54 protein-coding genes, 1 rRNA gene and 1 riboswitch (1 of these 56 cut by a window edge) are annotated in these 56188 nt (G+C 61.0%); of the genes, 17 read left to right on the top strand and 38 right to left on the bottom strand.

The genetic code is table 11. The features are described from left to right. Positions 1-792: the 5' end (the start) of a DNA polymerase I gene (gene polA / locus FVE66_RS19095; protein WP_151449074.1), read on the bottom strand. It extends 1992 nt beyond the left edge of the window; the window shows 792 of its 2784 coding nt (coding positions 1-792); the start codon lies at positions 790-792; its stop codon lies off the left edge, out of view. On the opposite strand from polA, the gene FVE66_RS19090 reads away from it, so the two are divergent. The 4 genes from FVE66_RS19090 (at position 791) to FVE66_RS19075 (ending at position 3895) form a co-directional block, all read left to right on the top strand. Then, positions 791-1528: an LOG family protein gene (locus tag FVE66_RS19090; RefSeq protein WP_151449073.1), complete on the top strand. Its 738-nt coding sequence runs from the start codon at positions 791-793 to the stop codon at positions 1526-1528. The genes polA and FVE66_RS19090 overlap by 2 nt on opposite strands. Before the next feature lie 121 nt (positions 1529-1649). Further along, positions 1650-2090, top strand: a complete 441-nt coding sequence (locus FVE66_RS19085) for a DUF2782 domain-containing protein (protein WP_151449072.1) — start codon at positions 1650-1652, stop codon at positions 2088-2090. Positions 2091-2131: 41 nt separating this feature from the next. Then, complete coding sequence (locus FVE66_RS19080; protein WP_151449071.1) at positions 2132-3088, top strand: homoserine kinase; 957 nt, start codon at positions 2132-2134, stop codon at positions 3086-3088. Between the two features lie 24 nt (positions 3089-3112). Next, complete coding sequence (locus tag FVE66_RS19075) at positions 3113-3895, top strand: BPSS1780 family membrane protein (RefSeq protein WP_151449070.1); 783 nt, start codon at positions 3113-3115, stop codon at positions 3893-3895. Between the two features lie 33 nt (positions 3896-3928). On the opposite strand, the gene FVE66_RS19070 is transcribed toward FVE66_RS19075, so the two are convergent. Next, positions 3929-6232, bottom strand: a complete 2304-nt coding sequence (locus FVE66_RS19070; protein ID WP_151449069.1) for a UvrD-helicase domain-containing protein — start codon at positions 6230-6232, stop codon at positions 3929-3931. A 389-nt stretch (positions 6233-6621) separates the two neighbouring features. On the opposite strand from FVE66_RS19070, the gene FVE66_RS19065 reads away from it, so the two are divergent. The 3 genes from FVE66_RS19065 (at position 6622) to FVE66_RS19055 (ending at position 10003) form a co-directional block, all read left to right on the top strand. Then, complete coding sequence (locus tag FVE66_RS19065) at positions 6622-7710, top strand: hypothetical protein (RefSeq protein ID WP_206668793.1); 1089 nt, start codon at positions 6622-6624, stop codon at positions 7708-7710. Between the two features lie 584 nt (positions 7711-8294). Next, positions 8295-8582 carry a hypothetical protein gene (locus tag FVE66_RS19060; protein WP_151449067.1) on the top strand — a complete coding sequence of 96 codons (288 nt, stop codon included), beginning with the start codon at positions 8295-8297 and terminating at the stop codon, positions 8580-8582. Positions 8583-8674: 92 nt separating this feature from the next. Beyond that, positions 8675-10003 (top strand): hypothetical protein, encoded by a 1329-nt coding sequence (locus FVE66_RS19055; protein WP_151449066.1) that lies wholly within the window; start codon positions 8675-8677, stop codon positions 10001-10003. Between the two features lie 51 nt (positions 10004-10054). On the opposite strand, the gene thiE is transcribed toward FVE66_RS19055, so the two are convergent. Genes thiE through thiC form a run of 5 tightly spaced genes read right to left on the bottom strand, consistent with a single transcriptional unit; the run spans position 10055 to position 14439 of the window. After that, on the bottom strand, positions 10055-10663 hold the full coding sequence (thiE, locus tag FVE66_RS19050) for a thiamine phosphate synthase (RefSeq protein ID WP_151449065.1): 609 nt from the start codon (positions 10661-10663) through the stop codon (positions 10055-10057). Continuing rightward, positions 10660-11451, bottom strand: coding sequence for a bifunctional hydroxymethylpyrimidine kinase/phosphomethylpyrimidine kinase (gene thiD / locus FVE66_RS19045; RefSeq protein ID WP_151449064.1), 792 nt, complete (start codon positions 11449-11451; stop codon positions 10660-10662). Before thiD ends, thiE begins: the two co-directional genes overlap by 4 nt. Further along, on the bottom strand, positions 11448-12266 hold the full coding sequence (locus tag FVE66_RS19040) for a thiazole synthase (protein WP_151449063.1): 819 nt from the start codon (positions 12264-12266) through the stop codon (positions 11448-11450). Before FVE66_RS19040 ends, thiD begins: the two co-directional genes overlap by 4 nt. Before the next feature lie 52 nt (positions 12267-12318). After that, the gene (thiS, locus tag FVE66_RS19035) at positions 12319-12522 is read right to left on the bottom strand and encodes a sulfur carrier protein ThiS (protein WP_151449062.1); all 204 of its coding nucleotides are present in this window, start codon (positions 12520-12522) and stop codon (positions 12319-12321) included. A gap of 3 nt (positions 12523-12525) precedes the next feature. Next, the gene (thiC, locus tag FVE66_RS19030) at positions 12526-14439 is read right to left on the bottom strand and encodes a phosphomethylpyrimidine synthase ThiC (RefSeq protein ID WP_151449061.1); all 1914 of its coding nucleotides are present in this window, start codon (positions 14437-14439) and stop codon (positions 12526-12528) included. Between the two features lie 63 nt (positions 14440-14502). Further along, positions 14503-14613: riboswitch (TPP riboswitch) on the bottom strand. Between the two features lie 208 nt (positions 14614-14821). Here thiC and FVE66_RS19025 point away from each other — a divergent pair. Further along, positions 14822-17650, top strand: coding sequence for a valine--tRNA ligase (locus tag FVE66_RS19025; protein WP_151449060.1), 2829 nt, complete (start codon positions 14822-14824; stop codon positions 17648-17650). 60 nt (positions 17651-17710) lie between these two features. Here the strand turns inward: FVE66_RS19025 and FVE66_RS19020 are convergent, their stop codons facing one another. From FVE66_RS19020 to ruvA, 3 genes are all read right to left on the bottom strand, one after another. Continuing rightward, a complete protein-coding gene (locus FVE66_RS19020; protein ID WP_151449059.1) occupies positions 17711-18553 on the bottom strand; it encodes a 2-keto-4-pentenoate hydratase in 843 nt (280 codons plus the stop codon). A 123-nt stretch (positions 18554-18676) separates the two neighbouring features. Continuing rightward, positions 18677-19747: a Holliday junction branch migration DNA helicase RuvB gene (ruvB, locus tag FVE66_RS19015; protein WP_151449058.1), complete on the bottom strand. Its 1071-nt coding sequence runs from the start codon at positions 19745-19747 to the stop codon at positions 18677-18679. 19 nt (positions 19748-19766) lie between these two features. Then, positions 19767-20342 carry a Holliday junction branch migration protein RuvA gene (gene ruvA / locus FVE66_RS19010; RefSeq protein ID WP_151449057.1) on the bottom strand — a complete coding sequence of 192 codons (576 nt, stop codon included), beginning with the start codon at positions 20340-20342 and terminating at the stop codon, positions 19767-19769. Positions 20343-20444: 102 nt separating this feature from the next. Between ruvA and FVE66_RS19005 the strand changes: the two genes are divergently transcribed. Continuing rightward, positions 20445-20918, top strand: a complete 474-nt coding sequence (locus tag FVE66_RS19005; protein WP_151449056.1) for a hypothetical protein — start codon at positions 20445-20447, stop codon at positions 20916-20918. An 84-nt stretch (positions 20919-21002) separates the two neighbouring features. Here the strand turns inward: FVE66_RS19005 and ruvC are convergent, their stop codons facing one another. The 8 genes from ruvC to tyrS form a co-directional block, all read right to left on the bottom strand. Next, positions 21003-21545: a crossover junction endodeoxyribonuclease RuvC gene (gene ruvC / locus FVE66_RS19000; RefSeq protein ID WP_151449055.1), complete on the bottom strand. Its 543-nt coding sequence runs from the start codon at positions 21543-21545 to the stop codon at positions 21003-21005. A gap of 10 nt (positions 21546-21555) precedes the next feature. Then, positions 21556-23115, bottom strand: a complete 1560-nt coding sequence (purH, locus tag FVE66_RS18995; RefSeq protein WP_151449054.1) for a bifunctional phosphoribosylaminoimidazolecarboxamide formyltransferase/IMP cyclohydrolase — start codon at positions 23113-23115, stop codon at positions 21556-21558. A 100-nt stretch (positions 23116-23215) separates the two neighbouring features. Then, the gene (locus FVE66_RS18990; protein ID WP_151449053.1) at positions 23216-23449 is read right to left on the bottom strand and encodes a Fis family transcriptional regulator; all 234 of its coding nucleotides are present in this window, start codon (positions 23447-23449) and stop codon (positions 23216-23218) included. Positions 23450-23484: 35 nt separating this feature from the next. Beyond that, entirely contained in the window at positions 23485-24510 is a 1026-nt protein-coding gene (gene dusB, locus FVE66_RS18985; RefSeq protein WP_151449052.1) for a tRNA dihydrouridine synthase DusB, read from the bottom strand. Positions 24511-24566: 56 nt separating this feature from the next. Next, positions 24567-25649: a sensor domain-containing diguanylate cyclase gene (locus tag FVE66_RS18980; RefSeq protein WP_151449051.1), complete on the bottom strand. Its 1083-nt coding sequence runs from the start codon at positions 25647-25649 to the stop codon at positions 24567-24569. A gap of 158 nt (positions 25650-25807) precedes the next feature. Continuing rightward, positions 25808-26452, bottom strand: coding sequence for a histidine phosphatase family protein (locus FVE66_RS18975; protein WP_151449050.1), 645 nt, complete (start codon positions 26450-26452; stop codon positions 25808-25810). A gap of 15 nt (positions 26453-26467) precedes the next feature. Then, complete coding sequence (gene dtd / locus FVE66_RS18970; protein WP_151449049.1) at positions 26468-26923, bottom strand: D-aminoacyl-tRNA deacylase; 456 nt, start codon at positions 26921-26923, stop codon at positions 26468-26470. Then, the gene (gene tyrS / locus FVE66_RS18965; protein WP_151449048.1) at positions 26920-28161 is read right to left on the bottom strand and encodes a tyrosine--tRNA ligase; all 1242 of its coding nucleotides are present in this window, start codon (positions 28159-28161) and stop codon (positions 26920-26922) included. The genes dtd and tyrS overlap by 4 nt, the downstream gene beginning before the upstream one ends. A 160-nt stretch (positions 28162-28321) precedes the next feature. Here tyrS and FVE66_RS18960 point away from each other — a divergent pair, with 160 nt between their 5' ends. Beyond that, the gene (locus tag FVE66_RS18960) at positions 28322-29689 is read left to right on the top strand and encodes a M23 family metallopeptidase (RefSeq protein ID WP_151449047.1); all 1368 of its coding nucleotides are present in this window, start codon (positions 28322-28324) and stop codon (positions 29687-29689) included. Between the two features lie 117 nt (positions 29690-29806). After that, positions 29807-30976 (top strand): anhydro-N-acetylmuramic acid kinase, encoded by a 1170-nt coding sequence (locus tag FVE66_RS18955; protein WP_151449046.1) that lies wholly within the window; start codon positions 29807-29809, stop codon positions 30974-30976. 105 nt (positions 30977-31081) lie between these two features. On the opposite strand, the gene erpA is transcribed toward FVE66_RS18955, so the two are convergent. From erpA to rplM, 6 genes are all read right to left on the bottom strand, one after another. After that, on the bottom strand, positions 31082-31432 hold the full coding sequence (gene erpA / locus FVE66_RS18950) for an iron-sulfur cluster insertion protein ErpA (RefSeq protein WP_151449045.1): 351 nt from the start codon (positions 31430-31432) through the stop codon (positions 31082-31084). Between the two features lie 52 nt (positions 31433-31484). Continuing rightward, positions 31485-31886 carry a bactofilin family protein gene (locus FVE66_RS18945; protein ID WP_151449044.1) on the bottom strand — a complete coding sequence of 134 codons (402 nt, stop codon included), beginning with the start codon at positions 31884-31886 and terminating at the stop codon, positions 31485-31487. 10 nt (positions 31887-31896) lie between these two features. Further along, on the bottom strand, positions 31897-32628 hold the full coding sequence (locus tag FVE66_RS18940; protein ID WP_151449043.1) for a DUF6776 family protein: 732 nt from the start codon (positions 32626-32628) through the stop codon (positions 31897-31899). A gap of 46 nt (positions 32629-32674) precedes the next feature. Continuing rightward, positions 32675-33718, bottom strand: coding sequence for an N-acetyl-gamma-glutamyl-phosphate reductase (gene argC, locus FVE66_RS18935; protein ID WP_151449042.1), 1044 nt, complete (start codon positions 33716-33718; stop codon positions 32675-32677). A gap of 130 nt (positions 33719-33848) precedes the next feature. Further along, the gene (gene rpsI / locus FVE66_RS18930) at positions 33849-34241 is read right to left on the bottom strand and encodes a 30S ribosomal protein S9 (protein ID WP_151449041.1); all 393 of its coding nucleotides are present in this window, start codon (positions 34239-34241) and stop codon (positions 33849-33851) included. A 9-nt stretch (positions 34242-34250) separates the two neighbouring features. Further along, complete coding sequence (gene rplM, locus FVE66_RS18925; protein ID WP_151449040.1) at positions 34251-34682, bottom strand: 50S ribosomal protein L13; 432 nt, start codon at positions 34680-34682, stop codon at positions 34251-34253. A 248-nt stretch (positions 34683-34930) separates the two neighbouring features. Here rplM and FVE66_RS18920 point away from each other — a divergent pair, with 248 nt between their 5' ends. Then, positions 34931-35377: an OsmC family protein gene (locus FVE66_RS18920; protein WP_151449039.1), complete on the top strand. Its 447-nt coding sequence runs from the start codon at positions 34931-34933 to the stop codon at positions 35375-35377. 17 nt (positions 35378-35394) lie between these two features. Here the strand turns inward: FVE66_RS18920 and coq7 are convergent, their stop codons facing one another. Then, entirely contained in the window at positions 35395-36021 is a 627-nt protein-coding gene (gene coq7, locus FVE66_RS18915; RefSeq protein ID WP_151449158.1) for a 2-polyprenyl-3-methyl-6-methoxy-1,4-benzoquinone monooxygenase, read from the bottom strand. A 235-nt stretch (positions 36022-36256) separates the two neighbouring features. Here coq7 and FVE66_RS18910 point away from each other — a divergent pair, with 235 nt between their 5' ends. After that, positions 36257-37252 carry a porin gene (locus tag FVE66_RS18910; RefSeq protein ID WP_151449038.1) on the top strand — a complete coding sequence of 332 codons (996 nt, stop codon included), beginning with the start codon at positions 36257-36259 and terminating at the stop codon, positions 37250-37252. A gap of 107 nt (positions 37253-37359) precedes the next feature. Here the strand turns inward: FVE66_RS18910 and FVE66_RS18905 are convergent, their stop codons facing one another. From FVE66_RS18905 to FVE66_RS18865, 9 genes are all read right to left on the bottom strand, one after another. Further along, positions 37360-38232, bottom strand: a complete 873-nt coding sequence (locus tag FVE66_RS18905) for a DUF3025 domain-containing protein (protein WP_241673289.1) — start codon at positions 38230-38232, stop codon at positions 37360-37362. Then, the gene (gene pyrC / locus FVE66_RS18900; RefSeq protein ID WP_151449156.1) at positions 38213-39247 is read right to left on the bottom strand and encodes a dihydroorotase; all 1035 of its coding nucleotides are present in this window, start codon (positions 39245-39247) and stop codon (positions 38213-38215) included. The genes FVE66_RS18905 and pyrC overlap by 20 nt, the downstream gene beginning before the upstream one ends. 82 nt (positions 39248-39329) lie before the next feature. Then, positions 39330-40601, bottom strand: coding sequence for a glycerate kinase type-2 family protein (locus FVE66_RS18895; RefSeq protein WP_151449037.1), 1272 nt, complete (start codon positions 40599-40601; stop codon positions 39330-39332). Between the two features lie 77 nt (positions 40602-40678). Then, positions 40679-41404, bottom strand: coding sequence for an amino acid ABC transporter ATP-binding protein (locus FVE66_RS18890; RefSeq protein WP_151449036.1), 726 nt, complete (start codon positions 41402-41404; stop codon positions 40679-40681). A 67-nt stretch (positions 41405-41471) separates the two neighbouring features. Next, the gene (locus FVE66_RS18885; RefSeq protein ID WP_277753175.1) at positions 41472-42161 is read right to left on the bottom strand and encodes an amino acid ABC transporter permease; all 690 of its coding nucleotides are present in this window, start codon (positions 42159-42161) and stop codon (positions 41472-41474) included. Continuing rightward, the gene (locus tag FVE66_RS18880; RefSeq protein ID WP_151449035.1) at positions 42162-42911 is read right to left on the bottom strand and encodes an amino acid ABC transporter permease; all 750 of its coding nucleotides are present in this window, start codon (positions 42909-42911) and stop codon (positions 42162-42164) included. A gap of 43 nt (positions 42912-42954) precedes the next feature. After that, positions 42955-43887 carry an amino acid ABC transporter substrate-binding protein gene (locus FVE66_RS18875; protein WP_151449034.1) on the bottom strand — a complete coding sequence of 311 codons (933 nt, stop codon included), beginning with the start codon at positions 43885-43887 and terminating at the stop codon, positions 42955-42957. 76 nt (positions 43888-43963) lie between these two features. Then, a complete protein-coding gene (locus FVE66_RS18870) occupies positions 43964-45247 on the bottom strand; it encodes a Glu/Leu/Phe/Val family dehydrogenase (protein WP_151449033.1) in 1284 nt (427 codons plus the stop codon). Positions 45248-45304: 57 nt separating this feature from the next. Beyond that, a complete protein-coding gene (locus tag FVE66_RS18865) occupies positions 45305-47143 on the bottom strand; it encodes an ABCB family ABC transporter ATP-binding protein/permease (protein WP_151449032.1) in 1839 nt (612 codons plus the stop codon). A gap of 64 nt (positions 47144-47207) precedes the next feature. Here FVE66_RS18865 and FVE66_RS18860 point away from each other — a divergent pair, with 64 nt between their 5' ends. Together FVE66_RS18860 and FVE66_RS18855 are read left to right on the top strand one after the other, a co-directional pair. Further along, positions 47208-47615 carry an acyl-CoA thioesterase gene (locus FVE66_RS18860; protein WP_151449031.1) on the top strand — a complete coding sequence of 136 codons (408 nt, stop codon included), beginning with the start codon at positions 47208-47210 and terminating at the stop codon, positions 47613-47615. Positions 47616-47673: 58 nt separating this feature from the next. After that, complete coding sequence (locus FVE66_RS18855; protein ID WP_151449030.1) at positions 47674-49257, top strand: alkaline phosphatase D family protein; 1584 nt, start codon at positions 47674-47676, stop codon at positions 49255-49257. A 42-nt stretch (positions 49258-49299) separates the two neighbouring features. Here FVE66_RS18855 and FVE66_RS18850 read toward each other — a convergent pair whose 3' ends face one another. Together FVE66_RS18850 and FVE66_RS18845 are read right to left on the bottom strand one after the other, a co-directional pair. Beyond that, complete coding sequence (locus FVE66_RS18850) at positions 49300-50976, bottom strand: long-chain fatty acid--CoA ligase (protein ID WP_151449029.1); 1677 nt, start codon at positions 50974-50976, stop codon at positions 49300-49302. A gap of 236 nt (positions 50977-51212) precedes the next feature. Next, positions 51213-52319: an aminopeptidase gene (locus FVE66_RS18845; protein WP_241673288.1), complete on the bottom strand. Its 1107-nt coding sequence runs from the start codon at positions 52317-52319 to the stop codon at positions 51213-51215. A 257-nt stretch (positions 52320-52576) separates the two neighbouring features. Here FVE66_RS18845 and FVE66_RS18840 point away from each other — a divergent pair, with 257 nt between their 5' ends. Beyond that, a complete protein-coding gene (locus FVE66_RS18840; RefSeq protein ID WP_151449028.1) occupies positions 52577-53764 on the top strand; it encodes a M20 aminoacylase family protein in 1188 nt (395 codons plus the stop codon). A 186-nt stretch (positions 53765-53950) separates the two neighbouring features. On the opposite strand, the gene FVE66_RS18835 is transcribed toward FVE66_RS18840, so the two are convergent. Next, positions 53951-54943 (bottom strand): Bug family tripartite tricarboxylate transporter substrate binding protein, encoded by a 993-nt coding sequence (locus FVE66_RS18835; protein ID WP_151449027.1) that lies wholly within the window; start codon positions 54941-54943, stop codon positions 53951-53953. Positions 54944-55131: 188 nt separating this feature from the next. Between FVE66_RS18835 and FVE66_RS18830 the strand changes: the two genes are divergently transcribed. Then, positions 55132-56013 carry an SMP-30/gluconolactonase/LRE family protein gene (locus FVE66_RS18830; RefSeq protein ID WP_151449026.1) on the top strand — a complete coding sequence of 294 codons (882 nt, stop codon included), beginning with the start codon at positions 55132-55134 and terminating at the stop codon, positions 56011-56013. Between the two features lie 88 nt (positions 56014-56101). Here the strand turns inward: FVE66_RS18830 and rrf are convergent. Next, positions 56102-56188, bottom strand: a 5S ribosomal RNA gene (gene rrf, locus FVE66_RS20690); the annotation flags it as partial.

The raw sequence follows: 56188 nt of genomic DNA, 5'->3' as shown, positions 1-56188 counted from the left end.
GTCTTCCGGCTTGTGTGCGAGCGACTCCGGGATCGACGCCATGTGGCTGGTCAGGTCGCAGTCGGTCTTTACCGTGACCAGCACCCGCGCCTGCGGCAGCCAATCGAGCGCGCGGCGCAGGTTTTCGCCCACGGCGCCGCCGATCTTTTCGGCGCTTTCGATGATCGCATCAAGCGAGCCATACTGGCTGATCCACTTGGCTGCTGTTTTCGGACCCACCTTTTCCACGCCGGGCACATTGTCGACGGTGTCGCCGACCAGGCTCAGGTAGTCGACGATACGCTCGGGCGGAACGCCGAACTTCGCGATCACTCCCGCGCGGTCGAGGCGCTCGTTGCTCATGGTATTGACCAGCGTGACATGCTCGTTGACCAGTTGCGCCAGGTCCTTGTCGCCGGTGGAGACCACGGTCTGCAGGCCCTGCCTGGTGGCTTCCACGGTCAGCGTGCCGATCACGTCATCGGCCTCTATCCCCGCCACCTCCAGGATGGGCCAGCCCATGGCACGCACCGCTTCGTGGATCGGGCCGATCTGGCGCGCCAGGTCTTCCGGCATCGAGGCCCGATTCGCCTTGTATTCCGGGTAGAGATCGTCGCGGAAGGTCTTACCTTTTGCGTCGAACACGCACCCAATGTATGCTGCCGGATAGTCGCTGCGCAGCCTGCGCAGCATGTTGATCATCCCGTATATGGCGCCGGTAGGTGCTCCCTCCGCATTGCGCAGGTCCGGCAGCGCGTGGAACGCGCGGTAAAGATAGCTGGAGCCATCGACAAGCAGCAGGGTTTTATTCATGGAAATCAGCAGAAAGAAGGTGCCGTCGTTGCGGCATCTGAGCAACCCCGAGAAAGCTACCTCGAAGAAGGCCAACGAGTCGTGGCAAATGTTCACGATTATGGCAGAGTTTATCGACTCGGCCGAACGTCTCTCGGAGCTGCGGCCGGCGGTCTCCATCTTCGGCTCCGCCCGCATGGGACCGGCATCCCCCTACTATCAGACCGCACTGGAAATTGCCCGCCGCCTGTCCGATGACGGCTTTGCGGTGATCTCGGGCGGCGGCCCCGGCATCATGGAAGCAGCGAACAAGGGCGCATACGAAGGAAACTCGCCGTCGGTGGGACTGAACATCGAACTACCGCGCGAGCAGCACAACAATGCGTGGCAGAACATTTCCATCAACTTCCGCCACTTTTTTGCGCGCAAGGTAGCTTTCGTCAGATATGCGGATGCTTATGTGATCCTGCCGGGCGGTTTTGGCACGCTCGACGAAGTGACCGAGGTGATGACGCTGATCCAGACCGGCAAGACGCGCCGCATTCCCGTCATCCTGGTCGGTACCCGGTTCTGGCAGGGACTGCTCGACTGGATGAAGGAACAGATGGTCGGCAACGACACGATCGAAATGCAGGACCTCGAACTGGTCCAGCTGATCGACGAGCCGATCAACGTGGTCAATGCAATTTATGCCTTTTACGAGGAGCGCGATATCGTCCCGTCCGAAACGGAACATCCGAGCAGCAGCTTTTTGTAATGTTTTTGCCAGCCGCCGCAGGGAGCGCGCTGCGGGCTGCGTTACAATCCGGTTTGTCACATTGACCCGAGAATGTCGCGCAGCCCCCGCTCGCGTGGCATTCCGTTTCCGGCAAATATCCATGCATACCCTGCGCGCCCGATCAATTGCGATCGCCCTGATTACCGGCTGCGGCATCCTTGCCGCCAACGCCGCCATGGCCCAGTCGCGGGCCGACACGCCGCCGCCACCACGGCTTGAAAAGCTGGAGGAAGGCGACGCCCCTGCGATCACCATTCCAGGCAAGTCTTCCGAGCAACAGATCCAGGAAACGCGCGAAAATGGCCGTGTGACCTCGGTACGCGTGACGAGTGGCGGCAGCACTTATTACGTAACGCCCAACGCGCCCAAGGGCAGCGCCCAGCCCGGCGACGTGCAGAGCACCAGCAACCGGCCAGCGCAGTGGCAAATAATGGAGTTCAGTGCCGACCGGCAAAAGGATGCCCGTGGCGAAGCCGCGGCAGCAGTCCCTGCGCCGCCGCCAGCCGCAGCTCCAGCACCGCCAGCACCAGCGGCTCGCTGAAAAGCCGGCCCGCATCCGATCCAGATCCGCTGCTTCCATACATGGCTGTCTTCACTCCCGTCACACTCGATGATTTCCGCGCCTGGGCGGCGCAATTCCCGATCGGGGAAGCGCTCGCCATCAAGGGCATCGCTTCCGGCATAGAAAACAGCAATTTCTTCGCCACCACCAGCACCGGCGAATACGTGCTGACCATCTTTGAGAAGCTGACTTTCGAGCAGTTGCCGTTCTACCTGAACCTGATGCGCCACCTGGCCGAACGGGGCGTTCTGGTGCCGGCGCCGATCGCCAGCCGCGCCGGCGCGCTGATCACGCCGCTGCACGGCAAGCCGGCTTCGCTGGTGACGAAGCTGGAAGGAAGCCACCAGATGGCCCCCGGCCCGGTCCATTGCGCCGCCGTCGGCGACATGCTGGCGCGGATGCACCTGGCAGCGCGCGACTTTCCCATGCAGCAACCGAACCTGCGCGGAATCGACTGGTGGAATGAAACCACCCCGGTCGTGCTGCCCTTCCTGGACGACAGCAACCAGCACCTGTTGCGGGCGGAAATGCACTTTCAGGAAAGTTTTGCCGCGACACCTGCCAGCCATCACCTGCCGCGCGGGCCGATACACGCCGACCTGTTCCGCAATAACGTAATGTTCGATGGCGAACGCCTGACCGGATTTTTCGACTTCTATTTCGCCGGATGTGACAGTTGGCTGTTCGATGTCGCGGTGACCGTCAACGACTGGTGCATCGATCTCGACGACGGCACGCTCGATGCAGGCCGTGTGCGAGCCATGCTCGAGTCTTACCATAAGGTACGGCCGTTCACCGCAGATGAACACACTGCCTGGCAGCCGCTGCTGCGCGCCGCCGCGCTGCGCTTCTGGCTGTCGCGCTTGTACGACCTGCACCTGCCGCGCGACGCCGAACTGCTGACGCCGCACGACCCATCACATTTCGAACGGATACTGCGGGAGCGCATCGCGCACGCGGCACCGCCACTCTACTAAGCCGGTTCCCGGCACTACAGGCAAATGGAAAAAATCCCGGCGCGTACCGGCTGGCTCTGGATCAAGGAAGGCTTTGCCCTGTTCCGCCGCCAGCCAGCTGAAATGTCCACGCTGTTCCTCAGTTACATGATGCTGATGCTGCTGGTCGGCGTGGTGCCCTTGCTTGGGCAAGTGCTGCCGCTGATGCTGATTCCCGTGTTTTCGATTGCATTCATGCAGGCTTGCGCCAATGTGGAATCCGGGCGCCGCGTCACCCCCAAGCTGCTGGCGATCGGTTTCCGCTCGCCAGCCTTGCGCCGGCTGCTGATGCTGGGCCTGCTGTATGTGGTGCTGGCATCGATGGCCGTGGCCGCCTCCAGCCTGGTCGATGGCGGCACCTTCCTCAGCATGATGGCCGGCCGAACGCCGGCGGATGCAAAAACCATACAGGAATCGGACATGATGTCCGGCATGCTGGTCGCCGGCCTGCTGTACACACCGGCGGCCATGGCCTTCTGGTATGCGGCGCCACTGGTCGCCTGGCACGACATGGGCGTGGCCAAGGCGGTGTTCTACAGCTTCTTCGCTGTGCTGCGTGCTGGCCGCGCCTTCCTGGTCTATGCGCTGGCGTGGATCCTGGTGGGTGTCGTGCTGCCGGTATTGTTCAGCTCATTGCTGGCGCTGATCATCGGCCAGCCCATCGTCACCGTGGTGGTGCTGCTGCCGCTGTCCATCCTGCTGACGGTGGTCATGTATTGCTCGTTCTATCCGACGTACACGCATGTGTTCGGCCGGGAACGGATTCCGGCGATGCCTGCGGCAGCTTGAACCGCAGGCCGCCCGTCCCGATACCGAGCCGGGCTACGACACCAGCGGCGTCCTGTCCAGCTTCGCAATCGACAGGTCGAGCAACTTCATCCCATGCCGGCCGAAATTGATGCTGGCCCGCGCATTCGTTCCGCCGCCCTCTATCTGCACGATCACCCCCTCGCCGAACTTGGCGTGATAAACGGTCTCGCCAGCGCGCCAGCCGACGTCCCGCTTGCTGCTGATGTTCTGCGCAATCGCATTGGCTCCGTTTTGCGGCTCGTCGGCCCAGGCACTGGCGCCGGCCCCGGACCGGGCAAACCAGTGCGGCTGTTGCTGCACCCTCGGCGACAGCCATTTGACCGCCTCCTCCGGCAACTCGGCCAGGAAGCGGGATTTCACGTTGTAGCGGGTTTGCCCGTGCAGCATGCGGGTCTGGGCGAAGCTGATGAACAGCCGCCGCCGCGCGCGGGTGATGGCCACGTACATCAGCCGCCGCTCTTCTTCGAGACCGCCCTGCTCCTGCGCGCTGTTCTCATGCGGGAACAGGCCCTCTTCCAGTCCGGTGATGAACACTGCGTCGAATTCCAGTCCCTTGGACGAATGCACCGTCATCAGTTGCAGCGCATCCTGCCCGGCCTGGGCCTGGTTGTCGCCGCCTTCCAGCGACGCATGCGACAGGAACGCCGACAGCGGCGACAGGATGGTCGCCAGCGGCGCATCCGCATCGATCACTTCGGTTCCGTCGCCCTGCACCAGTGCCGGTCCGGCTGGCACGCTGACGGCCGGGCCAAGCAGGGCCGGCGCATCGGTCGCGAAGCCTTCCTCGGAAATGAACAGCGTGGCCGCGCTGACCAGCTGTTCCAGGTTCTCGATCCGGTCGGCGCCCTCCTTCTCGTTCCGGTAATGGTCCAGCAAGCCGCTCATCTCGAGCACCACCTGGACCGTTTCCGGCAGCGGCAGGCGCTGCGTCTCGAAGCGCGCACCCTCGATCAACTTGATGAAAGCGCCGAGCGAACTGCCGGCCTTGCCGGCCACATGAGGAACCGCTGCATACAGGGAGATGCCGTACTGGCGTGCAGCATCCTGCAGGTGCTCGATCGACTTGGCGCCGATGCCGCGGGTGGGAAAATTCACGACGCGCAGGAAGGCCGAATCGTTACCCGGATTGTCCATCAGCTGCAGGTAGGCGATCGCGTGCTTGACCTCGGCGCGTTCAAAGAAGCGCTGCCCGCCGTAGACGCGGTAAGGCATGCCGGCGCTGAACAGCGCATGTTCCAGCACCCGCGACTGTGCATTCGACCGGTACAGGATCGCGATCTCGCTGCGCGCGGCGCCCTCGCCGATCAGGCTCTTGGCCTGCTCGACTATCCACTGCGCTTCCTGCAGGTCGCTGGTGGCCTCGAATACCCTCACCTGTTCGCCATGCCCGGCGTCAGTGCGCAGGTTCTTGCCGAGCCGCTTGCTGTTGTTGGCGATCAGCAGGTTGGCCGAGTCGAGGATATGTCCGTGCGAACGATAATTCTGTTCCAGCTTGATCAGGTTCTCGACCCGGAACTCGCGTTCGAAGGCGGACATGTTGCCGACATTGGCGCCACGGAAAGCATAAATGCTCTGGTCATCGTCACCAACCGCGAACACAGCGTTGTGCTCACCGGCCATCAGCTTCAGCCATTTGTATTGAAGGTCGTTGGTGTCCTGGAACTCGTCCACCAGGATGTGGCGGAAACGGGCCTGGTAATGCTCCCTCAACGGCTGGTTGCGTGACAGCAGCTCGTAGGTGCGCAGCAGCAGTTCGGCGAAATCCACCACGCCTTCGCGCTGGCACTGCTGGTCATAGGCTTCGTACAGTTCAACGAAGCGCCGGTTGTACTCGTCATTGGCCTCGACGTCTCGGGCACGCAGTCCCTGGTCCTTGGCGCTGTTGATGAAGTACATCAGGTTGCGCGGCGGGTATTTCTCGTCATCGACGTTGAGCGACTTCAGCAAGCGCTTGATGGCGGACAACTGGTCCTGGCTGTCGAGGATCTGGAAAGTCTGCGGCAGCGCCGCGTCGCGGTAGTGCGCGCGCAGCAGCCGGTTGCAAATGCCGTGGAAGGTGCCAATCCACATGCCGCGGGTGTTGATCGGCAGCATGGCCGACAGCCGCGACATCATTTCCTTGGCCGCTTTGTTGGTGAACGTCACGGCCAGAACGCCAGCCGGCGACACCTGCCCGGTCTGGATCAGCCATGCAATGCGGGTGGTCAGGACGCGGGTCTTGCCCGAGCCGGCGCCGGCCAGGATCAGCGCGGATTGCTGCGGGAGGGTGACGGCGGCGAGTTGCTCTGGATTGAGGCCAAGGAGGAGGTTTTGCATCTTGGGATTATACCGGGCGGGTCGAGGGAGCCCAAGCAAGGCACGCTGTTCGTTTATGGAACAAAAGTTCGTTAAATGTTACTCATTGCCCATTCGGCGGCGCGGTCACGCGACAGGCGTGGAAAGTACCCCCTTGATTGCCAGGTAATCGGTCCACAAGCGGAAGGAGTGCACAAGCAATGGGATCTCCCAAAATATCATCCTCGGCCGGTCATGTTCCAAGCCCCGCCAGCGCCCCGAATGCGCCATCGCCGGCTGCCGGCAACAATACCCGGGTGCTTTTTCTACGCAACCTGCAGCAATCCAGCAAGTTCGATTTGTCAGATGCAATTACCAAGGAAAGCAGGAATGATCCAGGGAGCGTTCCCACTGCAGAATCCCGGGCACGCATGGACGCGATCAAGGAGAACTTCCAGTCGAATCTTGAGAAACGCGAAATCCTGAAGTTTCGCTTTCCCGGACCAGATCCAAGGAATGTGCGATCGCCGATGCCAAATGCAACTGACAACACCGGACAAGCGACACCAGCTAGCAACAAAAAGGCAGGCAATCGCGTTTCCTGGGCTCCGTCCGGGAAACTGGCCCAGGAAAGGACATACCAGGTCCCCGCAAATACGAAGCGAAGCGAACTGGACGCCAAACTGGAGGCAGCGTTGAAAGGCCTGGGGACGACGCCATCCTCGAGCACTGCGCCCAAAGGCATGCCCAGATCAAGCGGGAAGGCAAGCGCGCCGCAAACCAAGGCAAAAGTCGCCCAACTCGAAGCTGACGCCCTTCTTGCTCTCGACCATCTCCAGGCCGACCTGGAAACTACGGAACTCGACAGGGAGTTGAAAGAACTTGAGGATCAACTCGAACAACCAGTGGCTGCCCAAGGATCGACGAACTCCGCCACCGCCTCGATCAACAATGACGGGCAGGACCTTGACGCCGAGCTCGACGGACTGGAGGCAATGTTGCCTTCCAGGCAGGAATCCCTGGGCCAGAAAATTGACCAGCTGCTGGCCCCGCTGGTTGGCCACATGTCAAAGCCCCAAATAATCGCCGCCAAGGGAAACAGGCCGTCGACCGCCGCTGATGATCTCAAGGAAATAGATGACCTGATCGGGCAGCTGGAGGGGAAGCCGGATTCAAGCAAACGACAAGCCGCCCCGGCCAAGGCGAGCAAAAAAGCTTCGCTCCAGGCGGAGGACGAGTTGTCGATCCATCCGGATGTCGAAGTCTCGCGCGCCGAGGTGTTGGGCATTTCGGCGCGGCATCACAATATCTTCAAGGGCGAGAAGATCGGCATCAAGGCTGCGGCAGCTTTTGCCAGGGAGTTGTCCGAAGTGCTCACCGCCGGCCATGTACGGGGAGCGTCCCTGATCGCGGGAGAGATGCGTGCCTACGTGGCGAAGGCCGAGGTCAGGCACCGTAATGTTGTGCCCGCCGCAGAGATCAAGCGCCTGCTGGATGCAATCATGGAAAAACTTCAGTAAGCCAGTGCCCCTGGCAAGACCGGCGACGCCATGGGATTCAACGGCTGGATGTCCTGGACGGAGGGAGGCGTTGCTCCACCTCTTGAGCTTGCCCCGAAGCCTGGACGCTGCCGACAAGCGCAACCATGTCGGCATCTGTTCGACCGGGAGCCCGAATTTTCGGTTCCCCCGATCACAAGCCGGGCACCGCAGTAATCGATCCGAATGGAGACCTGTAATGATTCACCCCTTGATCCCGCCGCCGGCCCACTTGGCGCTCGACCGCCGCCGAAATCCAGTGGCAAACCGGTCGCCAGGCCCCCCCCCAGCCGATCTTTCTGAAAAATGCGGCCCGGCAGCCTCACCATTCGCAAGGAGTGCTGAGCAAGCAGGACGCGAAGAAGCTGGTCAATGCTGCGCTAGCCGAACTTGCGAGCGAAGCCACCACGAACATCCGGTCACCGAGATTCGATAAGCCGGCCATGGAATCCGAGGGTCCGCCGCCGCCGAACTACATCCCGGCGCCGCCTCCACCTGAGCGACTTCTGTCTGCCAGGGCGCCGTCGCACGCGACCAATCTCGCGCCTTCAACCGGAGAACGCGAAATGAGGCCGACATTTGCGGCGATCCAGAATCTATGCAACGACATCGCGGCGCGACCGCTGGACAAGAAAGCCTGCAAGGAAAAACACAAACAGCTCCTGGGCCACTGGCAGTCGATTACAGCGCTTCACAGAAATTCCGGGCCTGACGAGCTTGCATTCAAGGCAAGCAGCAAGCTGATCAGGAAGGACAATCCGGGGCCGAAGGATTTGCTGTCGATTGCCAACTACATCACTGAACGCATCAATCGCGATGACGAAATGAACAGGAACTACATCTTCAAGAGTTAGCCGATCCGGTCGCTGCAATTGCGTTGCAGAGAGGCGATCTTTCGCGCCCGCTAAAAACCCGGGCTCGACCTTTGGAGAACGTGAGGACGAAAATGAAGATAGCCAAACTTCCTTCGTTGGATAAAGCCCGCGTTTCCACGCCGCAGGTAGTGGTACGGCAAGATGAGCCGGCAAGAGGTCCAGGGAAAACCTCAGCGCCACCCCGGCAGCAAACGCAAAACTATCTCATACAGGAAGCAGGTTCCAATGCGCTGGCGAGCCCGAGGAGGAACAAGCTCAAACGGGAAAACGCAATATCGCCAGATTCGGTAATCAAGGTAGCGATCCCTCCTGCTCGCTCACTGGCGAACAAAGCTCAGCAAACACTTGATCAAGGCGACCTGGCGGGAGCGCGAGCGTTGCTCAGCCTGCCCAGCCTATGCGCTTTATCGCCGGCCGTGATCACCGTGGGATACGAGAATGACCTCGGCTATTGCGACCATTTTTTCAAGGACAACCTGGCGCATCTTAATAGTGGCAAGTTCATCGTCGTCCTCGACGGTCTTCCCGGAAATGCCCAGGACTATGGCTTCAAGGGATGCACGCTTCCGCCCGGCTTCAAGGATCTGGATGGACTGCAATTGGTGGCCCTGACAGTGTCGAAGTCGAGCCACCAGTACGTGGAGCTGCAATTCCTGAGCGATCTGCTGGGCACCGTTTCGAAGAGTCGCACTGCTTGCAAGAATGAACTTAAATCGGGGCCGACTTTACAACGGCAAGCACAATTGCGCCAGCAAATGGCTGAGATCAAATCCACCACCAGGCGACTGATGACCGACATCGGGCTGGCGCTTAAACTGCATGCAGCCGAAAATACTTTCACCAAGGACGCGGACCACAATGTCCTTGACCAACTGCTGAAAAAAGTGAGCGAAGGGAAAGATGTGAAATCGAGCGCATATCCCGATATCAGCGCCGGGCTGAGCCATCTCGCCTTCAGCCACATGCAGCGCAAAAAGGACGAGGAGATGCGCGAGCAATCCTCTGGCACACTGCATGCCGCCCGCGCCAATCAGATCGCGCAGTTGAGCAAGGAACATCCGGACAAGACCATCATTGTCCGCATCGGCGCCGCCTTGGTCCACGGGACTCAGGAAGTGCTAAAGGACACCGGCGGCAGGGAAACCTTCGGCACGACACGACCGGGCTTGCTTGAAAAGCTGTCACTGTCGCTGGAACAGCAGGGTTCGGGCAATGTCTTGCCGCTGGTGATGACGCGCAATCAGGCCAAAGGAAACGAGCAGGTACGCCACGGAAGCATACGCATGAACCTTGGGGAGGCGAAGGTGAGGACGGCAGACGACTGTATTGCGATCGACTATACGCTATTCAGGAGCCCGTCCCCGGCCCGGGGCAAGGGCCAGGGACAGTCCTCGATTTGAGCATGCCAGGTGCAGCCGGAAAAAGCCGGGCTGCACCTCCAGTACGCCGGCTTAGGCCCACAACTGGCCGAATGCTTGCGCCGCTTCCCGCGGACTCTGGTCGAGATAAACACTGCTGATCGCGGCCACCATCTCGGCACCGGCCTTGACCAGCGGCGCGGAATTTTCCACCGTCATGCCGCCAATCACCACCACAGGCAGCGGGATTTCCGCATGCGACTGCGCGATGATGGACACGGGCGTGGTCACCGGATACTTCTTGACCCGCGACGGGTAGAACCCGCCATAGGCGACATAACTCGCGCCTTCACGATGCGCGCGATGTGCGAGGCCCAGGTCTCCGTAGCAGGAAGCGCCCACAATCTTCCCGGCGCCGAGCTTCTCCCGGATCTCCGCCACCGGCGCATCGGTACCACCGACATGCAATCCATCCGCATCCAGCTCAAGACACAGGTCGAGGTGGTCATTGATGATGAACGGGCGCTGGTAGCGCCGGCACAGCGCCAGCAGTGCCGCCGCCTGCTCCCGGCGCAACTCTGGCGACGCCGTCTTGTGCCGGTACTGGACAATCGCCGCTCCGCCGCGCAAGGCCTCTTCGCTCACCTGAACCAGCTTTGCCGTGTCGTCCCAGTCCGGCGTCACGATATACAAACCCTTCATGCCATTTCCTCTGCTGCGTTGATTCGATCCGGAATGCGCTGTCCCTCGGCAATCGAGTAGGCTTGCTCCAGCGTGCCGTGGCACCAGACCTGGGCCCGGCCTATCGCTTGCTCCATCGAGTGCCCGGTCGCGAGCAGGGCGGCAATGGCCGAGGCCAGCGTGCAGCCAGTGCCGTGGAAGCTGCCCGGCAGCCGCGGCAGGCTCCAGCAGCGCTCGACACCCTTCTCGAACCAGTGGTTGATGACGATCTCGCCTTCGCCATGGCCGCCTTTGATGAGTACGTCGGGGCAGTCCTGGAGCAGCATGGCGCCCTGCTGTCGTACTTCGCCGACGCCGCCGCAAAGCAAGGCGGCTTCCGGTATGTTGGGCGTGATCAGCGTCGCCAGCCGGCGCAAGGGTTCCAGCGCAGCCACCGCGTTGTCGCGTGCCAGCGGATCGCCGTGACCGCTGGCCAGCACCGGGTCGAGCACCACGGGCAGCGCCGGGTTGCGGGTGCGAAGGCGCTGGATCACCTCGGCGATCGCCTGCGCATTGTCGCGGCTGCCGACGATGCCGATCTTTACCGCGGCCACTGCAATCTTTGCGCATAGCACATCGGCTTGCTCGCGAATCAGTTTCGCATCCACAGGATGGATCGCGTACACCCGGTCGTTATCCTGCACCGTCAGCGTGGTGACAATCGGCAGCGCATGGGCGCCGAACGCGGCAATCGCCGTAATGTCGGCCTGTATGCCCGCGCCCCCGCTCGGGTCGAGGCCCGCAAACACGAGGACGCAGGCTTTCCTCATGCGACCCGTCCCGCCATCGGCGACGACGGCGAAGCGGAAAAACGGCGAGGTATACGACCGGCAAGGAAGGCCTCGCGGCCGGCTTCGACTGCCAGCTTCATGGCGCGCGCCATGCGCACCGGATCTTTTGCGCCGGCAATGGCGGTGTTCATCAGCACGCCGTCGCAACCCAGTTCCATCGCAATCGCGGCGTCGGAGGCGGTACCGACGCCGGCATCGACCAGTACCGGCACTTTGGACTGCTCAATGATCAGCGACAGGTTCCACGGGTTCAGGATGCCCATGCCGGAGCCGATCAGGGACGCCAGTGGCATCACTGCGACGCAGCCGATTTCTTCCAGCATGCGCGCCTGGATGGGGTCGTCGCTGCAATAGACCATCACGTCGAAACCGTCCTTGACCAGCGTTTCGGCCGCCTTCAGCGTCTCGGGCATATTGGGGAACAGGGTCTTCTCGTCCCCCAGCACTTCCAGCTTGACCAGTTTGTGACCGTTCAGCAGTTCGCGTGCCAGTTGCAACGTGTAGACCGCGTCCTTGGCGTTGTAGCAGCCCGCGGTATTGGGGAGGATGGTGTACTTCGACGGCGGCACCACGTCCAGCAGGCTGGGGGCGTTCGGATCCTGCCCGATGTTCACGCGGCGGATTGCGACCGTGATGATGTCGGCGCCGCTGGCCTCGGTCGCGATGCGGGTCTCCTCGAGGTCCTTGTACTTGCCGCTGCCCACCAGCAGGCGCGACCGATACGTCTTGCCGGCGATGGTCAGGCCGCCTTGCTGCTTGTTCTCTTGCTGCTTGTTTTCTTGCGCTGCACTCATGGTTTCTCCTGCTTGCGTTCCTGCTTGCAAATTGCGGGCGCTGAAAGCTGCCTCATCCGCCGCCGATTGCCCGAACGATATCGACCCGGTCCGCAGCCTGCAGGTGGCGCTGCGGCCATTGCTGGCGCGGCACCACCTCACGGTTGATGGCAACGGCGCAGGCCTTGCCAGCCAGGTCCAGCTCGGCCACCAGGTCCTGCACCGTGCGGCGCTCGTCAAGCGTGCGCCGCTCTCCGTTGAGTTCGATCTCGATCATGGCTTACTGCTTGCGGTAGATCTCGGCTCCTGCCTTGACGAACTCGACCGCCTTGACCTCCATGCCCTTCTTGAGCGCATCGATCTCGCTGATGCCCTGCTTGGCCGCGTAATCGCGCACGTCCTGCGTGATTTTCATCGAGCAGAAATGCGGTCCGCACATCGAGCAGAAATGCGCGACCTTGGCAGAGTCTTTCGGCAGCGTCTCGTCGTGGAATTCGCGCGCCTTGTCCGGATCGAGACCGATGTTGAACTGGTCTTCCCAGCGGAACTCGAAGCGTGCCTTGGACAGGGCGTTGTCACGGATCTGCGCGCCCGGGTGTCCCTTGGCCAGGTCCGCAGCGTGGGCCGCGATCTTGTAGGTGATGATGCCGTCCTTGACGTCAACCTTGTTAGGCAAACCCAGGTGTTCCTTCGGCGTCACGTAGCACAACATCGCGCAGCCATACCAACCGATCTGGGCGGCGCCGATGCCGGAAGTGATGTGGTCGTAGCCCGGCGCGATGTCGGTGGTCAAGGGCCCCAGCGTGTAGAACGGCGCCTCGTGGCACTGCTCCAGTTGCAGGTCCATGTTTTCCTTGATCAACTGCATCGGCACATGGCCCGGGCCTTCGATCATTACCTGCACGTCGTGCTTCCACGCTACCTGGGTCAGTTCGCCCAGGGTCTTCAGCTCGCCCAGTTGCGCCTCGTCGTTGGCGTCGTAGATCGAGCCGGGACGCAAGCCATCGCCGAGCGAGAACGAAACGTCGTAGGCCTTCATGATTTCGCAGATGTCTTCGAAATGCTCGTACAGGAAGGATTCCTTGTGGTGCGCCAGGCACCATTTGGCCATGATCGAGCCGCCGCGCGAGACGATGCCGGTCATGCGCTTGGCCGTCATCGGCACATAGCGCAGCAGCACGCCTGCGTGGATCGTGAAGTAGTCGACGCCCTGCTCGGCCTGCTCGATCAGCGTGTCGCGGAAGATTTCCCAGGTCAGGTCTTCTGCCTTGCCGTTGACCTTTTCCAGTGCCTGGTAGATCGGCACGGTGCCGATCGGGACCGGCGAATTGCGGATGATCCATTCACGCGTTTCGTGGATGTGCTTGCCGGTGGAAAGGTCCATCACGGTGTCGCCGCCCCAGCGGATCGACCAGGTCATTTTCTCGACTTCCTCGCCGATGGACGAGGTCACGGCCGAGTTGCCGATATTGGCGTTGATCTTTACCAGGAAATTGCGGCCGATGATCATCGGCTCCAGTTCCGGGTGATTGATGTTTGCAGGGATGATGGCACGGCCACGCGCCACTTCGCTGCGCACGAATTCCGGCGTGATCTCGGCCGGAATCGCAGCGCCGAAGGACTGGCCTGGATGCTGGCGGCCCATCAGTTCAGCCATGCGCACGCCGGTCGGGCCGGAATTGCGCAGGCTTTCGATGTATTCCTTGCGCTGCAGGTTTTCGCGGATGGCGATGTATTCCATCTCTGGCGTGATGATGCCTTGGCGCGCATAGTGCATTTGCGAGACGTTCTTGCCGGCCTGTGCGCGGCGCGGCTTGCGGTGCAGGTTGAATCGCAGCTCGGCCAGCTTGGCGTCGTTCAGGCGTTCGACGCCGTAGGCCGAAGTCGGGCCTTCCAGCGCTTCGGTGTCGCCGCGCTCGGCAATCCAGCCAGCGCGCAGTGCGCTCAGGCCGGAGCGGATGTCGATCTTCACCGACGGGTCGGTGTACGGACCGGACGTATCGTAGACATAAATCGGCGGATTGGACTCGGCCCCCATCGAAGCCGGCGTGTCGCTCTGGGAAATTTCACGCATGGGCACGCGAATGTCGGGACGCGAGCCTTCCACATAAATCTTGCGCGAATTTGGCAGCGGCTGGATCGCCGCCTCATCCACCTGTGCGGTGGCGGCGAGGAATTGCGGATTGGCGTTCATGGTCTTCCTTTGCTTTGCAGATAGTTGCGAAGGAAACCATGCCGCAGGCGGTGGAAATACCGATGCCTGCTTGCCGTGCTTCCCTTCGCTGGCATTATCCAGATCAGGTTCAAGGGTGTCTCTCACCCGATTCACGGTCTTGCAAGACCGGCATCAGGACCCCTAGCGCTTGGCTGCCGCACAAGCGACAGCGAGCTGATTATAGCGCCGGCAGCGCCGGCGGGTAGCATCGCCAGCGGTCCGCAACGACGGAATTTTAAAAAATTGACCCTGATCAAGCCGCTGGCAGCCTGCATGGCAACAGCCGCCGCCCGGCCGGCTGCCGGGCCAGCGGGTCGATGGCACGTATAATCCTATCTTTTGAAAAAACCCAAGCAAGATCATGGAATTAGCCAAGGCATTCGAACCCGCAGAAATCGAAAAACACTGGCGCGACGCCTGGGAGCAGCGGGGTTATTACCAGGCATCGATGGATGAGGGCAAACCCGCCTTTTCCATCCAGTTGCCGCCGCCCAATGTCACCGGCACGCTGCACATGGGCCACGCGTTCAACCAGACCATCATGGACGGGCTGACCCGTTACCACCGGATGCGCGGCTTCAATGCCGCCTGGATTCCCGGCACCGACCATGCCGGCATTGCCACCCAGATCGTGGTGGAGCGGCAGCTCGATGCGCAGAAAATTTCCCGCCATGACCTTGGCCGCGAAAAATTCCTGGAAAAAGTGTGGGAGTGGAAAGAGAAATCGGGCTCCACCATCACCGGCCAGATGCGCCGCATGGGTGCGTCCACCGACTGGAAGCGCGAATACTTCACGATGGACGACAAGATGTCGAAAGCCGTGACCGAGGTATTCGTCCGGCTGTCGGAACAAGGCCTGATCTATCGCGGCAAGCGGCTGGTGAACTGGGATCCGGTGCTGGGCACCGCGGTCTCCGACCTGGAAGTGGTGTCGGAGGAAGAAGATGGCAGCATGTGGCACATCCGCTATCCGCTGGCGGATGGCAGCGGCCATATCACCGTTGCCACCACGCGGCCGGAAACCATGCTGGGCGACGTCGCCGTGGCAGTCGACCCGACCGACGAGCGTTACACGCACCTGGTCGGACAGATGCTGGTGCTGCCGCTGACCGGACGCACCATTCCGCTGATCGCCGACAGCTATGTGGACAAGGAATTCGGCACCGGCTGCGTGAAGATCACGCCGGCGCACGATTTCAACGACTATGCGGTCGGGCAGCGCCACGACATGGCACCCATCAGCATCCTGACGCTGGATGCGAAGATCAATGAGAATGCGCCCGAGCAGTATCGCGGCCTGGACCGCTTCGCTGCGCGCAAGCAGATCGTTGCCGACCTGGACGCGCAAGGCCTGCTGGAAATGGTCAAGCCGCACAAGTTGATGGTTCCGCGCGGCGACCGCACCGGGGTTGTGATCGAGCCGATGCTGACAGACCAGTGGTTCGTGGCAATGAGCAAGCCGGCGCCGGAAGGTACTTATTTCCCCGGCAAATCGATCGCGGAAGTCGCGCTGGAGAAAGTTGCATCGGGCGAGGTCAAGTTCATCCCGGAAAACTGGACCACGACCTACAACCAGTGGCTCAACAACATCCAGGACTGGTGCATCTCGCGCCAGCTGTGGTGGGGCCACCAGATTCCGGCCTGGTATGACGAACAGGGCCAGGTATTTGTCGCCCGCACCGAGGAAGAGGCGCGCGCCAAGGCGGATGCCGCGGGATCGAAAGGTCCGCTGACGCGCGACGCCGACGTGCTCGACACATGGTTCTCGTCGGCGCTGGTGCCGTTCTCGTCGTTGGGATGGCCGGAGCAGACCAGGGACCTGGCGATGTTCCTGCCGTCCACGGTACTGGTGACCGGCTTCGACATCATTTTCTTCTGGGTGGCGCGCATGGTCATGATGACCGCGCATTTCACCGGGCAGGTTCCGTTCAGCAAGGTGTACGTGCATGGCCTGGTCCGTGATGCCAATGGCCAGAAAATGTCGAAGTCCAAGGGCAACACACTCGATCCGATCGACCTGATCGACGGCATCGACGTCGAATCGCTGGCAGGCAAGCGCACCGCCGGGCTGATGAATCCGAAGCAGGCCGACAGCATTGCCCGTGCCACCCGCAAGGAATTCGCAGCCGGCATTCCCGCCTTTGGCACCGACGCGCTGCGCTTCACGATGGCGAGCTACGCATCGCTCGGACGCAACATCAACTTCGACCTGAACCGCTGCGAGGGCTATCGAAATTTCTGCAACAAGTTGTGGAATGCGACGCGCTTCGTGCTGATGAATACCGAAGGGAAGGACTGTGGCCTGGCCGAGCACGGCGCCGACGCCTGCGTGCCGGGCGGCTACCTCGATTTCTCGCAGGCGGACCGCTGGATCGTCTCGCTATTGCAGCACACCGAGGCCGAGGTCGCAAAAGGCTTCGCCGACTACCGCTTCGACAACATCGCGTCGACCATCTACAGATTCATCTGGGATGAATATTGCGACTGGTACCTGGAAGTGGCGAAGGTGCAAATGCAGCACGGCACCGAGTCGCAGCAACGGGCGACCCGCCGCACCCTGCTGCGCGTGCTGGAAGCAGTGCTGCGCCTGGCGCACCCGATCATTCCGTTCATCACCGAAGAGTTGTGGCAGACGGTAGCACCCCTGTCCGGCCGGCAGCTCGACCCGGCTGGCGATTCCATCATGCGCCAGCCCTATCCGGAATCGCAGCCGTCCAAGATCGACGAAGCAGCGGAAGCCTGGATGGCGCAGCTGAAATCGATGACCGATGCCTGCCGCAACCTGCGCGGGGAAATGCAGTTGTCGCCCGCCCTGCGCGTGCCGCTGCTGATGGAGGGGGACAAGGCCATGCTGCAATCACTGGCCCCCTACCTGCAGGCACTGGCCAAGCTGTCGGAAGTCACTGTGGTCGACACGCTGCCGACCTCGCCTGCCCCGGTTTCCGTGGTGGGCGAGGCCAAGCTGATGCTGCAGGTCGAGATCGACGCCGCCGCCGAGCGCGAGCGGCTGACCAAGGAAGTCAACCGGCTGCAAGGCGAAATCGGCAAGGCGCACGCCAAACTGGGCAACGAAAGCTTCGTGGCGCGCGCCCCGGCCCAGGTGGTGGCGCAGGAACGCGAGCGGCTGCAAGCTTTCACAGCCACGGTTGAGCGCCTGCAGGAGCAGCTGGCAAAGCTGCCTGCCGCCTGAAAACCATGCATTCGCCCACATCGTGGGGACAGGCGCGGACTTGAGTGCGGGAATGGAACGCTAGACGAAGGACACGGCAAGCCCCGGCAGCAGCACGCCGGAGAACGCCGATGTCCAGGTCTGCCCCGGCTCGATCGGCCAGGCGTCGGTCCAGGTGCCGGTCGAAATGATTTCGCCAGCGGCCAGCGGCGGAAACTGCGGCTGCGTCTTCAGCAACTGGTGTGCATGCCACAGCGCATGCACCGGGCTGTCGAGGACATCGCTGCCAAACCCTGCTGCACGCAGCGAAAATGTGCCATTGCGACTGCAGGACAGGGAAACGCTGGCATTCGACAGCACGCCCGCCAGCTTGCGCCGCGCCCGCGGGGCAATGCTGGCCGGCTCGCCAACAATCAGCGTGCCGTGCAGCCCGAAAGCCGCAATCGCATCCGCAGCCTCGAACTTCCAGCCGGGAAACGGGCAGGCCACGATTTCGAATGCGTGCGCCATCCATTCGATGCAGTCGGCCAACTCTTCCATGCGGCAATCCGGGCCGGGCGTACGCCCCAGCTTGAAAACCACTTCAGGTTCCAGTCGCGGCTGCACCGCGCCCGCCAGGCTCTGGACTCCGGCGTTGCCTTGCGCATAGCGCACGGTGGTATCGAACATCGGCCCCCAGATCGGCGCCTTTATCGGTTCGTGCTCGCCATAATTGGGCCAGATTGTCCGATTGGTGAAACCGAGCTTGCGCCCGACCATCATTTCACCCTGCGCGACCCGGACGTCGAGGATGGTTTTTGCGATGTCGTAGGCGTCGCCGATTGACAGCGGCGCGTCGTCGGTCAGCGGTGAAAGTTGTCGCGAGTCGGCGCGCGCATCCAGCAGTTGATGCGCATAGCGACTGGCTTGAGAGGCGACCAGCATGAAAGGTATCCGCGCAGGCTTTGTGAAAAAGCAATATGCCGCATTGTCTGCGAGCTTTCATGCTTGCACAAGCACCCGGCTTGCCGCTTGCGTGCGCTCAACCGGGCCGGGACCGGAATCGGGTCAGGATGCGAGGCCTGGCGGCGCCCAGAGTTCCGGCGTCGCCCCCGCATTCGGGAGCACAACGCCAAAATGCTGATAGGCGGCTGGCGTAGCAATCCGTCCGCGCGGGGTACGCTGCAGGAAACCCTGCTGGATCAGGTAGGGTTCGAGCACGTCTTCGATCGTATCGCGCTCTTCGCCGATCGCGGCCGCCAGGTTGTCCAGCCCGACCGGCCCGCCGCCAAACTTCAACAGCACGGCCTCCAGCAGCTTGCGGTCCATCAGGTCGAAGCCAACCCGGTCGACGTCGAGCATCGCCAGCGCAGCGTCGGCGGTGGCCTGGTCGATCCGGCCATTGCCCTTTACCTCGGCATAGTCCCGCACCCGCCGCAACAGGCGGTTGGCGATCCGCGGCGTGCCGCGGCTGCGCCGGGCGATTTCGAACGCCCCTTCGGCGACAATCGGCGCGTTCAGCAGGCCGGCACTGCGGGTGACAATGCTGGCCAGCTGTTCGGGCGTGTAGAACTCGAGCCGTGCAACGATGCCGAAGCGGTCGCGCAGCGGGTTGGTCAGCATGCCGGCCCGGGTGGTGGCGCCGACCAGCGTGAACGGCTGCAGGTCGAGACGGACCGAACGTGCCGCCGGCCCTTCGCCAATCATGATATCGATCTGGTAATCCTCGAGCGCCGGGTACAGGATTTCTTCGACCACCGGCGACAGCCGGTGTATCTCGTCGACGAACAGCACGTCGTTGGCTTCCAGGTTGGTCAGCAAGGCCGCCAGGTCGCCCGGGCGCTCCAGCACCGGACCGGAGGTTTGGCGCAAGTTGACGCCCATTTCGCGGGCGATGATGTGTGCCAGGGTGGTCTTGCCCAGTCCGGGCGGTCCGAACAGCAGGGTGTGGTCGAGGGCTTCGCCGCGCTTGCGGGCAGCGGCGATGAATATGCTGAGCTGGTCGCGGATCTTTTCCTGGCCGACATACTCGTCCAGTTGCTTGGGACGCAACGCCCGCTCGATCGCCTCTTCATTGGGCGACACCGGCGTCGGGGCGATGATCCGTTGTTCGGTGAAATTGTCGGTCTGTATGCTCATGTCCTGCCCTGCTCTGGTCTCATGCCCTGGAAAGGGACTTCAGCGCTGCCTTGATACCGTCCGATACGCCGCTGCCCGCCGGCACCTGCTTGAGTGCAAGCGAGGCCTCTTTGTCGGAATAACCAAGAGCGAGCAGTGCATTCAGGATATCCGCCGAGTGGTCGCTGCTTGCTGCCGGTGCGCCACCGAGGTCGGCGCCCAGCTTGCCTTTGAGTTCAAGCAAGAGTCGCTCGGCAGTCTTCTTGCCGATGCCCGGCACGCGAGTGAGGCGGCCGGCCTCCTGCAGCGTGATCGCCTGGGCCAGGTCGGGAACCGACATGCCGGACAGGATGGCAAGCGCGGTACGCGCACCGATGCCCGATATCTTGATCAGTTCCCGGAACACGTTGCGCTCTTCGGCGCCGCCGAAACCGTACAGCAGGTGTGCGTCTTCGCGCACGGTCAGGTGGGTCAGCAGGACGACCCTTTCACCGATTGCGGGAAGATTGTAGAAGGTGCTCATCGGCACGCTGACTTCGTACCCGATGCCATTGCAGTCCACCAGCAGTTGCGGTGGATTTTTCTCAAGCAGAACTCCGGAAAGGCGGCCTATCATGTTCCACTGGCTTTCAATTCAATGCTGCATGATACATGACGGGAACCCTGCGCCGGCAGTGGACGGAATACGCATTTCAACAGGGGCAATTCAAGAACAGCCATGTCTTTTTTCCGGTACAGCGCCAGACGCAGGATATTCTCGGACGGGCCGCACCAGGACCGCAGATCGGCATTGCTGACGCTGGCGGGCATCCTGTGGGCTTCGCCGCTGACGCTGTGCGGCTTGCTGCTGGCCTTGCCCATCATGATCGGAAAAGGCCAATTGGCCGTGGTCCATTCCCCCACGCCGGCGCTGCTGGTCTCTGGAAAAGTGGCTGATTACCTGCTGGACCGGCATCCGTTCGGCGCAATGTGCGCGATGGCGATCGGCCATATCCTGATTGCGGACCTGAAAAGCCTGACGCCACAAATACTCACGCATGAACTGGCGCATGTAAGGCAAGCGGCGGTGTGGGGTGCACTGTTTCCCTTTGCCTACCTTGCCGCCAGCCTGTGGGCGGTGCTGCATGGGCACGATGCGTATTGGAACAATGCATTCGAAGTGGCGGCGCGACGGGCCGAGCGGCATTCTTGAGCCCTGATTCAAGTCCTGATTCAAGTCCTGATCCGACCTTGATTCAAGCCACGATTCAAGCCCCGATCAAGTCCATCGCAACGACTACCCGACCAGGCGCCCGCCACGCATCCGCAATCCCTTGCCGCCCAGCGCAGGAGCAAACGCCTGCAGGGCCTTCAGGGCATCGCCGCTGTGTGCATGGCAAATCGCCACACCGAGCGCATCGGCAGCGTCGGTGCCAGGCAGGCCCGACAGGCTGAGCAACCTCTGCACCATATCCTGCACCTGCTGCTTGTGCGCCTTGCCATGACCGACCACCGCCTTCTTGACCTGTAAAGCGGTGTACTCGGCGACGGCCAGGTCAGCCTGAACCAGCCCGCAGATCGCGGCGCCCCGTGCCTGGCCGAGCAACAGCGTCGACTGCGGATTGACGTTGACGAATACTTTTTCGATCGCGGCGCAATCAGGTCGATAGGTCCCGATCACTTCGCCGACGCCGGACAAGATGGATTTGAGACGCTGCGGCAGATCGCCGTCCGGCGTGCGGATGGTGCCGGAGGCAATATACGCAAGGCGCGCCCCCTGCTTCTCGATCACCCCGAATCCGGTAACCCGCAATCCGGGGTCGATGCCGAGGATTTTCACCGGCAGTTGCTCAGTGCCGGAAGTGGCGGGTGCCGGTCAGCAGCATGACAACGCCGCGCTCGTCGGCGGCCGCGATCACTTCCTGGTCGCGCATGGAGCCGCCGGGCTGGATCACGCAAGTCGCACCGGCATCGACCACCACGTCGAGCCCGTCACGGAACGGGAAGAACGCATCGGAGGCAACTGCCGAACCAGCCAGTGTCAGGCCGGCATTCTGCGCCTTGATCGACGCGATCCGGGCCGAGTCGACCCGGCTCATCTGCCCCGCGCCCACGCCCAGCGTCATGCCGTTACCGGCGAAGACAATGGCGTTGGATTTGACGAACTTGGCGACCCGCCATGCAAACATCAGGTCGCGGAGTTGCTGCTCGGTCGGCTGTTTCTTGCTGACCACACGCAACTCGGCTTCGGTCACATTCTTGATGTCGGGCGACTGCACCAGCAGGCCGCCGCCGACCCGTTTGAAGTCATGGATATTGACCGCATCGCCGAGCGCGATCTCCAGCAGGCGCACATTCTGCTTGGCGCCAAATACGGCCAGCGCTTCCGCCGTGAAAGCGGGGGCGATCAGCACTTCGACGAACTGTTTCGACACCGCTTCTGCGGCAACCCCATCCACGGGCCGGTTGAAGGCAATGATGCCGCCGAACGCCGAAGTCGGATCGGTCTGCAAGGCTTTTGCATAGGCGCCGGCAGGATCGGCCGCAACCGCCACGCCGCACGGATTGGCGTGCTTGACAATGACGCATGCAGGCTGCTCGAAGGTCTTGACGCACTCCCAGGCGGCATCGGAGTCGGCGATGTTGTTGTAGGACAGTTCCTTGCCCTGCAATTGCCGGTAATTGGCCAGCGCGCCGGCACCGGCGTTCGGGTCGCGGTAGAAAGCTGCGGACTGGTGAGGATTCTCGCCATAACGCATTTCCTGGACTTTTTCGAAATGCAGGTTGAGCGTCGAGGGATAGGCGCTGCGCGTCGCGTGCTCGCGATCGGCGCCGAGCGAACCCAGGTAGTTGGTGATGGCGCCATCGTATTGCGCGGTATGTGCGAACACTTTCAATGCCAGCCGGAACCGCGTCTCGTAGGCCACCTCGCCCTGCCTGATCTGGTCGAGCACCGGCGCATAGTCCGCCGGGTCGCACATGACGATGACGTCGCGATGGTTCTTGGCCGACGACCGCAGCATTGCGGGACCGCCGATGTCGATGTTTTCAATCGCATCTTCAAGCGAACACTGCTCGCGCGCCACGGTCTGCGCAAACGGATAGAGATTGACTACGACCAGGTCGATGGTGGGAATATCGTGCGCCTGCAACGCGGCCGCATGGGCTGCCAGGTCGCGCCGGGCCAGGATCCCGCCGTGCACCTTCGGATGAAGGGTCTTGACCCGTCCATCCAGCATTTCGGGGAAGCCGGTGTAATCAGCCACCTCGGTGACTGCAATGCCGTTGTCGGACAGCAGTTTGGCGGTACCGCCGGTGGACAGAATCTTGACGTTCAGTGCCGACAGCGCGCGCGCCAGGTCGAGCACGCCAGTCTTGTCGGACACGGAAATGAGGGCTTGTTTGATCATGGAATTGGAAACAGAAAAAAGGTAACCCGAGAGGGATGTTCAAAGCCGGCCTGGATTGCCAGCCTCCGGATCGAGGGTGGGAAACCGGATCGGCAGCCGATCAGATCAGGCCATGTTGCTGCAACTTCTTGCGCAAGGTGTTTCGATTGATGCCAAGCATTGCGGCTGCCTGTGACTGGTTGCCGTCGGCGCGGGCCATCACGACTTCCAGTATCGGCTTTTCCACGCTAAAGACCACCATTTCATAGACGTTGGTTGGTTGCTGCTCGCCCAGGTCCTTGAAATATCTCTCCAGGCTTTTCTTGATGACGTCCTGAATCGTGTCTTTGCTCATGGCTGTTATATTTTTTGAATGTTGTTCTGGTAGCGTCAGGCAGCCAGCGATTCCGCGGGGAGTTCGCGAAGGGCGTATTGTAACCGCTGGCCCCTTGCGCGCAGCGACTGGAAAAACCCGTCCACCGCTGCCAACTGTTCATTGCAGTCTTCGATCCGGTTCATCTGGCGCCGGAAAGTTTCGCCACCCTCCAGTCCGTTCACATACCAGCCAATATGCTTGCGTGCGGTACGCACCCCAAGGTACTCGCCATAAAAAACATAGTGCGCCTGCAGATGCTCCAGCATCAGCCGGCGCACTTCCTCCACCTCGGGCGCGAGTAGTTCGCTGCCGGTAGCCAGGTAGTGTGCGATTTCACGAAATATCCACGGCCGTCCCTGGGCCGCACGCCCAACCATCACCGCATCGGCGCCGGTAGCATCAAGTACCTGGCGTGCCTTCTGCGGCGAATCGATGTCGCCGTTGGCAACGACCGGTATGCCGGCGCGCGCCTTCACCGCGGCAATGGTGTCGTACTCGGCCAGGCCGCTATAGCCGTCGGCACGGGTCCTGCCGTGCAGGGTAAGCATGGCGATACCGCTGGACTCGGCGATGTGCGCAATGGCAAGGGCGTTTCGATGCGCGCGATCCCAGCCTGTCCGGAATTTCAATGTGACCGGGACGTCAACCGCGGCCACGACCGCTTCCAGTATCCGCGCCACCAATGCCTCGTCCTGCAGCAACGCCGAACCGCACCAGCTGTTGCAGACTTTCTTGACCGGGCAACCCATGTTGATGTCGATGACCTGCGCCCCGCGCTCGACGTTGAAACGGGCGCAATCCGCCAGCATCACCGGATCGGCGCCAGCGATCTGCACGGCCCGCGGCTCCATTTCGCCATCATGGTTGATTCGCCGGGATGTCTTCTCGCTCGCCCACAATCGCGGATCGGATGCGGCCATCTCCGACACGGCATAGCCTGCGCCGAGCTGCTTGCAGAGCTGCCGGAACGGGCGATCGGTCACACCGGCCATCGGCGCGACAAATACATTATTGGCAAGCAGGTAGGGGCCGATTTTCACGGGAGGGGGAAGAAAATGGGAAGCTCGCTATTTTAGCGCCTGTCGCAGCAAAGGCCTCACAGAACCGACGTCGGAAGCTCGTCGTTGGTCGCCGCCAGGCTCTGGTGGGCCTGCATGATCAGGTCGTCGAGGCCCAGGCTGTGCCGGGTATATGTTGCAGTTCCGAGACGCAGCGCCAGGCGGATCGACCAGTTCCGTACATTGATCGGCCGGTTGCGAAAATAGTCACCCAGTTTCACGGCCATGCTTTCTGCAGCATCATGATCCGTTCCGGGCATGATGTAGATGAACTCGGTGCCGGCCCAGCGGCCGCCCTTGTCGCCCGGCCGCAACTGCTCCCCCGCTTCGCGCGCGAATGCGGCGAGGATAGCGTCGGTGGCGTGCAGGCCGTACATGTCGTTGAGCTTGTTGAGTCCGTCGATCCGGCACATCAGGATCGACAAGGGCCGCTCGGTACGCTCGGCGCGGGCAATTTCCTTGTCGAGCACCGTCATTGTGTGACGCCGCCCCATCAGTGCAGTCAGCGGATCCTGCTGCGCAACCTGGGTCGCGACATGGACCAGGTTCGATTGCTTCCAGATGATTTCGCCGACATGGCAAAAAGCCTCCATCAATGGCAGGCCGATGTCATCAAAGTAGTCCGGCTTGTCGGCATAGAACACGATCATGCCCCGGAGACCGGCTTTTTCCGAACGCAGCGGCGCCGCCAGCGCGCAGCAGACCGAGCAGTCGGATGGTGCTCGGCGCCAGGGAGCGAACAAGCCCTCCGCCATCGTCCCGTCTTCCGGTTCCGGACGTCGCTGCGAATACGGTCCGGTGTTGTCGAAACAATCCACCGGCAGGGTCCAGTCGTGGGATTCGAGGTGGCACGGGCCGGAAAACGCGTACGGTTTCACCCGCTCTGCATTCCCTTCCGTAAAACCAACCCAGACAAAGCGCAAATGAGAACTGGCCGACGCGATCGCATCGCACAGCACGCGGATGTTTTCCCGGCCGCTGAACGATTGCGGCAAGGTTTCGAGGACCTTGAACAGGGCAGCGCTCAGCAAGGCACGTTCCGCTTGGGCAGAGGCTTCCGGGACGGTCTGGTCGGAATCGGCAGAGGAAACGCTTCTGCGTGAGAATAGGTTGAACCACATGGCAGGATCCTGAAGAGCTGATCAAGTGTGGCGCTGGCCGCACGTGATCTTTTTGGCTCATCCTACAATACCTGCCGACAAAAATGCCGGGCCGCAACAAATATAACCAATCGGTCGAATACCGAACTCTCACTAATGCAACACCTCAAGCAACACGCTCAGCGCGCCACCTCGTCCAGTGATGCCGCGAGATGGTCGACTGCACCCCATTCGAGCAACTGCAATCCTGCATCTGCGTGCCATCCGAAGCGGTTGATGCTGGCGTTGCGCACATCGAAGTTGCGCGCCGCGTTCATCGCCATGCCGGTTGCAAGGCGGTAAGCGCAATCGAGGAAGCCGCCGTGGGTAATCAGGATCACCCGCCCACCCTGATGCGTGCCAGCTATGCTGGCCAGCGCATCCCTGACCCTGCCGGCAAGCTCGCTCAGGGTTTCCGCCTCCCGCTCACCACCCGGATAGCGTGCATCCGGCTCGCGCGCCTGCCATTGCCGCCAGGCGTCCGGAAACCGGTCGCGGATCTCGTCGTGCTGCAAGCCCTCGAAGGCACCGAAGCTGCGTTCGCGCAGGCGACGGTCACGATCCACGGCCAGTCCCAGATTGCGTGCGATGGGGCCGGCGGTGTCAAGCGCGCGGCCGAGGTCGCTCGCGATAACGCGGTCAGCGCGGGTGCCGGCAAGCGCCGCCGCCACTGCCTGCGCCTGACGCCGGCCCTCGTCATTCAATGGGATGTCGATATGACCCTGCAGCCGCTTTTCGGTGTTCCAGGCGGTTTCGCCATGGCGTATGAGTATCAGTTCTGTCATGGCTCGATTTGAAAACTAGACAGCTGGCGTATTCGGAATCCGCAGCCAGAAGGTGACCGGACCGTCGTTGGTGAGCGACACTTTCATGTCGGCACCAAATTGCCCGGTCTGTACCTGCGGATGACGTTCGACCGCACCGGCCACGAAATGATCGAACAGCGCACGCCCTTTTTCAGGCGGAGCGGCCGGCGTGAATGAAGGACGGGTGCCCGACCGGGTGTCGGCAGCGAGGGTAAATTGGGGAACGACCAGCAATCCGCCCCCAATGTCTGCCAGGCTACGGTTCATCTTTCCGCTCTCGTCCGGAAAGACCCGGTAAGACAGCAGCTTGGACAACAAGCTGTCAGCGTCGGCTTCGGTATCGTTTCGTTCGGCGCAAAGGAATACCAGCAACCCGCGCGCGATCTGGCCGACGATGGCACCGTCCACCACGACACATGCTTGGCTCACCCGCTGCAGCAAAGCGATCAATTCAGTACGACCCGGGCGAACTTGCGCTTGCCAACCTGCACCACAAAGGTGCCCGCTTCTACCTTCAGGCCCTTGTCGCTGACTGGCGACGCATCGATGCGAACGCCGCCCTGCTCGACCATGCGCAGGGCCTCGGAGGTCGACGCGCAGAGGTTGGCCTGCTTGAGCAACTGGCCGATCCCGAGCGGCGCCCCGGAAAGCATGACTTCAGGAATCTCGTCCGGTATGCCGCCGCGTGCACGGTTATTGAAGTCGGCGAGCGCGTCTTCGGCCAATTTGCTGCTGTGGAAGCGCTCGACGATTTCCTGCGCGAGCAGTACTTTCACATCGCGCGGGTTGCGGCCCTGCGCCACCGACTGGCGCAAGCCTGCAATTTCCGCCAGGCTGCGGAACGACAACAAGTCGTAATAACGCCACATCATGTCGTCGGAAATGCTCATCAGCTTGCCGAACATCGTGTTCGGCGGCTCTGTGATGCCGATGTAGTTGCCCTTGGACTTGGACATTTTCTCGACGCCGTCGAGCCCTACCAGCAGCGGCATAGTGAGTATGCACTGCGGCTCCTGGCCGTAATCCTTCTGCAGTTCGCGTCCGACCAGGAGATTGAATTTCTGGTCTGTGCCGCCCAGCTCCAGGTCTGAACGCAGGGCAACCGAGTCATAACCCTGCATCAGCGGATAGAGCAACTCATGCACCGAAATCGGCGTGCCCGCCTTGAACCGCTTGGTGAAATCTTCGCGCTCGAGTATGCGCGCCACGGTGTATTTGGCGGCCAGCTGTATCATTCCGCGCGCGCCGAGCGCATCGCACCATTCGGAGTTGTAACGAATCTCGGTTTTCGCCGGATCCAGCACCAGGCTCGCCTGGGCGAAGTAAGTCTTCGCGTTCTCTTCGATCTGCTCCCGGGTGAGCGGCGGGCGGGTCACGTTGCGGCCGGACGGGTCACCGATCATGGACGTGAAATCGCCGATCAGAAATATTACTTGATGGCCCAGGTCTTGCATCTGGCGCATCTTGTTGAGAACCACGGTATGTCCGAGGTGCAAATCCGCCGCGGTCGGATCAAGCCCGAGCTTGATCCGCAATGGCTGGCCGCTTGCCTCGGCGCGCGCCAGCTTTTGCGCAAATTCGGCCTCGATCAAGATCTCTTCTACACCCCGCCTGGTGACTGCGAGCGCATGCTGCACCGCATCAGTGATTGGGTGGGAAGCTGGCAACTGGTCGGGCTTTGCATTCATTTTCGATAACGGTTGAGGAATTTCAGTCAGGCACCAAAGGCGCTTTGCTATAATGGCCCCTCTTTTTTTTAACCTTTCCGATCGTCAATACCGAAACAGAACAAGAAAAAGAAAAAACGGTAAGGCCGAAGCGGTAAAACGGTGGATTTTAACGTATTGAATGGTCGACACTCATAAATTGACGGACTGGTACGCCCAGCTGAAGCACAGGGCAATCAGCTCCCGCAAGAACCGCATCATCGCGGCGACTTCACTGTTCCTGACGCTATGCGCGTTCGGCGCGGCTGGCGTCGCCCCTATTGCGCCGGATGCCGCCGACCTGCCAGTTCGCTCGGTCAGCGAGGAACTGAGCCTGCCGACACTGGCACAACAGATCGAGCAACTCAGCCCGGCCCAGCAAACCTTCATCAGCGAAGAGAAGATCCGGCCCGGCGACACGCTCGCCACGCTGCTTCACCGGCTCGGCGTCAATGACGACGCGGCGGCCAACTACATCAAGAGCGACAGCCAGGCACGTGCCCTGATGCAGCTGCGGCCAGGGCGCCGGATCCAGGCCAAGGTCGATGCCGCCGGCACGCTGCAAAGCATCAGCACCACGATCGCGGACGGCCGCGACAATCCGATCAAGAACCTGACCATCACCCGTGAGGGCGATCAATTCCGCACGGCAGAGCAGGCAGCGCCGATCGAGAAGCGCGTCGAAATGCGCACGGCCGAGATCCGCTCATCCCTGTTTGGCGCAACCGACAATGCGCAAATTCCGGACTCAGTGGCACTGCAACTGGTCGAGATGTTCTCCACCAACATCGACTTCGCTTCCGACTTGCGACGCGGCGACCGTTTCAGCGTCGTCTACGAGACTCTCTGGCAAGGTGGGGAATACGTGCGTGCCGGCCGCGTGCTGGCCGCCGAGTTCAACAACGCCGGCGCGACTTACCAGTCGGTATGGTTTGACGAGCCTGGCACCCGCCAGGGTGGTGGCTACTTCGGCTTCGACGGCAAATCGCTCAAGAAGGCCTTCCTGAAATCGCCGCTCGAATTTTCGCGGGTATCCTCCGGCTTCTCGATGCGTGTGCACCCGCTCTCGGGAAAATGGAAGGCGCACAAGGGTGTCGATTTCGCAGCGCCGAGCGGCACGCCTATCCGGGCCGCCGGTGACGGCGTGATCGATTTCGCTGGCGTGCAGGGTGGGTACGGCAATGTGGTCGTCATCAAGCACTGGTCCAATTACACCACCGCCTACGCTCACATGAGCCGCTTTGCGGCCGGCATGCGCAAGGGCTCGAAAGTTTCCCAAGGTGAAGTGATCGGCTACGTCGGCTCCACCGGCTGGTCGACCGGGCCGCACCTGCACTACGAATTCCGCGTCAGCAACCAGCCGCGCGATCCGATGTCAGTGGAAATCCCGAACGCACAGCCGCTGGCTGGCGCCGAGTTGCAGCGCTTCCGTTCCGTGTCCGGCGACATGTCGCACCGCCTGGCACTGCTGGCACCGCAAGACAAGGGCATCAAACTCGCTTCTCGCTGATCTTTTCGCTGATCTTCTCGCTCAAGCTCCCACTGAGCCCCGCGGGCAGGACTCAAGACCCGGGCAGGCTGTAGAATCGGTCCTTACCGATTCGCCGCCTGCCCCGCAGTCCCGCTCATGACTTCCCGCCGACCACCTTCTCCGCCTCACCCGGCAGGCCAGCTTTACATTGGCCTGATGTCCGGCACCAGCCTCGACGGCGTCGATGGCGTGCTCGGATCCTTTTCCGATGACCCAGGCAAACCAGTGCAGACGCTGGCCCACGCACACATTCCGTTCACGCAAACACTACGCCGCGATCTGATGGCCCTGCAAACACCGGGAGCCAACGAAATAGATCGTGAAGCCCAGCTTGCCAATGTGCTCGCCGAACGCTACGCGGAATGCGTAAGCGGCTTGCTCGACAAGGCGGGGGTTGTGGCCGGCCGGGTGCAGGCAGTGGGTGTCCACGGGCAGACCATCCGGCACCGTCCGGAACTCGGCTACACCCGGCAGACCAACAATCCATCGCTGCTGGCCGAGCTATGCGGCATCGATGTGGTTGCCGACTTTCGCAGCCGGGACATTGCAGCCGGCGGCCAGGGCGCGCCGCTGGTGCCGGCATTTCATCAGGCAGTATTCGGCTCGGACCGGGATTGCCGGGTGGTCGCAAACATCGGCGGCATTGCCAATATCACCGTACTGACGCCGGACGCCGCCGATGCAAGCGGGCATACGATCGGCTACGACACCGGCCCCGGAAATGTCTTGATGGACCTCTGGATCGGCCGGCATCGCAACCAGGCGTACGATGCCGGGGGCGCGTGGGCCGCGAGCGGAACCTTGATTCCGGACCTGCTTGAGCGCCTGTCCAGTGAACCGTATTTCGCGAAGGCGCCACCGAAAAGCACGGGACGCGACCTGTTCCATGAAGATTGGTTGTGCGGCCATCTGGCCGGTGCGGCCGGACTGCGCCCCGAGGATGTGCAACGAACATTGTGCGAACTCACCGCGAGCTCGCTCGCCAGCGCCATTCGGCGCAGTGCACCCGAAGCGCGCGCGGTATTCATCTGCGGCGGCGGAGCGTTCAACGATTTTCTGATGCAGCGCATACAGGGCGCGCTGGATGATGCTGGCATGCGTGTCACGGTCAGCACCACCGGCTCATTAGGCATGGCGCCCGATTGCGTCGAGTCGCTGGCTTTTGCCTGGCTCGCGCGTCAGTTCATCGAGCGCCGCCCGGGGAATCTTCCTGCCGTGACTGGTGCGCAGGGGAGCCGGGTGCTGGGAGCCTTGTATCCGGCATGAATGCCGTGAATAACCAAGACACGAAAAAGGCATGAAAAAAGCGCGGCAGGTGCCGCGCTTTTTGGAAACGACCGCCCGGAATCAGGCCTTGAATCAGGCCGAAAATCAGGCCGAGAACGAGGAACCGCAACCGCAGGTTGTCGTCGCATTCGGATTCTTGATCACGAACTGCGCACCCTCGAGGTCATCCTTGTAATCGATCTCGGCGCCAACCAGGTACTGGTAGCTCATGGAATCGATCAGCAACTGGACGCCGTTCTTGTCCATCGTGGTGTCGTCCTCGTTGACGATCTCGTCGAACGTGAAGCCATACTGGAAGCCCGAGCACCCGCCGCCCTGTACGAACACGCGCAGCTTCAGGTCAGGATTTCCTTCTTCCTCGATCAGTTGTGCGACCTTCGAGGCAGCGCTGTCAGTAAAGATGATCGGCGCCGGCATTTCGGTAACAGCATTCATATCAGACTCCTGCGAATCGGTGCAAAAACAGATTATAGGCCTTTGGCAGGTTTCAGGCTGAGGACGCCAGAATCGGGGCTGCCAGCTTCAGGACCTGCTCCCCGGCCTGGTCATGACTGAGGCGCCCCGAGACGAGAGCGCCGCCATGCATCTCCAGTGCCTTGTAGTACACATCGCCAGTTATGCGGGCGCGCGGCTGCAATTCAAGCAGTTCGGACGAATGGACCGCCCCGACGATTTCGCCATTCACGACCAGATGTGCTGCCCGCACCTCGCCTTCCACCCGCGCGTGCTCCGAGATGACCAGCATGCTGGTCTCTGCAGTATCGGCAATGACATTGCCATTGACGATACCATCGATGCGCAGGCCGCCCTTGAAATGCAGGTCACCTTCAATCCGGGTCGACATGCCGATCAGGCTGTCGATCGTGTTCTTGGTCTTGTGGCCAAACATTGGCTCTCCTTTACAAGTTCAAGGTGTGCTGCGCCCGGACCTGCCCCTTTTCGAGCACGGTCGCCTGGAGCGAGCGCGGCGTTGCGCCAGGCGGCAGCAACAGCGTTCCCTCCAGGCGCTGATAATGCCTGAAGCCCAACTTGAAATTATTGATCTCTGACGACTTTCCGTCCGGGAAATTGAGGCTTGTCGCACGACCATTCTGGATGATTGAGATACTCAGCCGCAACGTTCCTTCGAAGTTTGTTGCTCGCTTGCCACCTTGCATGACCAACAAGCGATATTGCAACTGCGTGGGCGAGCCCATTTCAGCGGTTATACCCCGTATGGAGATGCCGGTACTGCGGGAATCAACCGGAAGCAGCCTCTCGAAAAACGCAAGATCTTCCTTGAGCGCGACATTCTCGGTTTCCAGCAATTTGATCTGTGCGGTCAGCCCCTTTTGCGACGACCTCTCGATCGTCAGCTGGCTTTCAGCCGCATTGGCACTGGTCGCCAGCCGGTCGCGCTCGGCCCGCAAGGCCGACATCTGCTGCACCGCATCGTCGTATTCCGACGCCGACGGCCGCGCCGGCAGTCCCGCGACCGCCCGGCCGTGATCCGAGGCCCACAGTCCGATCAGAGCCCCCAGCACCAGCAACAGTACCCCGACAACGATCCTCGCCGGCCACGACATGGCAGTCGTGACCGTCATCCGCGGAGCGGAAATGGAGCGCCGTCGCAGCCACAGCTTTACTTTCATGGGAGGCTAAGCATGACGACCATCATGACCCTGATCAGGCGATCGTTCAGGGCAGCACCGGCACCTGCATCAGGCCGGTGGTTTCATCCAGTCCGAACATGATGTTCATGCACTGCACGCCCTGTCCGGCCGCACCTTTGACAAGATTGTCTTCAACCACCAATACCACGAGCAAATCCCCGCCGCCCGGCCGGTGAACAGCAATCCGCATCATGTTCGACGCACGCACGGAGCGGGTTTCAGGATGACTGCCGGCCGGCATCACGTCGACAAACCGCTCGTTCCTGAAATGATTTTCGTAAAGCGCCTGGAAGTCGGTGGAGCGCGCCTCGGGAAGCAATTGCGCATAAAGCGTCGAATGTATTCCACGGATCATCGGAACCAGATGCGGGACGAAGGTGAGCCCGGCCTTTCTGCCTGAAATCGCTTCCAGCCCCTGCACGGTCTCGGGAAGATGCCGATGTCCCTTCACTCCATAGGCTTTGAAATTGTCCGATGCCTCCGCCAGCAGGCTGCCGATTTCCGCCTTGCGGCCGGCGCCGGACACGCCCGACTTGCAGTCGGCGATCAGTCCCAGTTCGTTCACCAGCGGCTTGCCCTGCGCCAGCAAGGGCGCAAACCCGAGCTGCATCGAAGTCGGGTAGCAACCCGGCAGACCGATGACACGCGCCTTCCTGATCGCATCACGATTGACCTCCGGAAGACCGTAGACCGCCTCCCCCAGGATATCCGGGCAGGAGTGCGGCATGCCATACCACTGCTCGAAGACAGCGGTATCCCGCAGGCGAAAGTCGGCTGCAAGGTCAATCACCTTCACGCCGGTGGCCAGCAGTTCGCGCGCCTGGGCCATGGCCACACCGTGAGGGGTGGCGAAGAAAACGACGTCGCAGGCGTTCAGATCGGCCTTTTCAGGCGCGGAAAAAGCCAGCGACACATGGCCGCGCAAGGACGGGAACATGTCGGCGACAGGCAGCCCGTCCTCCTTGCGCGAAGTGATTGCGGTGAGTTGCACCTGCGGATGAGCAGCCAGCAGCCGCAGCAACTCGACGCCCGTATAACCTGTGCCGCCTACGATTCCTACCTTGATCATGTCCGTGCCTGCTTGAGAATGAATATCGATTCTAGCAGCACGGCAAAGTGCTGCCAGACGGTCCGCAATGACGAAAAAAAAAGCTGCCAGGCGCAAGCCCGGCAGCTCTTCGTGCGGCGCTCGTGCGAAATTAGCGCTTCGAGAACTGCTTGGCGCGACGTGCTTTGCGCAGGCCGACCTTTTTACGCTCGACTTCGCGGGCGTCGCGGGTGACGAAACCGGCACGGGCGAGGTCAGGCTTCAAGGCTGCATCGTAGTCGATCAGGGCGCGGGTGATGCCGTGGCGAACAGCACCAGCCTGGCCAGATTCGCCACCGCCGTTGACGTTGACCATGATGTCGAAGCGATCGACATTGTTGGTCAGTTCCAGCGGCTGGCGGATCACCATCAGGCCCGTTTCACGCGAGAAGTACTCGTTGGCCGGCTTGCCGTTGACCACGATCTTGCCGGATCCGGACTTGATGAAGACACGTGCGACTGCGCTCTTGCGACGTCCAGTGCCGTAGTTGTAGATACCAATCATGTCCGTTCCTTAGATCTCGAGAGGCTTGGGTTGCTGAGCCGAGTGCGGATGGCTGTCTTCCGCGTAAACTTTCAGCTTCTTGATCATTGCGTAGCCGAGCGGACCCTTGGGCAGCATGCCCTTGACGGCCTTCTCGAGCGCGCGTCCCGGAAAACGCTGCTGCATTTTCTGGAAGTTGGTCTCATAAATGCCACCCGGGTAGGTGCTGTGGCGGTAATAAATCTTGTCGGTCGCCTTGGCGCCGGTAACGCGCAGCTTGCCAGCATTGATCACGACGATGAAATCCCCGGTGTCGACGTGGGGAGTGAATTCCGGTTTATGCTTGCCGCGCAGTCGGCGTGCCACTTCGCTGGCAACACGTCCGAGAACTTTATCTGTCGCGTCAATCACGTACCAGTCGCGTTGGACCTCATGGCCCTTGGCGGAAAAGGTTTTTTGCATGATGACTACCTGTCTGAATGAAGGCCCTGTTGCGGTGGTTCCCCTGGCCAGATACTGCCGCCGGGGGACTCATCCTTGTTGTGCATCTTCCGGGCGCAATAGGAAGAACCGAAAAGTATAGCGTTTTCAAGCAGTTGGCGTCAACCCTGTCGTGCAATTCCGCCCAGCTAACGCCGAGAGATGCTGCAAGAACGGCGCCTCCGCGGCTAAAATCGCACTTCTATTCAAAAGGACAATTGGAATACATCATGGAATGCACCGTTCGCTGGACTGGATTGTCGGGTATGACCTTTCTCGCCGAAACCGGCTCCGGACATGTCGTTGCGATGGACGGCGCCCCGGACGGCGGCGGTCGCAATCTCGCACCCCGGCCGATGGAAGTGGTGCTGGCAGGGACCGGCGGATGTACTGCTTACGATGTCGTCTTGATCCTGCGCAAGAGCGGCCAGGACATCCGCGGTTGCGACGTAACCCTGAAATCCGAGCGCGCGGAAAAAGACCCGAAGGTATTTACCTCGATCAATTTCCATTTCACCGTCCGCGGCCGCAAGCTCAAGCCCAATCTGGTCGAACGGGCGATCAAGCTCTCGCATGAAAAATACTGCTCCGCCTCGATCATGCTGGAAAAGACCGCAGTAATGACACACTCGTTCGAGATCGTCGAGGATCTGGCTGACCTCCCCCCCGCCGACTGACAAAAAGAGCGCAGCACCTATATTCGATAGGCAATCGTGGTCATGATCTTGGCCACGCCCTTCATGGCCGTCCTGACCGCCAGCGGCAGTTCGCTGGCGCCGAGCGCCTGCGCTGCCGCGCCGTGCTCGATCTCATCCAGACGCATCTGATCGACGATCGCTCGCGACTTCACATCCGCCGCAGGCAGCACCTGGAGATGATGGTCGAGGTGAGCCTCCACCTGGCGCTCGGTCTCCACCACAAATCCCAGACTGTTGGCATCGCCCAGCTTTGCCATCGCCGCGCCCATCAGGAAAGCGCCGCCATACCAGAGAGGGTTGAGCAAGCTGGTGCGGGAATTCAGTTCGGCCAGGCGCTCCGCAGTCCATGCCAGGTGGTCCTCTTCTTCGCGCCCGGCCTGCTCGAACTGGCGACGAGTCTCCGGGTTATGCGAGAAAGCGCCCTGGGAATCATAGAGCGCCTGGGCACACACCTCCCCGACATGATTGACGCGCATCAAGCCTGCACTGTGCCTTCGCTCGGAATCGGTCAAGGCCTGCTCGACGACCTTCGCGGACGGATTGGGCCGAGCGGCGCTCGCAGTGCCGGTAATCGCCCTGAGTGCGCGGTCGAATCCAATGATCAAACGGTCATGTGTTGTCATATTTATATTGGTAGTATGTTCTTTTTCCCGGCAGATCGTTGCTTGCATGCGACAGCCTTGCCAGAAATGTGGTGCAAAAGCCAAAATTTCTTTGCCCTGCGGCCTTCAATTTGATGAAATGGCTATCAGCTTCTCGATCGCATGGTTTTGAAGCCTCAGCAGGAACGTCCACTAGTGGTTCTTGCTGGATGCTGGAAAATAAATTTTAGCATTACAACTCTCTGGAGATTACCCAATGAAAAAGACCCTACTCGCGCTCGCAGTGCTCGGCGCAGTCGGCGCAGCTAACGCGCAGACCGCAATCGTCATCGATGGCTCGATCGACACGTCGATCCGTAACCGCGCTCCTGCAGCTGGTTCGAACACGACTGAACTGGTTTCCAACCAGCGCAACACCAACTACATCGGCATCAGCGGCACCGAAAACATCGGTGGCGGTCTGAAAGGTATCTTCCAAGTCCGTACCGGCTACGGTTCGGACGCATCCACTGCCAGCTCGGTTGGTGACCAGAACGTCTGGCTCGGCCTGCAAGGCGGCTTCGGCACGGTCAAGCTGGGTCGTGACCTGACCCCGCAATTCCTGCAAGTTTCGGCTTACTCGACTTTCGGCACGGGCTTCCTGAACAACCGGTCCTCGATGAACGCCGGTTCGGTTGACGCTCGCTGGAACAACTCGGTTCAGTACGTCACCCCGAACCTGTCCGGTTTTGGCCTGCAATTGATGGTTGCTCCGCGTCAGGAAACCACGCTGGTCGCTGGCGCCAACTTCACGACCGCTGGCTACACCGCTGCTCAAGTCGCCGCTTTTGGCGTGCCGATGAACGCACGTCTGACCTACGGCGCTGGCCCCCTGAGCGCAGGCCTGGCTGTTGTTCGCAACGGTTCGGCTGGTCCTGACACTGTCTGGAACCTGGGTGGTTCGTACAACTTCGGCGTCGCCACTCTGAAAGCTCAGTTTGAGCGCGATCAGAACACTGGCCTCGCAGCTGGCAACAAGAACGCATGGCTGGTTGGTGCAGAAGGCGCAGTGCCAGGAACGGCAATCGTCCTGAAAGCACAATACTCCAAGCGCAATGCAGCAACTGCTGTCTCGCCTACCGAGAAAGCAGTTGGCGTTGGCGCCGATTACAACCTGAGCAAGCGTACGACTGCGTACCTGTTCTGGGGCAAGCAAGACGCTGCAGTTGGCGGCCTGCGCGACACCGTCCTGGGCGTGCGTCACGCATTCTAATTTTGCCGCCGGTTAATCCGGTTGCAGTTAGAGAAAAAGCCACCCTTCGGGGTGGCTTTTTTCATGCATGGGACCACAGCAACGCGGCCTGGATATTCCTGCCGGTCTCAGCCGCTCGCTTTTTTTCGCTTCACCACTCGAAACACGTCTTCGTTGGCGTAGAACATTTGATCCTGCCCTTCATGCCATCCGGGAAAACCGAGCACCGGAACGGGGAAGAATGAAGATGTGGATGTTGCCGGGGATAACTGGGAGCGTGCAAGCTGATCCAGCTGCGCACGTGCGCCGGCAGTCGAACAGGGTATCGGCAGATCCCGGCCAATCAGCGGAAAACAATGCGCGGTAATGCTGGCATAGGGCTTCACCAGCTTCTCCATCAGGGCATGACCGAAAAGCAGGACGTCATACAAGCGTCCAAAATCGTCCCTGCGCTCGAGGAACACCTCGGACCAATGGCGTGCGACCAGGGCATCAGGCACCTCGCCGTCCAATGCAATCAGTAGCGCTGAATTCTCATCGAAAATTGTCGCCGCGTCGCGTAGCGCGCCCCGGCGGTTTCCCACCCTGTAGCTGCTCCCGGCGGGCTGAACTTCCAGTTCCGACTGCAACTGATTGAACTGCAACTCATTGAGCCGTGCTTTGGTTTGCGGGAACGTCAGCCACACCAGCGCATTGAAAAAGTCATGAAGATTTTCCCGCGTGGGCACGCATCCGGTGCGGCCGATGTGCGCTTCGTAGGGCTCGCCGTCTGGCAAGGACTCCTGCGACACGAATTGAATCGGGCTGCCCTGGAAATTGACGAGTTGCCCTTGCTGCGCCGCCCGGTTGAGCGCAGCGCGCCAGTCTGGAGACTCTGCGATGGGGCGCCCGGTATCAAGGTAGGGCCCCAGCCACGGGGCCGTCCAGTCGATCGGCTCAAGAAAGGAGGCGGGCATCAGCTCACCGTACAGCGAAAGGGGATCAGGCCACGCGCCAGTCAAGCTTGCCGCCGCCGTCGAGAGGCACCACCGTGGCTTCACCCATGGGAAGTTCGTCCGGAACCTGCCATTCCTGGCGTTCGATGGTGATCGACCCGACATTCACCGGCAAGCCATAGAAAGCCGGTCCGTGCAGGCTGGCAAAGCCTTCCAGCTTGTCGAGCGCACCGGCCCGGTCGAAGGCTTGCGCATAAAGTTCCAGCGCATGCAGCGCCGTGTAACAGCCGGCGCAGCCACAGGCATGTTCTTTCAGGCCCTTGGGATGGGGCGCCGAATCGGTTCCAAGAAAGAAACGCGAATTTCCGGACACTGCCGCCGCGACCAGCGCCAAGCGGTGTTCCTCACGCTTCAATACCGGCAGGCAGTAGTAGTGCGGGCGGATGCCGCCACGGAAAATCTCGTTGCGGTTGTACAGCAGGTGGTGGGCGGTGATGGTAGCGGCGACTGGCCCCTGCGCATCACGGACGTAGTGTGCGGCATCCTTGGTCGTGATGTGCTCGAACACGACCTTCAGGGCCGGGAAATCTGCCCGCAGCGGGGTCAGCACCCTATCGATGAACACCGCTTCCCGGTCAAAAATATCGATTTCCGGATCGGTCACCTCGCCATGCACCAGAAGCGGCATGCCCGCTTCCTGCATCGCTTCCAGCGCCTGCCTGCATTTTCGCAAGTCGGTCACGCCCGCATCCGAATTGGTGGTTGCACCTGCCGGGTAAAGCTTGACCGCATGTACGAACCCGCTCTCCCGCGCCCGGCGTATCTCGTCCCCGGAGGTCATGTCCGTCAGGTACAGCGTCATCAGCGGCTCGAAGCGCATGCCGGCCGGCAGGGCCTGCATGATCCGTTCACGATAGGCCAGCGCCTGGGCAGTCGTCGTCACCGGCGGCCGCAGGTTGGGCATCACGATTGCCCGCGCGAACTGTCGTGCGGTGTGAGGAAGAACGCTTGCCAGCGTCGCCCCGTCGCGCAGGTGGAGGTGCCAGTCGTCCGGGCGGGTAATGGTGACGGTGTTGGTGATGCCGTTGTTATCTGAATCGTGATCTGAATCGATTTGCATGGTCTAGCTTGGAAGCGTTGAATAGCAGCGGCAGCCGCATTTTCTAGACGATCAGGATGACCCTGTAGTCGTTGACGTTGGTCCTTGTCGGCCCGGTAAGCACCAGGTCGCCGAGCCCCGAAAAATAAGTGTAGCCATCGTTGTTGGCCAGCATTTTTTGCGCGTTCAGTCCTTTTTCCTCGGCGCGCGCTTTGGTATCCGGACCCAACACAGCGCCCGCATTATCCTCCGTGCCGTCAATGCCGTCAGTATCGGCCGCCAATGCATGCACACCCGGCATACCACCGAGCTCGACCGCCAGCGAAGCGAGAAATTCGACGCAGCGCCCACCCCGTCCATTCCCTTTGACGGTCACGGTGCACTCGCCGCCGGAAATCAGCGCGACCGGCGCCTTGAACGGCTGCTGGTAGAGGCGGATTTCCTTCGCCAGTGCCGCATAGACTTTCGCGACTTCGGCCGCCTCTCCGGTGACCGTGTCACCCAGCACGACCGGGGTGATGCCCTGCGCACGGAAGTAAGAAGCACCAGCTTCCAGGCTCTGGTGTGCGGTGGCAATGACATGATTGCGCACCCGCTCGAACAAGGGGTCGCCAGGTTTGGGCGTTTCCGGGATATTCCCGGCTGCACCTGACTGCAAATGTTGCTGCACCGAAGCAGGTGCCCTTACCTCATAGCGCTGCAGGACATTCAATGCGTCCTGGTAAGTCGATGGGTCGGGACAGGTCGGGCCCGAGGCGATGGCACTCGGGTCGTCGCCGGTTACATCGCTGACAATCAGTGTAAGCACCGGTGCCCGGCACGCTGCGGCCAACCAGCCGCCCTGTATGCGCGACAGGTGCTTGCGCACGATGTTCATGTCGGTGATGGGGGCGCCGGACATCAGCAGCCCTTTGGTGACGGCCTTCAGGTCTGCCATGTCCACGGCCGGAACCGGCAGGGACAGCAGGCTCGACCCGCCGCCGGAAACAAGAGCGATCAACAGATCGTCTTCGGTCAGTTCGGAAACGCGGCGTGCAATCTCCGCCGCCGCCTTTTCCCCAGCGTCATCCGGAACCGGATGACCGGCCTCCACGACGGTGACCCGGGTGGTCGGCATGCCGTGTGCATAGCGGGTGACGACCAAGCCCTCCAGCTGAGCATCGGATGGCCATGCCAGTTCCACCGCCCGCGCCATGCTGGCCGCTGCCTTGCCAGCGCCGACCACGAGGGTCCGGCCTTTTGGCGGCGGAGGAAGATGTCCGGCAACGATCTTGAGCGGGTCGGCAGCAGCGACCGCATGCTGGAAACTCTCCAGCAAAAGCTTCTTGTAATCCATTCTGGTAATTGTTTGCGCCGTCGAAGGCGACAACTATAACCGCAATTGCGTGCAAACCGATGCCACTGACACGGAAGTCAATGAATGATCCTGGTGAGAAATTCGCGCGCCCGGTCGGACTGCGGCGTGTCGAAAAAAACGTCCTTCTGCGTGTCTTCCACGATCCGGCCGTGGTCCATGAAAACGACGCGGTGCGCGACCCGCCGGGCGAATCCCATCTCGTGGGTCACGACCATCATGGTCATCCCTTCCCGGGCCAGTTGCGTCATGACATCGAGGACCTCGTTGATCATTTCGGGGTCAAGCGCTGAAGTCGGTTCGTCGAACAGCATGGCGATCGGATCCATGCACAGTGCGCGCGCAATTGCCACGCGCTGCTGCTGGCCACCGGAAAGTTGTCCGGGAAACTTGTCCTTGTGGGCCAGCAAGCCGACCCGATCCAGGTATTGCAGCCCGCGTGCCGTTGCTTCGTCCTTGCCGCGGCGGAGCACCTTGACCTGCGCCAAGGTGAGGTTTTCGCGGACCGACAGGTGAGGGAACAGTTCGAAGTTCTGGAACACCATGCCGATTCGGGCACGCAATGCAGAAAGATTGGTGCCCGGATCGTTCACGCGGATGCCGTCGACGCTGATCTCGCCCTTCTGGATCGGCTCCAGACCGTTGACCGTCTTGATCAGCGTCGACTTGCCAGAACCGGAAGGGCCGCAGATCACAACAACCTCGCCTTTCTTCACCGACAGGCTGCAATCGGTCAGCACCTGGAAGCTGCCGTACCATTTGCTGACGTCTTTCATCTCGATCATTTTGTGTTTCCAGTCATGTGAGGCAGGCAAGTCTGTTTCGGTCGGGCGGCGCCGGCCCAAGGCAGGATCAACGCACAATTGCCACCCGCCTCTGCAACCGTTTCACGAGCAAGGAAAGCCCGAAGCAGATGACGAAATAGACGAGCGCCACGAACAGGTACATCTCGACCAGTCGCCCATCGCGCTGCGCCACCTTCGATGCAGCACCGACGAAATCAGTGATCGACAGCACGTACACCAGCGAGACGTCCTGGAAAAGCACGATGGTCTGGGTCAGCAGGACCGGAATCATGTTGCGGAATGCTTGTGGCAGGACGACGTTCGCCATGGCCTGCCAGTAATTCATTCCGAGCGCCTGGGCGGCGCTGACCTGTCCGCGCGGAACCGACTGGATACCGGCACGCATGATTTCGCAGTAGTACGCGGCCTCGAACAGGATGAACGTGATCAACGATGAGGAGAAGGCGCCGACCCTGATCGGCTCGCTCGCGCCGATCAGCCAGGCGCCGATGTAAGGGACCAGGAAATAGAACCAGAAGATGACGAGTACCAGCGGTATGGAGCGGATCAGGTTCACATAGCCTGCAGCTGCCAGCGAGAGCGCCCGGAAACGGGACAGCCTCATCATCGCCAGTGCCGTGCCGAACACGAGACCGCCGATCATCGCCAGCACGGTCAACTGCAGCGTGAAGCTCATCCCCGTCGTGAACAGGTAGACCCAGGAACGCTCGATCACATTGAAATCGAAGCTGGACAATCAGTGCCCTCCGCCCGGATTGCTGCGGCTGATGTATCCGGGAACAGCGAAGTTGCGTTCCAGCCTGTTCATCAGGAGAACGACGACCACGTTCAACGCGACGTAAATCAGGGTGGCCGCGGTGAATGCCTCGAACACCTGAAAACTGAATTCCTGCATTGACCGCGCCCTCGCGGTCAACTCCATCAATCCGATCGTGAGCGCGACCGCACTGTTCTTGATGATGTTGAGGAATTCGCTGGTCAATGGCGGGATGATGATGCGAAACGCCATCGGCAGCAGCACATGACGGTAGGTCTGCAGCGTGGTCAGGCCCAGCGCCTGCGCGGCGAGCCGCTGTCCCCGCGGCAGCGAGCCGATGCCGGCCGCGACCTGCACGGCAATCCGGCTCGACGTGAAAAAACCAAGACAAAGCACGGCGGTGATGAAAGCCGAATTGGGCAGGCCTTTTATCCAGTCTCCGGCAGCAGTGGGCAGCAACTCGGGCACAACGAAGTACCAGAGGAACATCTGGACCAGCAGCGGGATATTCCGGAACAGCTCGATCCAGGCGTTGGCCAGGGCGACCAGCCAGCGGTGCGGGACGGTGCGCAAAGTGCCGACAATGGCGCCCAGCAGCAGCGCCATGATCCAGGCCGACATCGAGGTCGCAATGGTCCACAGCAGGCCGCTGAGCAAAGTGTCGAGATAGGTTCCGGCGGCGTCGGGGGAAACCTCCCAGAAGATCCGCCAGTTCCAGTTGTAGTTCAAGCTAACCCCTCAGGCTTGACCTTGGCCACGACAGGCACCAGGCCTATTTTTTCTGGGTCGGGGGAACGGCTGCGTAGGTGGCGGGATCGCCCGAGTCGGTCGGATTGGCGATCACCGCCTTGAGTTGTTCGCTCATCGGTATCGACAGGTTGACCCCTTTCGGCGGGATAGGCGACTGGAACCACTTCGCATAGATCTTGTTGATCTCTCCGGACTTCATCAGCTTGATGATGGCGCTGTCGACAGCCTTCTTGAACGGCTCGTCGCCTCGACGCATCATGATGCCGTACGGTTCGACCGACAGGGATTCCTTGGTGATCGCATAGTCGTTCGGCGACTTCGAACTGGCGGCCAGCGACGAAAGCAGGATGTCGTCCATGGCAAAAGCGACGGCGCGCCCGGTCTCCACCATCAGGAATCCTTCCGCATGATCCTTGGCGGCGAGGATGTTCATTCCCAGCTTGCGCTCGGCGTTCAGTGCGGTCACCTGTTTCAGATTCGCCGTGCCAGCCGTTGACACCAGGGTCTTCCCCTTCATGTCATCAAGCTTGGTGATATTCGCACTTTTCTTCGCCAGCAGACGATTCGCCGTGACGAAGGTGGTGGGTGCAAAAGCCACCTGCTTTTGCCGTTCCAGGTTGTTGGTGGTGGAACCGCACTCGAGGTCGACCGTGCCGTTGGCCATCAGCGGTATGCGGGTGGACGACGTGACCGGGTTCATCTTCACATTCAGGGCCGTCAGGCCGAGTTGCTTCTGAATGGCCGTGACCGTGCGCAGGCAGAGGTCGATCGAGTAGCCCTGGTAGGACTGCTTGTCATCGAGATAGGAAAACGGAATCGAGGAATCGCGCACGCCCAGCGTGACGCTGCCGGTGTCCTTGATTTTCTTGAGCGTACCGGTCAATTCCTGGGCCGTCGCGGCACCGGCGAGCAAACCCGCTCCAATCACTACTGCCACCAACCTGGATGCCTTCATTGCCTCTCCTTGCCGTTTTGCCAATCGGGCTAGTGTAGCAAAAGGGAGGCCGGCAGGCGAACTCGTTTCGGGAGATTCACGGATAGAGTCCGCGCATCTCCCGCGCCTGCAACACCCGGGTGCAGCCAACGATGAACGCGGCCGTGCGCAGCGACACCTTGCGGTCCGCAGCCAGTTGCCATACCGCTGCCAAGGCTTCCTTCATGATCCGGGTCAGGCGCTGGTTGATTTCATCCTCGGTCCAGAAGAAACTGGAGAAGTCCTGCACCCATTCGAAATAGCTGACCGTGACGCCGCCGGCATTCGCAATCACGTCCGGCACCACCAGGATGCCGCGCTCGGCCAGTATGTCGTCGGCCGCCGGCGTCGTCGGTCCGTTGGCGCCTTCGAGCACGATCGAAGCCTTGATTTTCCCCGCATTCGCTGCGGTGATCTGCTGCTCCAGCGCGGCGGGGATCAGCATGTCACAGTCGATCTCCCAGAACTCGTCACGATTGTCGAGCCGGGTAGCGCCCGCAAACCCGGCAACGCTGCCACTGCTGCGCGCGTGCCCCAGCAGGGCATTGACGTCGATCCCACCCTCGTTGACGATCGCCGCTTCGTGGTCCTGTATGGCGACCACCAGAGCGCCGGATTGCGCGAACAACCGCGCAGCAACGCCGCCGACATTGCCGAAGCCCTGTATGGCCACGCGCATGCCGGCGACATCCAGTCCCCGCAGCGCCGCCACTTCACATCCCACCACGAACACCCCGCGGCCAGTCGCTTCCTGCCGGCCCAGGCTTCCGCCAAGCGAAACCGGCTTCCCGGTTACCACGCCGGTAGTGGTGCTGCCTTCGTTCACCGAATAGGTGTCCATCATCCAGGCCATGATCTGCTCATTGGTGTTGACGTCGGGCGCCGGAATATCCTTCATGGGCCCGATGATGATCTGGATCTCGCTGGTATAGCGGCGCGTCATGCGCTGCAGTTCGGCCATCGACAATTGCTTCGGATCGACCCGGATACCGCCTTTGGCGCCGCCATATGGCACATTGACGGCCGCGTTCTTGACCGTCATCCAGGCCGAAAGCGCCATGACCTCCGACAGGGTGACGTCCTGATGAAAGCGTACCCCGCCCTTGCCCGGACCGCGCGAGGTGTTGTGCTGCACCCGATAGCCTTCGAAATGCGCAATCGAGCCGTCATCCCGCTCTATCGGAACATCGACAATCAGGATGCGCTTGGGATGCTTCAATGTGTCTATCCAGCGCGCGAGGTGGCCGAGATGCGGCGTGACCCTGTCGATCTGCTCGAGATAAACCTCCCATGGGCCACAGGGCTGGGACTGGAGAAAGGAAAGCGGCTGATAAGCGACCATGCATGCTCCGCAAATAACAGGAACTCAAGCTGCCGACAACGGCAGCAACGCGTCGGACTAAGGGAGAGACGACAAAATCAGGCCCTCCTGCTGTCCTGCCTGCTGTCGCTGCCACATCTGTGCGTAGGCGCCATCGGCGGCCAGCAGCTCGGCATGCGTGCCACGCTCAATGATATGGCCATGATCCATCACGATGATCTGATGCGCATCAGCAATTGTCGACAGACGATGCGCAATGACGAGGGTGGTGCGATCCTTCGCAATCTCTTTCAGCTGCGCCTGGATTGCCTGTTCCGCCTTCGAATCGAGCGCCGAGGTCGCCTCGTCGAAAATCAGTATGGCGGGATTTTTCAGCAGGGTACGGGCGATCGCCACGCGTTGCTTCTCGCCGCCGGACAACTTCAGGCCGCGTTCGCCGACACTGGTACCGTATCCCTGCGGCAGGCTGGCGATGAAATCATGTATGCAGGCGGCCTTGGCGGCGGCCACGATTTCGTCCTTGCTGGCGCCCGGCTTGCCGTAGGCGATGTTGTATTCGATCGTGTCGTTGAACAGGACCGTGTCTTGCGGGACGATGCCGATCGCTGCGCGCAACGAGGACTGGGTGATGTTGCGCAAGTCCTGGCCGTCGATGGTGATGGCGCCACTCCCGACGTCGTAGAAGCGGAACAACAAGCGTGACAGGGTGGATTTTCCGGAACCGCTATGTCCCACGACAGCCATCGTGTGGCCGGCCGGGATGGTGAAATCGACGCCGAACAGGATCTTCCGGTCCGGCTCGTAGCTGAAATCGACAGCGTCGAAACGGACTTCAGCGCCGCGGATCTGCAGCGGCCTGGCCTGCGGCGAGTCGCTGACTTCGCGGTGCTGGTCCATCAGCGAAAACATGCGCTCCATGTCAGCCATGCTCTGCTTGATCTCGCGGTATATGACGCCAAGGAAATTCAAGGGAATGTAAAGCTGGATCATGAACGCATTGACCAGGACCAGGTCGCCCAGCGACATGCTGCCGTCGATCACGCCGAGAGTGGCACGCCACAGGATCAGGGTGACGGCGACGGCGATGATGGCCGACTGTCCGGTGTTGAGCAGCGACAGCGAGGTCTGCGACCGTACTGCCGCCGCTTCATAACGCTGCAGCCCTTCGTCGTAGCGGCGCGCTTCGTAATCCTCGTTGCCGAAATATTTGACCGTTTCGTAGTTGATCAGCGAATCGATGGCGCGCGTGTTTGCCCTGGAATCCAGATCGTTCATGGTGCGCCGGAAATGCGTGCGCCACTCGGTGACGAGCACCGTGTATCCGATGTAGGCGACCAGCGCGATTGCGGTGATCGCCGAAAACCAGATGTCGTAGTTCAGGATCAGGTATCCGAGCACCAGCGTGATCTCGATCAGCGTCGGCAAGATGCTGAACAGGGTATAGGATACGAGCGATGAAATGCCCCGCGTGCCGCGCTCGATGTCGCGTGTCATGCCGCCGGTCTGGCGGTTGAGGTGAAAGCGCAGCGACAGCGAATGCAAGTGACGGAAAACCCTGAGCGCGATGGTCCGCACTGCGCGCTGGGTGACCTTGGCGAATACAAATTCGCGCATTTCGGTAAAGAACGTCGTTCCCAGCCGCAGCGCGCCATATGCCACCAGAAGCCCGAGGGGCAGCACCAGCAATGCCTGGGGATGCGACGGACTGATGGTGAGCGCATCGACCAGCTGTTTCAGTACCAGCGGAACGCCGACGTTGGCCAGTTTGGCGCTGACCAGAAAAACCAGCGCCAGCGACATCCGCCATTTGTATTGCCACAGATAGGGCAATAGCGTCCTGAGGGTCTGCCAGTCGTTGCGATTTCCCGGTGGAGCAGATTGTTCGTGCGTGGCGTTGGAGTGGGCGTGGCGACGCATGAGGATGGCGCTGGAATGACTTATGATCGACGCATTTTAGCGGTTTCTCAATTCAAGGATACGTATGAACACAAACGAACAGACCACACTGCCGCCCGGCATGCCACAACTGCGGGTCATGCCCATGCCGGCCGACGCCAACGTCCATGGCGATGTGTTCGGTGGCTGGATCATGTCCCAGGTCGATATCGCCGGCTCATTGCCGGCAGTGCGGCGCGCGAATGGACGCGTTGCAACCATTGCCGTCAATTCCTTTGTTTTCAAGCAGCCGGTTTTCGTCGGCGACCTGCTCTCGTTCTACTCCACGGTCGTGAAGGTGGGCCGCACCTCCATCACCGTCAATGTCGAGGTCTATGCCGAGCGCAACCGGCTGCAGGCCGATGTCGTCAAGGTCACGGAAGCGACCCTGACCTATGTGGCGACAGGCGAGGACCGGAAACCGCGCTTGCTGCCAGCCCTTCCCCAAGACTGACTGACTCACGCTAGCTGCCAGCAAAGCCCTTCCTGACCACTCTGATCCCCGATTCCAGATGAATTTCGACCGAAGAAAATTCCTGAGCCATGTTGCGCGGCTGAGCGCCGCGTCAGCCCTCTCACTTGCCTTTCCGGGTCCGGCGCTGTCCCGCACCCAGGTTTATCCGTTCGGCCTTGGGGTCGCATCCGGCGCACCGCAAGCAGATCGAATCATGCTGTGGACACGACTGGTGCCGGCAAGCATTCTCGGCAACGGCCTGCCTGCAGCACCGGTCCGGGTGAAATGGGAACTGGCGGAAGACGAACAGTTCAGGAAAGTCGTCAACAGCGGCGAGGTGACCGCCCTGCCAGAACTCGGCCACAGCGTTCACGTCGATGTCGTCAACCTCCAAGCCGACCGGTGGTACTGGTACCGCTTCATGACTGGGGATGCCACAAGTCCGGTGGGCCGCACCCGCACCGCACCGGCGCCAGATTCCTTTCCGGCATCAATGAAATTTGTGGTTGCATCCTGCCAGCACTGGGAGTTCGGACACTACGCCGCGCACCGGCATATTGCCGCGGCTGCGCCGGACCTGGTCGCCTTCCTCGGCGACTACATCTACGAATGGGGCCCGTACGATCTGCAGCACCCGGACTCGGCGCGCAGAGTCGACGAATCATTCACGCTGCACGATTACCGCAACCGGTATGCGCAGTACAAGAGCGACAAGAACCTGCAGGCAGCCCATCACGCCGCACCCTGGATCGTCACCTGGGATGACCATGAGGTCGCCAACGACTACGGAGCCGGCAGGGATGAGCGTCTTGACCCCGGGTTCCTCGACCGTCGTGCAGCTGCCTACCAGGCCTTTTATGAACATATGCCGGTGAGGCTGCCTTCCGTGCCGGCCCCGGGGAAATCATTCGCGCACCTGCAAATCTACGGCCGTTGCGACTGGGGTCGGCTGGCGCGCTTTCACGTACTCGACGACCGCCAGTACCGCTCGCCGCAGGTCTGTCCCCGGCCAGGCCGGGGCGGATCGAATTCAGTCACCAGCGCTTGCCAGGAACGATTGGCCACAGACCGCACCATGCTGGGCGCCGCGCAAGAGGCCTGGCTGGCAAACGGGTTTGCTGAATCAAGGGCTCAGTGGAACTTCCTGGCCCAGCAAACGCTGATGGCGCAAGCGAGCCAGACGGCCATCGAGAAACCGGATGACGGCCAATTCTGGACCGATGGATGGGATGGCTATCCCGCCGCCCGAGAGCGGTTGCTCGCCGATATCGCGAAACACAGGCCGGCCAACCCGGTGGTGCTTTCGGGAGACGTCCACACTTTCTATGCGGCGGAAATACGGCGGAATTTTTCCCGGCCGGTGTCGCCGGAAAATCCGGTTCTCGCGGCTGAATTCTGCGGAACTTCGATTACATCCAGCTCGCGGCCGCAGTCACGCACCGACCAATATGTCGCCCAGAATCCGCATATCAAGTACGGACGCAGCGACCGGCGCGGCTACATGCTGATGGAGTTGACGCCGGCCCGCCTTCGGGCCAGCCTGATGGGACTGGAGGACGTGCGCGCTCCCGATTCAAGTATCGAGACGGTCGCGACTTTTCGGGTGGATTCCGGCAAGCCGGGCCTTCTGAAGAACGAGTGACCTGATTGATGCGGGTCCGTGGAAACGGACCCGCGCATCGACTCAGGCGGCCTTTTTCTCATCCCGCAGCTCGCGCCGCAAGATCTTGCCGACGTTCGTCTTGGGCAGCTCATCGCGGAACTCGATGAACTTCGGCCGCTTGTAGCCGGTCAGCTGTTCCTTGCAATAGGCTTGCAGTTCATCGGCCGTCAAGGCCGGATCCTTGCGCACGACGAAGAGTTTGACCACCTCCCCCGAGCTCTCGTCGGGAACGCCGACGCAAGCGCATTCCAGCACGCCGGGATGCATGGCCACGACTGCTTCGACCTCGTTTGGATACACGTTGAAGCCAGAAACCAGGATCATGTCTTTCTTGCGATCGACGATGCGGGTAAAGCCCCGTTCGTCCATCACGCCAATATCTCCGGATTTGAAGAAGCCGTCAGGTGTCATGACTTTGGCGGTTTCATCCGGACGATTCCAGTACCCTGCCATCACCTGCGGCCCGCGTATCGCGATTTCGCCCGGCTGCCCGAGCGGCACCGGTCGGCCTTCGTCGTCGAGGATTGCGATTTCGGTCGACGGGACTGGCAGTCCGATGGTGCCGCTGAACTCGCCATCCGCCGGATTGCAGGTGGCTGTTGGCGACGTTTCCGACAGCCCGTAACCCTCAGCGATAGCCAAGCCTGTCACCTTGACCCATTTGTCGTTGACCGCCTTCTGCACAGCCATGCCGCCGCCATTGCATACCTTCAGCCGGGAGAAATCAAGCTTGGCGAAATCGGGGTGGTTCACCAGCCCGTTATACAAGGTGTTCACGGCCGGCAGCATGTGGAACTCGTGCTTGGACAGCTCCTTGATGAAGCCCGGTATGTCGCGAGGATTGGGTATCAGCAGGTTCATGGCCCCAAGCCGGGCACCCAGCAAGCCGCACGCCGTAAGGGCGAATATGTGATAAAGCGGGAGCGCGCAGACGATGGTGATCGGATCCACCTTCGGTTCGCGCGTAAGCACCGGCTCGGCCCAGGCTTCGTTCTGCAGGACATTGGCGATCACATTGCGGTGCATCAGTATCGCGCCCTTCGAAACCCCGGTTGTCCCGCCGGTGTATTGGAGGAAGGCCACGTCATCGTGGTTGAGTTCGACCGGCTTGAAAGTCATCCGGCTGGCCTCGCTCATCGCCTTCTTGAAGGGTATCGCGTGAGGCAGGGTAAACGCCGGCACCAGCTTCTTGACATGGCGGACGACGAAGTTCACCAACAGCCCTTTCGCGCCGAGCATGTCGCCCATGCTGGCGACCACCACATGCCTTACCAGGGTCGAATGGATGACCTGCTCGAGGGTATGCGCAAAATTCTCGAGGATGATGATCGCTTCCGCACCAGAGTCATTGAGCTGGTGCTGGAGCTCACGCGGGGTATAGAGCGGATTGACGTTGACTACCGTGTATCCGGCACGCAGCACGGCGGCCAGTGCCACCGGATACTGCAACACGTTGGGCATCATCAATGCAACCCGGGCGCCTTTCGCCAGCCCCCTGCTCTGCAGCCAGGCGGCGAGTTGCATGGAGAGTTTGTCAAGTTCGGCATAGGTCAGGTACTGCCCCATGCATACGTAGGCATTCCGGTCCGCGTACTTCCGGAACGACTCCTCCAGCAGGTGTACCAGGGACCGGTACTGCGTGTAGTCGATCTCTGCGGGAACGCCCGCGGGATAGGATTTCAGCCAGAACTTGTCCATTCTCCACCTTGATGTAGTTATTTATTTTGGATGTGGCATTCGCGCCATGCCAGCCGGCTCGCGAACCTGACTGGCAATGTGATGCTATCGGGCACGGATGACTGGCGCAAGGGATTTGCGAAGGCGTGAAAGGGCGTCCATGCCTGCTTTTGCAGCGCAGCATGGGCGTTTCGGGGCACAACCGTACCGGTCGCGCAGCGGCCTTCGCCCTTCAGGGGATGGCGGAAGAACCGGTATCAGTTGGTCAGTCCGGCTGCGGCATCACTGGTCGCAATTGTCGCGGCACCGTCGCCGAATCGCGCGAGCGACTGGTGCCGCGCCTGCTTGTCCAGCGATGACAGTCGACGGACCGCTTCGTAGAAACGCGGCAAGTCGCGTTCCTGTTTAAGCATTGCCCGGAATTTGGGCACCAGGTCATGGTAGGTCGAGATCGTGGCCAGGTGGGCGTTCGACAGGGGGTCTGCGAACCAGCGGTCATACCCGGGATAACCGGCCCACCGGTCCGCCTTGACCTGCTTGTACTCATCCTTGAGCGCCTGGAAAATCTCCGTCTTTCGTGCTTTCTTTTCCGCGTCGCTACCACCGCCTGCGTAGTTCACGAGCAACTGCTGGCGATATTTGGTGAGAAGATCCAGGAAGTCCCGCTTGCGCGCTGTGTAATCGGAAAAGCGCTTCTTCATCCCCTCATCGCCGAACCTTTCCATCCACCGTTCGACACCCACCTCCTCAACCGCGACGGCAAAGGATTCGTTGAACCTGGAGTCATCCTTCGCGTAGGCGACCTGATGGGCAAGTTCGTGAAATACCAGCCGTGCCAGTTCCGCATCCGAATACTTGATGAAAGTGGATAGCACCGGGTCGTTGAAATAGCCGAGCGTGGAATAGGCCGGCACACCAGACACCTGCACGTCGTAGCCCTGCATCCGCAGTTCATCGGCGAAGGCCTGCGCTTCGCTCTTCTTGTAGTAGCCGCGATAATTCACGCAGCCGGCAATGGGGAAACACCAGTTCATCGGCTTGAGCGAGAGTGCCGGCGCCGCGACCACGTTCCACAGGACGTAGGAGCGCTTCAAGTCAGCATAGGTCTTGTAACTGTCATTGTCCGGCAGCCCGAGTTCGATGGCTGCGAAGCGGCGAATTTCCTGCACCTTCGCCAAGCGGTCTTTCAGCTTCCCCTCGACACCCGGATCGGCCAGCCAGTCATCTATGGGACGAGCCTCGGACAGCAATGACATCTGTCCCTCGACCGCCTGCATGTAATATCCAACCTGCGCACAACCTGACAGCATGAAAAGCGCTGCTGCAGAAACAACCGTTGTCATGGCCCGCCACTTGATCTTCATGTGATCCTGCTGCTCCGCTCAAATACCTGATTGCCTGCACTGCGTTCATTTCCCCGGGCAAGCCGGCACAACCCATCGTACTGCAATCGCCTCCCCGGAAAAAGCACCGAAAAGACAAGATTTCGTAAAATATTTGCCAGCGCTGACGAGAGCCGGAAAAGTATTATCAGGGTGCATGGAATTCGTGACGGCGCTAAGATCTGACGGAGAGATGAACGCATTCGAATGTGCGCCGCAGCAAGACTTGGGAAGATTCGATGAAACTGATACAAGCGATTTTGGACGACGCCAGTGAGCTGCAACAAATTCGGCGCAAACTGCACAGTCATCCCGAACTGTGTTTCGAGGAACACCTCACATCGGCGCTGGTCGCTGACTGCCTGGCGCAGTGGGGCATACCAATCATCCGCGGCCTGGCTGGCACCGGCCTGGTCGGCGTCATCAAGAACGGCGACAGTCCGCGCGCAGTCGGACTGCGAGCGGACATGGATGCACTGTCAGTGCAGGAGCTGAACGGGTTCGAGCATGCGTCGCAGCATGCCGGGAAAATGCACGCCTGCGGTCATGATGGCCATATGGCAATGCTGCTGGGAGCGGCCCGTTACCTTGCTCAGCACAGGAACTTCAACGGAACCGTATATCTGATCTTCCAGCCGGCCGAGGAAGGAGGTGGTGGTGCCCGGCGCATGATGGAAGATGGGCTGTTCGATAAATGCCCGATGGACGCGGTCTTCGGCATGCACAACTGGCCGGGAATCCCGGAGGGCAGCTTCGCCGTGACGCCCGGCCCCATGATGGCATCGTCCAATGAGTTCGAAGTCGTTGTCTGCGGCAAGGGCGCACACGCGGCCCAGCCGCACAAGAGTATCGACCCCATCATGGCGGCGATACAAATCGTGCAGGCCTGGCAGAGCATCGTTACCCGGAACAAAAATCCGATGGACAACGCAGTATTGTCAGTGACCCAGATCCACGCTGGCAGTGCCACCAACATCATTCCGGACGAAGCCAGGATCGTCGGCACGGTCCGGACCTTCCAGGAAGCGCCGCTGGACCTGATCCAGTCCCGCATGGAGGAGATGGCCACTCATATCGCAAGCGCGTTCGGCGTATCGGTCGACTTCAACTTCAAGCGAAACTATCCGGCACTGATCAATCACCCTGCCGAAACGGCATTCGCAATCGGTGTCATGCAAAGCCTGGTCGGTGAGGATCGTGTCGACGCCACTGTAGAGCCAACGATGGGAGCGGAGGACTTCGCATTCATGCTGCAACTCAAGCGCGGCTGCTACGTCTTTATCGGAAACGGGGAGGGACAGCACCGTGCCGAAGGCCATGGCCTGGGACCCTGTAACCTGCACAATGCCTGCTATGACTTCAATGACCGCTTGCTGCCGCTGGGCGCAAGCTATTGGGTGCGTCTGGCGGAAAGCTTCCTGGCGTAGCGATCGGACTTAACTATCGTATTTAACGATCGCACATTTGCGGCCAAATACCCGCAGGGCTCTAGAGTGAATGCGGTGTGGCCTTGTCTGTGCCAATCGGTTTCCGGGCACCATCCCGCCTCCAGCAGGAGGATGGTGCCCGGGACGTCTGGCGCAGACCCGGATCGCGCCCCGAGGCAACCCCGTCTAGTCGACCTTGGCGCCAGCCGCCTTGACGACTTTGGCCCACTTCAGCGTCTCTGCCTGGATGTGCGCCGCAAATTGCTCCGGCGTATTCCCTACAGGATCGGCACCCTGCGAGATCAGTCGTTCTTTAACGGTCTGCGACGACAACGCCTTGGCAATCTCCTGCTGCAACTTGTTCACGATGTCCTTGGGCGTCCCCGCCGGAGCAAGAATACCGAACCAAGAGCTGGCTTCGAAGTTCTTGAGATCCCCGCCGGCGGCCGCGATTGGCGCCACTCCCGGCAACGCTGGTGATGGCTTGCTGCTGGTGACCGCCAGAGCGAGCAGCCGCCCCGACTTGATGAACTGCAGCGACGACGGCAGGTTATCAAACATGACGTCAGCCTGCCCGGCCATCAGATCGGTCAACGCGGGGCCCGATCCGCGATAGGGGATGTGGAGCATGAATGTACGCGTCTGTGTCTTGAACAATTCACCTGACAGATGGATCGACGTGCCATTCCCGCTGGAAGCCATGTTGACCTTGCCTGGATTGGCCTTCAGGAAAGCGATAAAGCTTTTCAGGTCGGTGATCTTGTTCTTGCTGGCGAAACCGGGATTCAGGACAAGCACGTTCGGCACGGAAGCTACCAACGTGACCGGGGCGAAATCCTTGATCGGGTCAAACGGCAGCTTCGGGTAGAGCGACTGGTTTATGCCGTGCGTACCGACGGTACCCATCAACAGCGTATAGCCATCGGCAGTTGACTTGGCGACCAGGTCAGCACCGACGTTGCCGCCAGCACCGCCGCGGTTGTCGATAACGACCGTCTGGCCTAGCGACTTGGTCAACTCGGCCCCGACAGCGCGGGCGAGCAGATCAGTCGTCCCGCCCGCCGAAAACGGCACGACGATTTTTATCGGTTTGGACGGGTAGGTATCGCAATAGCCAGGGGCGCTGGCGAGGATCGCCGCCCCCGCGATGAATGCGGCAAAAAAATGTTTCATTTGCATGTTGTCTCTCTTCTTTTGTTGGATGTATGGCGTCGCCCGGCATGTCGGGCTGAGCATCCTGTTTGACCGCCGGAAAACTGTTTCCGGTAGCAGCCTGCAGCATCAAAAAGGATACTACGATATGACGGTTGCAACGGCCTTGTCCGAGATCGTCCTGCATAATTGCTGCATTGGGGTGGAGGTATCGGATGAATATGGTGCATGTTTTTTATGATGAACCCATGCTGCTCGGAGAGTGTCCGCTCTGGGAACCGCGCGAAGGAGCGCTCTACTGGATCGACATCGAGGGGCGGGCAGTGCATCGCTACATCGAGAAACAGCGGCAACATACTGCATGGAGCTTGCCGTCTGAACCAGGCTGCATCGCCCGGGCCGAGTCCGGACTGGTGGTCGCGATGCGGACCGGGATCGCGACACTGGACACCTTGTCTGGCTATCTCCGACAGGTCACACCTGCGCCATTCGACGGCGCTACCCAGCGCTTCAATGATGGCCGCTGCGATCCAATGGGGCGCCTTTGGGTCGGAACAATCAATGAGCCGCGCGACGGCCCCAAAGCCACCCTGTTCTGCCTGGAGGGCGGTCAACTGCGCGATGCGGGTTTGCCCGTTACCGTGTCCAACGGACTGGCCTTCAGCCCTGACAGCCGCACGCTTTACCATGCCGACACGAGCGCCCACCTGATCAAGGCGTACGACTATCAGCTTTCCACTGGGCAGGTGGGACCTGGAAGGATTCTCCGGCAATTCGATACGGCACGTGACGAGAACTACGGTGGACGACCGGATGGCGCAGCGGTGGACAGTGAGGGCGCCTATTGGATAGCGATGTACGAGGGGGGGCGGATACTCAGGCTGTCCCCTGCCGGCGCGATACTGGGCGAATTTCCCTTGCCGGTTCGGTGTCCCACAATGATCGCTTTCGGAGGTGAGGACATGCGTACGCTGTTCATCACGACAGTAAGCTTCAAGCGCCCGGCAGAAGAATTGCGCAACAATCCGCTTTCAGGAAAAGTATTGCAGATGCGTGTTGATGTACCCGGGCGGATCGAGAATCTGTGCCGGATCTGAGGTGCGGATGGGGCGAGACCGTTCACGCGAAGCAAATTTGTAAACGAAAAAAAACCCCCTGAGACTCTCAGGGGGTTTTCGAATAAAAGCCTGACGATGACCTACTTTCACACTGGTTGCAGCACTATCATCGGCGCGAAGTCGTTTCACGGTCCTGTTCGGGATGGGAAGGGGT

Origin of the sequence: Lacisediminimonas profundi (genome assembly GCF_008831265.1) — a bacterium.
GTDB lineage: Bacteria > Pseudomonadota > Gammaproteobacteria > Burkholderiales > Burkholderiaceae_D > Lacisediminimonas > Lacisediminimonas profundi.
The sequence above is the reverse complement of the archived record's forward strand: the minus strand, read 5'-3'. Positions and strand labels throughout refer to the sequence as shown.

What these genes read in the sequence shown, in the direction of transcription:
- ruvA (WP_151449057.1), bottom strand. Translation starts at nt 20,342, where the DNA reads ATGATAGGCCGCCTTTCCGGAGTTCTGCTTGAGAAAAATCCACCGCAA.
- FVE66_RS19005 (WP_151449056.1), top strand. Translation starts at nt 20,445, where the DNA reads ATGTCTTTTTTCCGGTACAGCGCCAGACGCAGGATATTCTCGGACGGG.
- FVE66_RS18875 (WP_151449034.1), bottom strand. Translation starts at nt 43,887, where the DNA reads ATGAAGGCATCCAGGTTGGTGGCAGTAGTGATTGGAGCGGGTTTGCTC.
- FVE66_RS19090 (WP_151449073.1), top strand. Translation starts at nt 791, where the DNA reads ATGGAAATCAGCAGAAAGAAGGTGCCGTCGTTGCGGCATCTGAGCAAC.
- thiC (WP_151449061.1), bottom strand. Translation starts at nt 14,439, where the DNA reads ATGAACGCCAATCCGCAATTCCTCGCCGCCACCGCACAGGTGGATGAG.
- erpA (WP_151449045.1), bottom strand. Translation starts at nt 31,432, where the DNA reads ATGAATGCTGTTACCGAAATGCCGGCGCCGATCATCTTTACTGACAGC.
- FVE66_RS19080 (WP_151449071.1), top strand. Translation starts at nt 2,132, where the DNA reads ATGGCTGTCTTCACTCCCGTCACACTCGATGATTTCCGCGCCTGGGCG.
- FVE66_RS18890 (WP_151449036.1), bottom strand. Translation starts at nt 41,404, where the DNA reads ATGATCGAGATGAAAGACGTCAGCAAATGGTACGGCAGCTTCCAGGTG.
- thiD (WP_151449064.1), bottom strand. Translation starts at nt 11,451, where the DNA reads ATGAGGAAAGCCTGCGTCCTCGTGTTTGCGGGCCTCGACCCGAGCGGG.
- FVE66_RS18975 (WP_151449050.1), bottom strand. Translation starts at nt 26,452, where the DNA reads ATGACAGAACTGATACTCATACGCCATGGCGAAACCGCCTGGAACACC.
- coq7 (WP_151449158.1), bottom strand. Translation starts at nt 36,021, where the DNA reads ATGACAACACATGACCGTTTGATCATTGGATTCGACCGCGCACTCAGG.
- FVE66_RS18955 (WP_151449046.1), top strand. Translation starts at nt 29,807, where the DNA reads ATGACTTCCCGCCGACCACCTTCTCCGCCTCACCCGGCAGGCCAGCTT.
- FVE66_RS18910 (WP_151449038.1), top strand. Translation starts at nt 36,257, where the DNA reads ATGAAAAAGACCCTACTCGCGCTCGCAGTGCTCGGCGCAGTCGGCGCA.
- FVE66_RS18945 (WP_151449044.1), bottom strand. Translation starts at nt 31,886, where the DNA reads ATGTTTGGCCACAAGACCAAGAACACGATCGACAGCCTGATCGGCATG.
- purH (WP_151449054.1), bottom strand. Translation starts at nt 23,115, where the DNA reads ATGATCAAACAAGCCCTCATTTCCGTGTCCGACAAGACTGGCGTGCTC.
- argC (WP_151449042.1), bottom strand. Translation starts at nt 33,718, where the DNA reads ATGATCAAGGTAGGAATCGTAGGCGGCACAGGTTATACGGGCGTCGAG.
- FVE66_RS18850 (WP_151449029.1), bottom strand. Translation starts at nt 50,976, where the DNA reads ATGGACAAGTTCTGGCTGAAATCCTATCCCGCGGGCGTTCCCGCAGAG.
- FVE66_RS18855 (WP_151449030.1), top strand. Translation starts at nt 47,674, where the DNA reads ATGAATTTCGACCGAAGAAAATTCCTGAGCCATGTTGCGCGGCTGAGC.
- FVE66_RS18865 (WP_151449032.1), bottom strand. Translation starts at nt 47,143, where the DNA reads ATGCGTCGCCACGCCCACTCCAACGCCACGCACGAACAATCTGCTCCA.
- FVE66_RS19070 (WP_151449069.1), bottom strand. Translation starts at nt 6,232, where the DNA reads ATGCAAAACCTCCTCCTTGGCCTCAATCCAGAGCAACTCGCCGCCGTC.
- FVE66_RS19040 (WP_151449063.1), bottom strand. Translation starts at nt 12,266, where the DNA reads ATGAGTGCAGCGCAAGAAAACAAGCAGCAAGAGAACAAGCAGCAAGGC.
- FVE66_RS18960 (WP_151449047.1), top strand. Translation starts at nt 28,322, where the DNA reads ATGGTCGACACTCATAAATTGACGGACTGGTACGCCCAGCTGAAGCAC.
- rplM (WP_151449040.1), bottom strand. Translation starts at nt 34,682, where the DNA reads ATGCAAAAAACCTTTTCCGCCAAGGGCCATGAGGTCCAACGCGACTGG.
- FVE66_RS19060 (WP_151449067.1), top strand. Translation starts at nt 8,295, where the DNA reads ATGAGGCCGACATTTGCGGCGATCCAGAATCTATGCAACGACATCGCG.
- FVE66_RS18990 (WP_151449053.1), bottom strand. Translation starts at nt 23,449, where the DNA reads ATGAGCAAAGACACGATTCAGGACGTCATCAAGAAAAGCCTGGAGAGA.
- FVE66_RS19055 (WP_151449066.1), top strand. Translation starts at nt 8,675, where the DNA reads ATGAAGATAGCCAAACTTCCTTCGTTGGATAAAGCCCGCGTTTCCACG.
- FVE66_RS19065 (WP_206668793.1), top strand. Translation starts at nt 6,622, where the DNA reads ATGGACGCGATCAAGGAGAACTTCCAGTCGAATCTTGAGAAACGCGAA.
- FVE66_RS18830 (WP_151449026.1), top strand. Translation starts at nt 55,132, where the DNA reads ATGAATATGGTGCATGTTTTTTATGATGAACCCATGCTGCTCGGAGAG.
- thiE (WP_151449065.1), bottom strand. Translation starts at nt 10,663, where the DNA reads ATGAAGGGTTTGTATATCGTGACGCCGGACTGGGACGACACGGCAAAG.
- FVE66_RS19075 (WP_151449070.1), top strand. Translation starts at nt 3,113, where the DNA reads ATGGAAAAAATCCCGGCGCGTACCGGCTGGCTCTGGATCAAGGAAGGC.
- FVE66_RS18980 (WP_151449051.1), bottom strand. Translation starts at nt 25,649, where the DNA reads ATGTGGTTCAACCTATTCTCACGCAGAAGCGTTTCCTCTGCCGATTCC.
- ruvB (WP_151449058.1), bottom strand. Translation starts at nt 19,747, where the DNA reads ATGAGCATACAGACCGACAATTTCACCGAACAACGGATCATCGCCCCG.
- FVE66_RS19085 (WP_151449072.1), top strand. Translation starts at nt 1,650, where the DNA reads ATGCATACCCTGCGCGCCCGATCAATTGCGATCGCCCTGATTACCGGC.
- FVE66_RS18835 (WP_151449027.1), bottom strand. Translation starts at nt 54,943, where the DNA reads ATGCAAATGAAACATTTTTTTGCCGCATTCATCGCGGGGGCGGCGATC.
- FVE66_RS18940 (WP_151449043.1), bottom strand. Translation starts at nt 32,628, where the DNA reads ATGAAAGTAAAGCTGTGGCTGCGACGGCGCTCCATTTCCGCTCCGCGG.
- FVE66_RS18870 (WP_151449033.1), bottom strand. Translation starts at nt 45,247, where the DNA reads ATGGTCGCTTATCAGCCGCTTTCCTTTCTCCAGTCCCAGCCCTGTGGC.
- rpsI (WP_151449041.1), bottom strand. Translation starts at nt 34,241, where the DNA reads ATGATTGGTATCTACAACTACGGCACTGGACGTCGCAAGAGCGCAGTC.
- FVE66_RS18895 (WP_151449037.1), bottom strand. Translation starts at nt 40,601, where the DNA reads ATGGATTACAAGAAGCTTTTGCTGGAGAGTTTCCAGCATGCGGTCGCT.
- FVE66_RS19020 (WP_151449059.1), bottom strand. Translation starts at nt 18,553, where the DNA reads ATGCTGGTCGCCTCTCAAGCCAGTCGCTATGCGCATCAACTGCTGGAT.
- FVE66_RS18845 (WP_241673288.1), bottom strand. Translation starts at nt 52,319, where the DNA reads ATGAAGATCAAGTGGCGGGCCATGACAACGGTTGTTTCTGCAGCAGCG.
- FVE66_RS18860 (WP_151449031.1), top strand. Translation starts at nt 47,208, where the DNA reads ATGAACACAAACGAACAGACCACACTGCCGCCCGGCATGCCACAACTG.
- thiS (WP_151449062.1), bottom strand. Translation starts at nt 12,522, where the DNA reads ATGATCGAGATCGAACTCAACGGAGAGCGGCGCACGCTTGACGAGCGC.
- tyrS (WP_151449048.1), bottom strand. Translation starts at nt 28,161, where the DNA reads ATGAATGCAAAGCCCGACCAGTTGCCAGCTTCCCACCCAATCACTGAT.
- FVE66_RS18840 (WP_151449028.1), top strand. Translation starts at nt 52,577, where the DNA reads ATGAAACTGATACAAGCGATTTTGGACGACGCCAGTGAGCTGCAACAA.
- FVE66_RS18920 (WP_151449039.1), top strand. Translation starts at nt 34,931, where the DNA reads ATGGAATGCACCGTTCGCTGGACTGGATTGTCGGGTATGACCTTTCTC.
- FVE66_RS19025 (WP_151449060.1), top strand. Translation starts at nt 14,822, where the DNA reads ATGGAATTAGCCAAGGCATTCGAACCCGCAGAAATCGAAAAACACTGG.